This window comes from Brevibacillus invocatus (assembly GCF_003710915.1).
Classification (GTDB): Bacteria; Bacillota; Bacilli; order Brevibacillales; family Brevibacillaceae; genus Brevibacillus; species Brevibacillus invocatus.
In genome coordinates this window covers 1-57,533 of sequence record NZ_RHHR01000014.1, presented here as the reverse complement: position 1 = coordinate 57,533, position 57,533 = coordinate 1, and the positions used below count along the sequence as shown (strand labels likewise).

General features: G+C 50.5%; 58 protein-coding genes, 2 pseudogenes and 2 riboswitches (1 of these 62 running past the window's edge). Of the genes and pseudogenes, 19 read left to right on the top strand and 41 right to left on the bottom strand.

Annotated features, from left to right (window positions below):
- Positions 1-1,039 carry the 5' portion of an anti-sigma factor gene (locus tag EDM52_RS09940; protein WP_122908853.1) on the bottom strand. It extends 143 nt beyond the left edge of the window, so 1,039 of the gene's 1,182 nt are visible here — the first part of the coding sequence; its start codon is at positions 1,037-1,039; the stop codon falls past the left edge of the window.
- On the bottom strand, positions 1,020-1,553 hold the full coding sequence (locus EDM52_RS09935; protein WP_245996753.1) for a sigma-70 family RNA polymerase sigma factor: 534 nt from the start codon (positions 1,551-1,553) through the stop codon (positions 1,020-1,022). The genes EDM52_RS09940 and EDM52_RS09935 overlap by 20 nt, the downstream gene beginning before the upstream one ends.
- Before the next feature lie 153 nt (positions 1,554-1,706).
- A riboswitch (SAM riboswitch) is annotated at positions 1,707-1,865 on the top strand.
- Between the two features lie 122 nt (positions 1,866-1,987).
- Between EDM52_RS09935 and EDM52_RS09930 the strand changes: the two genes are divergently transcribed.
- From EDM52_RS09930 to EDM52_RS09915, 4 genes are read left to right on the top strand one after another with little or no spacing between them, the layout of a single operon-like run.
- A complete protein-coding gene (locus EDM52_RS09930) occupies positions 1,988-3,202 on the top strand; it encodes a 2,3-diketo-5-methylthiopentyl-1-phosphate enolase (protein ID WP_122908852.1) in 1,215 nt (404 codons plus the stop codon).
- Positions 3,199-3,876: a 2-hydroxy-3-keto-5-methylthiopentenyl-1-phosphate phosphatase gene (locus tag EDM52_RS09925; protein WP_122908851.1), complete on the top strand. Its 678-nt coding sequence runs from the start codon at positions 3,199-3,201 to the stop codon at positions 3,874-3,876. The genes EDM52_RS09930 and EDM52_RS09925 overlap by 4 nt, the downstream gene beginning before the upstream one ends.
- A gap of 3 nt (positions 3,877-3,879) precedes the next feature.
- Positions 3,880-4,533, top strand: a complete 654-nt coding sequence (locus EDM52_RS09920) for a methylthioribulose 1-phosphate dehydratase (protein WP_122908850.1) — start codon at positions 3,880-3,882, stop codon at positions 4,531-4,533.
- Positions 4,534-4,551: 18 nt separating this feature from the next.
- On the top strand, positions 4,552-5,064 hold the full coding sequence (locus tag EDM52_RS09915) for a 1,2-dihydroxy-3-keto-5-methylthiopentene dioxygenase (RefSeq protein ID WP_122908849.1): 513 nt from the start codon (positions 4,552-4,554) through the stop codon (positions 5,062-5,064).
- A 50-nt stretch (positions 5,065-5,114) separates the two neighbouring features.
- On the opposite strand, the gene EDM52_RS25155 is transcribed toward EDM52_RS09915, so the two are convergent.
- The 11 genes and pseudogenes from EDM52_RS25155 to EDM52_RS09865 all read right to left on the bottom strand — a co-directional run bounded on the left by EDM52_RS25155 (position 5,115) and on the right by EDM52_RS09865 (position 18,725).
- Complete coding sequence (locus EDM52_RS25155) at positions 5,115-5,615, bottom strand: Ger(x)C family spore germination C-terminal domain-containing protein (protein ID WP_245996750.1); 501 nt, start codon at positions 5,613-5,615, stop codon at positions 5,115-5,117.
- A 27-nt stretch (positions 5,616-5,642) separates the two neighbouring features.
- Positions 5,643-5,984, bottom strand: a complete 342-nt coding sequence (locus EDM52_RS25150) for a Ger(x)C family spore germination protein (RefSeq protein WP_245996748.1) — start codon at positions 5,982-5,984, stop codon at positions 5,643-5,645.
- Positions 5,985-6,129: 145 nt separating this feature from the next.
- Positions 6,130-6,839: pseudogene (locus EDM52_RS09905) on the bottom strand (spore germination protein); the annotation flags it as partial.
- Between the two features lie 199 nt (positions 6,840-7,038).
- Positions 7,039-8,556, bottom strand: a complete 1,518-nt coding sequence (locus EDM52_RS09900; RefSeq protein ID WP_122908848.1) for a methyl-accepting chemotaxis protein — start codon at positions 8,554-8,556, stop codon at positions 7,039-7,041.
- A 102-nt stretch (positions 8,557-8,658) separates the two neighbouring features.
- Entirely contained in the window at positions 8,659-10,437 is a 1,779-nt protein-coding gene (locus tag EDM52_RS09895) for an acyl-CoA dehydrogenase family protein (RefSeq protein ID WP_122908847.1), read from the bottom strand.
- A 30-nt stretch (positions 10,438-10,467) separates the two neighbouring features.
- A complete protein-coding gene (locus tag EDM52_RS09890) occupies positions 10,468-11,646 on the bottom strand; it encodes an acetyl-CoA C-acetyltransferase (protein ID WP_122908846.1) in 1,179 nt (392 codons plus the stop codon).
- A 12-nt stretch (positions 11,647-11,658) separates the two neighbouring features.
- The gene (locus EDM52_RS09885; RefSeq protein ID WP_122908845.1) at positions 11,659-14,067 is read right to left on the bottom strand and encodes a 3-hydroxyacyl-CoA dehydrogenase/enoyl-CoA hydratase family protein; all 2,409 of its coding nucleotides are present in this window, start codon (positions 14,065-14,067) and stop codon (positions 11,659-11,661) included.
- 362 nt (positions 14,068-14,429) lie between these two features.
- Complete coding sequence (locus EDM52_RS09880) at positions 14,430-15,548, bottom strand: S-layer homology domain-containing protein (RefSeq protein ID WP_122908844.1); 1,119 nt, start codon at positions 15,546-15,548, stop codon at positions 14,430-14,432.
- 244 nt (positions 15,549-15,792) lie between these two features.
- Positions 15,793-17,457: a putative ABC transporter permease subunit gene (locus EDM52_RS09875; RefSeq protein ID WP_122908843.1), complete on the bottom strand. Its 1,665-nt coding sequence runs from the start codon at positions 17,455-17,457 to the stop codon at positions 15,793-15,795.
- The gene (locus EDM52_RS09870; protein ID WP_122908842.1) at positions 17,450-18,175 is read right to left on the bottom strand and encodes an ABC transporter ATP-binding protein; all 726 of its coding nucleotides are present in this window, start codon (positions 18,173-18,175) and stop codon (positions 17,450-17,452) included. The genes EDM52_RS09875 and EDM52_RS09870 overlap by 8 nt, the downstream gene beginning before the upstream one ends.
- Before the next feature lie 136 nt (positions 18,176-18,311).
- Positions 18,312-18,725, bottom strand: a complete 414-nt coding sequence (locus EDM52_RS09865; protein WP_122908841.1) for a hypothetical protein — start codon at positions 18,723-18,725, stop codon at positions 18,312-18,314.
- Positions 18,726-18,914: 189 nt separating this feature from the next.
- Between EDM52_RS09865 and EDM52_RS09860 the strand changes: the two genes are divergently transcribed.
- The 7 genes from EDM52_RS09860 (at position 18,915) to EDM52_RS09830 (ending at position 25,000) form a co-directional block, all read left to right on the top strand.
- The gene (locus tag EDM52_RS09860; protein WP_122908840.1) at positions 18,915-19,586 is read left to right on the top strand and encodes a DL-endopeptidase inhibitor IseA family protein; all 672 of its coding nucleotides are present in this window, start codon (positions 18,915-18,917) and stop codon (positions 19,584-19,586) included.
- Positions 19,587-20,047: 461 nt separating this feature from the next.
- The gene (gene proB, locus EDM52_RS09855; RefSeq protein WP_122908839.1) at positions 20,048-21,145 is read left to right on the top strand and encodes a glutamate 5-kinase; all 1,098 of its coding nucleotides are present in this window, start codon (positions 20,048-20,050) and stop codon (positions 21,143-21,145) included.
- A gap of 52 nt (positions 21,146-21,197) precedes the next feature.
- Positions 21,198-22,475 carry a glutamate-5-semialdehyde dehydrogenase gene (locus EDM52_RS09850; protein WP_415783054.1) on the top strand — a complete coding sequence of 426 codons (1,278 nt, stop codon included), beginning with the start codon at positions 21,198-21,200 and terminating at the stop codon, positions 22,473-22,475.
- Positions 22,476-22,497: 22 nt separating this feature from the next.
- Entirely contained in the window at positions 22,498-23,340 is an 843-nt protein-coding gene (gene proC / locus EDM52_RS09845) for a pyrroline-5-carboxylate reductase (RefSeq protein WP_122908837.1), read from the top strand.
- A gap of 60 nt (positions 23,341-23,400) precedes the next feature.
- A complete protein-coding gene (locus EDM52_RS09840; protein WP_122908836.1) occupies positions 23,401-24,210 on the top strand; it encodes a hypothetical protein in 810 nt (269 codons plus the stop codon).
- Between the two features lie 139 nt (positions 24,211-24,349).
- A complete protein-coding gene (locus EDM52_RS09835) occupies positions 24,350-24,655 on the top strand; it encodes a ferritin family protein (RefSeq protein WP_122908835.1) in 306 nt (101 codons plus the stop codon).
- Positions 24,656-24,667: 12 nt separating this feature from the next.
- Positions 24,668-25,000 (top strand): spore coat protein, encoded by a 333-nt coding sequence (locus EDM52_RS09830; protein ID WP_122908834.1) that lies wholly within the window; start codon positions 24,668-24,670, stop codon positions 24,998-25,000.
- A gap of 40 nt (positions 25,001-25,040) precedes the next feature.
- On the opposite strand, the gene EDM52_RS09825 is transcribed toward EDM52_RS09830, so the two are convergent.
- Positions 25,041-26,495 carry an aminotransferase-like domain-containing protein gene (locus EDM52_RS09825; protein ID WP_122908833.1) on the bottom strand — a complete coding sequence of 485 codons (1,455 nt, stop codon included), beginning with the start codon at positions 26,493-26,495 and terminating at the stop codon, positions 25,041-25,043.
- 147 nt (positions 26,496-26,642) lie between these two features.
- Between EDM52_RS09825 and EDM52_RS09820 the strand changes: the two genes are divergently transcribed.
- The 3 genes from EDM52_RS09820 to EDM52_RS09810 all read left to right on the top strand — a co-directional run bounded on the left by EDM52_RS09820 (position 26,643) and on the right by EDM52_RS09810 (position 29,087).
- Positions 26,643-27,260: a LysE/ArgO family amino acid transporter gene (locus EDM52_RS09820; protein ID WP_122908953.1), complete on the top strand. Its 618-nt coding sequence runs from the start codon at positions 26,643-26,645 to the stop codon at positions 27,258-27,260.
- Between the two features lie 72 nt (positions 27,261-27,332).
- A complete protein-coding gene (locus EDM52_RS09815) occupies positions 27,333-27,950 on the top strand; it encodes a DUF47 domain-containing protein (protein ID WP_122908832.1) in 618 nt (205 codons plus the stop codon).
- A gap of 129 nt (positions 27,951-28,079) precedes the next feature.
- Entirely contained in the window at positions 28,080-29,087 is a 1,008-nt protein-coding gene (locus tag EDM52_RS09810; protein ID WP_122908831.1) for an inorganic phosphate transporter, read from the top strand.
- A 52-nt stretch (positions 29,088-29,139) separates the two neighbouring features.
- Here EDM52_RS09810 and EDM52_RS09805 read toward each other — a convergent pair whose 3' ends face one another.
- Genes EDM52_RS09805 through EDM52_RS09795 form a run of 3 tightly spaced genes read right to left on the bottom strand, consistent with a single transcriptional unit; the run spans position 29,140 to position 30,722 of the window.
- Entirely contained in the window at positions 29,140-29,694 is a 555-nt protein-coding gene (locus EDM52_RS09805; RefSeq protein ID WP_122908830.1) for a DUF4825 domain-containing protein, read from the bottom strand.
- Positions 29,687-30,376: a permease prefix domain 1-containing protein gene (locus tag EDM52_RS09800; RefSeq protein WP_122908829.1), complete on the bottom strand. Its 690-nt coding sequence runs from the start codon at positions 30,374-30,376 to the stop codon at positions 29,687-29,689. The genes EDM52_RS09805 and EDM52_RS09800 overlap by 8 nt, the downstream gene beginning before the upstream one ends.
- 4 nt (positions 30,377-30,380) lie before the next feature.
- Complete coding sequence (locus tag EDM52_RS09795) at positions 30,381-30,722, bottom strand: PadR family transcriptional regulator (RefSeq protein WP_122908828.1); 342 nt, start codon at positions 30,720-30,722, stop codon at positions 30,381-30,383.
- A gap of 187 nt (positions 30,723-30,909) precedes the next feature.
- Between EDM52_RS09795 and EDM52_RS09790 the strand changes: the two genes are divergently transcribed.
- Complete coding sequence (locus EDM52_RS09790) at positions 30,910-31,299, top strand: cupredoxin domain-containing protein (protein ID WP_122908827.1); 390 nt, start codon at positions 30,910-30,912, stop codon at positions 31,297-31,299.
- Here the strand turns inward: EDM52_RS09790 and EDM52_RS09785 are convergent.
- From EDM52_RS09785 to panE, 3 genes are read right to left on the bottom strand one after another with little or no spacing between them, the layout of a single operon-like run.
- Complete coding sequence (locus EDM52_RS09785) at positions 31,289-32,506, bottom strand: MFS transporter (RefSeq protein WP_122908826.1); 1,218 nt, start codon at positions 32,504-32,506, stop codon at positions 31,289-31,291. The genes EDM52_RS09790 and EDM52_RS09785 overlap by 11 nt on opposite strands.
- Before the next feature lie 8 nt (positions 32,507-32,514).
- Entirely contained in the window at positions 32,515-33,453 is a 939-nt protein-coding gene (locus EDM52_RS09780) for a 4-hydroxy-3-methylbut-2-enyl diphosphate reductase (protein WP_122908825.1), read from the bottom strand.
- Between the two features lie 49 nt (positions 33,454-33,502).
- On the bottom strand, positions 33,503-34,432 hold the full coding sequence (gene panE / locus EDM52_RS09775) for a 2-dehydropantoate 2-reductase (RefSeq protein ID WP_122908824.1): 930 nt from the start codon (positions 34,430-34,432) through the stop codon (positions 33,503-33,505).
- A gap of 226 nt (positions 34,433-34,658) precedes the next feature.
- On the opposite strand from panE, the gene glnA reads away from it, so the two are divergent.
- Positions 34,659-36,077, top strand: a complete 1,419-nt coding sequence (gene glnA, locus EDM52_RS09770; protein WP_122908823.1) for a type I glutamate--ammonia ligase — start codon at positions 34,659-34,661, stop codon at positions 36,075-36,077.
- Positions 36,078-36,172: 95 nt separating this feature from the next.
- Positions 36,173-36,685, top strand: a complete 513-nt coding sequence (locus EDM52_RS09765) for a DUF3231 family protein (RefSeq protein ID WP_276330108.1) — start codon at positions 36,173-36,175, stop codon at positions 36,683-36,685.
- A gap of 139 nt (positions 36,686-36,824) precedes the next feature.
- Here the strand turns inward: EDM52_RS09765 and EDM52_RS09760 are convergent, their stop codons facing one another.
- The 17 genes from EDM52_RS09760 to EDM52_RS09680 all read right to left on the bottom strand — a co-directional run bounded on the left by EDM52_RS09760 (position 36,825) and on the right by EDM52_RS09680 (position 53,015).
- Positions 36,825-37,166: a YolD-like family protein gene (locus EDM52_RS09760; protein WP_245996747.1), complete on the bottom strand. Its 342-nt coding sequence runs from the start codon at positions 37,164-37,166 to the stop codon at positions 36,825-36,827.
- Positions 37,163-37,393 carry a LexA family transcriptional regulator gene (locus EDM52_RS09755; RefSeq protein WP_122908820.1) on the bottom strand — a complete coding sequence of 77 codons (231 nt, stop codon included), beginning with the start codon at positions 37,391-37,393 and terminating at the stop codon, positions 37,163-37,165. Before EDM52_RS09755 ends, EDM52_RS09760 begins: the two co-directional genes overlap by 4 nt.
- Positions 37,383-37,598 carry a WYL domain-containing protein gene (locus tag EDM52_RS09750; protein WP_122908819.1) on the bottom strand — a complete coding sequence of 72 codons (216 nt, stop codon included), beginning with the start codon at positions 37,596-37,598 and terminating at the stop codon, positions 37,383-37,385. Before EDM52_RS09750 ends, EDM52_RS09755 begins: the two co-directional genes overlap by 11 nt.
- A 111-nt stretch (positions 37,599-37,709) precedes the next feature.
- Positions 37,710-39,293 (bottom strand): bifunctional metallophosphatase/5'-nucleotidase, encoded by a 1,584-nt coding sequence (locus EDM52_RS09745; protein WP_122908818.1) that lies wholly within the window; start codon positions 39,291-39,293, stop codon positions 37,710-37,712.
- Between the two features lie 28 nt (positions 39,294-39,321).
- Entirely contained in the window at positions 39,322-39,894 is a 573-nt protein-coding gene (locus EDM52_RS09740) for a glycerol-3-phosphate responsive antiterminator (RefSeq protein WP_122908817.1), read from the bottom strand.
- Between the two features lie 16 nt (positions 39,895-39,910).
- Positions 39,911-40,726 carry a sugar phosphate isomerase/epimerase family protein gene (locus EDM52_RS09735; RefSeq protein WP_122908816.1) on the bottom strand — a complete coding sequence of 272 codons (816 nt, stop codon included), beginning with the start codon at positions 40,724-40,726 and terminating at the stop codon, positions 39,911-39,913.
- 15 nt (positions 40,727-40,741) lie between these two features.
- Positions 40,742-41,545 carry a carbohydrate ABC transporter permease gene (locus EDM52_RS09730; protein WP_122908815.1) on the bottom strand — a complete coding sequence of 268 codons (804 nt, stop codon included), beginning with the start codon at positions 41,543-41,545 and terminating at the stop codon, positions 40,742-40,744.
- 12 nt (positions 41,546-41,557) lie between these two features.
- Positions 41,558-42,445 (bottom strand): carbohydrate ABC transporter permease, encoded by an 888-nt coding sequence (locus tag EDM52_RS09725; RefSeq protein WP_122908814.1) that lies wholly within the window; start codon positions 42,443-42,445, stop codon positions 41,558-41,560.
- A gap of 34 nt (positions 42,446-42,479) precedes the next feature.
- Positions 42,480-43,832: an ABC transporter substrate-binding protein gene (locus tag EDM52_RS09720; RefSeq protein WP_122908813.1), complete on the bottom strand. Its 1,353-nt coding sequence runs from the start codon at positions 43,830-43,832 to the stop codon at positions 42,480-42,482.
- On the bottom strand, positions 43,820-44,965 hold the full coding sequence (locus EDM52_RS09715; RefSeq protein WP_122908812.1) for an ABC transporter ATP-binding protein: 1,146 nt from the start codon (positions 44,963-44,965) through the stop codon (positions 43,820-43,822). Before EDM52_RS09715 ends, EDM52_RS09720 begins: the two co-directional genes overlap by 13 nt.
- A gap of 90 nt (positions 44,966-45,055) precedes the next feature.
- Positions 45,056-47,770: a glycerophosphodiester phosphodiesterase family protein gene (locus EDM52_RS09710; RefSeq protein WP_122908811.1), complete on the bottom strand. Its 2,715-nt coding sequence runs from the start codon at positions 47,768-47,770 to the stop codon at positions 45,056-45,058.
- On the bottom strand, positions 47,767-48,576 hold the full coding sequence (locus EDM52_RS09705) for an HAD-IIA family hydrolase (RefSeq protein ID WP_122908810.1): 810 nt from the start codon (positions 48,574-48,576) through the stop codon (positions 47,767-47,769). Before EDM52_RS09705 ends, EDM52_RS09710 begins: the two co-directional genes overlap by 4 nt.
- A gap of 203 nt (positions 48,577-48,779) precedes the next feature.
- Entirely contained in the window at positions 48,780-49,625 is an 846-nt protein-coding gene (locus tag EDM52_RS09700; protein ID WP_122908809.1) for an energy-coupling factor ABC transporter ATP-binding protein, read from the bottom strand.
- Positions 49,622-50,425, bottom strand: a complete 804-nt coding sequence (gene cbiQ, locus EDM52_RS09695) for a cobalt ECF transporter T component CbiQ (RefSeq protein WP_122908808.1) — start codon at positions 50,423-50,425, stop codon at positions 49,622-49,624. The genes EDM52_RS09700 and cbiQ overlap by 4 nt, the downstream gene beginning before the upstream one ends.
- Entirely contained in the window at positions 50,422-50,706 is a 285-nt protein-coding gene (locus tag EDM52_RS09690) for an energy-coupling factor ABC transporter substrate-binding protein (protein ID WP_122908807.1), read from the bottom strand. The genes cbiQ and EDM52_RS09690 overlap by 4 nt, the downstream gene beginning before the upstream one ends.
- Positions 50,703-51,473, bottom strand: coding sequence for an energy-coupling factor ABC transporter permease (locus EDM52_RS09685; RefSeq protein WP_122908806.1), 771 nt, complete (start codon positions 51,471-51,473; stop codon positions 50,703-50,705). The genes EDM52_RS09690 and EDM52_RS09685 overlap by 4 nt, the downstream gene beginning before the upstream one ends.
- Positions 51,474-51,615: 142 nt before the next feature.
- Positions 51,616-51,812, bottom strand: a riboswitch (cobalamin riboswitch).
- A 111-nt stretch (positions 51,813-51,923) separates the two neighbouring features.
- Complete coding sequence (locus EDM52_RS09680; RefSeq protein WP_122908805.1) at positions 51,924-53,015, bottom strand: quinone-dependent dihydroorotate dehydrogenase; 1,092 nt, start codon at positions 53,013-53,015, stop codon at positions 51,924-51,926.
- Positions 53,016-53,156: 141 nt separating this feature from the next.
- Between EDM52_RS09680 and EDM52_RS09675 the strand changes: the two genes are divergently transcribed.
- Positions 53,157-53,714, top strand: a complete 558-nt coding sequence (locus EDM52_RS09675) for a GerAB/ArcD/ProY family transporter (protein ID WP_122908804.1) — start codon at positions 53,157-53,159, stop codon at positions 53,712-53,714.
- Between the two features lie 55 nt (positions 53,715-53,769).
- On the opposite strand, the gene ald is transcribed toward EDM52_RS09675, so the two are convergent.
- From ald to EDM52_RS24610, 4 genes are all read right to left on the bottom strand, one after another.
- Complete coding sequence (ald, locus tag EDM52_RS09670) at positions 53,770-54,894, bottom strand: alanine dehydrogenase (RefSeq protein WP_122908803.1); 1,125 nt, start codon at positions 54,892-54,894, stop codon at positions 53,770-53,772.
- Positions 54,895-55,022: 128 nt separating this feature from the next.
- The gene (locus tag EDM52_RS09665; protein ID WP_122908802.1) at positions 55,023-56,258 is read right to left on the bottom strand and encodes a PucR family transcriptional regulator; all 1,236 of its coding nucleotides are present in this window, start codon (positions 56,256-56,258) and stop codon (positions 55,023-55,025) included.
- A 173-nt stretch (positions 56,259-56,431) separates the two neighbouring features.
- The gene (locus tag EDM52_RS09660; protein ID WP_122908801.1) at positions 56,432-56,785 is read right to left on the bottom strand and encodes a response regulator; all 354 of its coding nucleotides are present in this window, start codon (positions 56,783-56,785) and stop codon (positions 56,432-56,434) included.
- A 106-nt stretch (positions 56,786-56,891) separates the two neighbouring features.
- Entirely contained in the window at positions 56,892-57,062 is a 171-nt protein-coding gene (locus tag EDM52_RS24610) for a hypothetical protein (protein WP_183184979.1), read from the bottom strand.
- Between the two features lie 259 nt (positions 57,063-57,321).
- Here EDM52_RS24610 and EDM52_RS09655 point away from each other — a divergent pair.
- Positions 57,322-57,533 (top strand): annotated as a pseudogene (locus tag EDM52_RS09655) (IS5/IS1182 family transposase); the annotation flags it as partial.

Here is a 57,533-nt window from a genome sequence, read left to right as displayed (position 1 = left end):
TGCCGACCCCATGCTCCTGCAGGTACTGATAGCGCTCTTGGATATTTGGCTGACCCCACATTAGTCCTCTGCCGACAGCACGGCTCAGACGCTCCTGCTCCGCCAAATACTTCATCTCCGCCACGTACGCCGCTGTCCTTCGATTACCCTCAGCATTTACTTGTATAGGAGCATTTCCGTAGTCCAAACTCCGCTCAGAGAATCCCCAGATTTCTCCTGCCGAGAGAATCACATTGCCCTCATCTCGGTCTGCCTGTTTCAGCTCTTCTCCTGTATCCACAGCTAACCATACCGTTTCCTGCTCATCGTCTGGCACATGGCGAGAGATCAGGCTGTAATACTCCTCGTACGTAAGCAAACGATCAAAGGAAATGGCCAGCTGGGAGACTGTACCCTCCGGCAGTTTTTCCATCGCCTTCCACGCTGGAGTCCGCAGGTATTCGGTCTCTTCCGGCGTCATGGCCTCAGATGGAAAACGGAAAAACAACTTGACATCTCTGACGCCATTCGGCCATTTTGGCTGAGCGCTGACAAGCCACAGGAGGTTGGTGCTCTCGATCTTCCCTGCATTTTTCTGATCCGCCCCCACCTGTTCACGCAGCTCCATCTCGATATTGCCGTACAACAGGCCGATCTGCGAACCGCTGCTCCCCGCAGTAATACCCGGCTGCGTAAAGTTGACCATGCTTCTCGTCACCCGGTACAGCTCATCGTACATGCTCGTGCCGATCCAGGTATTGACCGTAAATAGCAGGACGCCTGCCAGAAACGCGATTCCCAGCGTGAATGCTGAATTTCCCAAGCGCATTCTCCATTTTCCCCGGCGTAGAATCCTGCTCTGCTTTTCCTCAGGAAGACTAATTTGCGCCGGCTGCTCCGGCTCCTTTTCCTCCCCGAGCAGCAGGTGTTCCAGCTTCGCAGCGAACGCCTCGTCCTCTGCCAATTCTTCTTGCAGCCTCTCCTTATCCTCGTCCGTCAGCTCACCGCGCAAATAGGCAAGCAGCCGAGCGTCCCTTTTGTCAAACTCCTTGTTCGTCATCCGCCTTTTCCCTCCACAACTTGCGCATCTTTTGTCTTCCCCTAAACAGTGAACGTTTCACATCTGCCAGGCTAATCCCCAGCACCTCGGCGATTTCCGCGTAGCTAAATTGCATGGCAAACAACAGGATCACTTGTCTTTGCCGTTCGGGAAGCAGCTCCAGATGAATCTGGGCACTCGCCCACATTTCCTGCGAGACGAGGGCTTGTGCCGGGTCTGTAGCCAACTGATCCTCTCTTTCCGGCAGCTGCTCCATGTATTGCAAAGGGCGGCTGGACTGCTTGCGATGCCAGTCCACGAACGCGTGGTATGCCACCTTGAACAGCCAGGGCCGCACCTTTTCCCCGTGGTAGTCGTCCAGCGATAGAAAAGCGCGAAAAAACGTTTCCTGCGTCAGATCCTCTGCCTGCCGCGCATCCCGTGTGAGTCGGAAAAGATAGCGGTAGATATCATTTACGTGCATCCGGTACACGTCTTCCAAGCCTACTTTCCCAACGTCTTCACACCCTTTCATCCATTACCACGCAAGAGAGGCAAAAAAGGTTTCACTCGCTTTTCATTTCCTTGCCCAAAGTGCATATTGGAGCAAAAACAAAGATTGACTCCCGTAGGAGATCGTCATATTATGGGGGTATCGCATACGCTTGTGGCGTATGAACAACATACACTCTTATCGCGAGCTGGCTGAGGGACTGGCCCTATGATGCCCGGCAACCGGCGCTCTTCTATCATGCAATAGAGAGCGAAACGGTGCTAATTCCAACGGATAAGAGTCAGGACAGTTGGATTTGCACGCTGTCGTGACTGCTGACCCGAGAGATGAGAGGCGACGACAAAGCGTTCATAAAGACGACAACCGCCTCCCCACTCATAGGGGAGGTTTTTTCGTTCACGCATGCATGTGTATCTGAATCAAACACGATAAAAAAAGGAGGCTTATTCCTGGCTATGAGTGAGCAGCGCATCCTTGTTACGTATTTGACCCAAGCCCAGAATCTAAATAAAAAAGCAGAAGCCATCGCTGTCGGCATGACGGTCGGTTCCTGGACTGATTTGCCTGCAGCAAAAAAAGAAGCATTGAAGCCTTATCTGGGCGAAGCAGTCGGTGCTGAGGTATTGGAGACTCTCGAAAACGGAGATCAGCGTGGCTTGATTACCGTCAGCTACCCCATTCGCAACTTTACACCAGACATTCCTTCTTTGCTGACTGGCATTTTTGGCAAGCTGTCGATGGACGGAAAAATCAAATTAATGAATATTAGCCTGCCGGACTCCATGCTTGGCGCTTTTCCCGGCCCCAAGTTTGGCATCGACGGTCTCCGCGGTCGGCTAGATGCTCAAAACCGCCCTCTGCTCATGAGCATTTTCAAATCTTGTCTGGGATTGCCCTTTGACGATTTGAAGACACAGTTCCGGGCGCAAGCGCTGGGTGGCGTCGATCTGGTCAAAGACGATGAGATCTTTTTTGCTGATGATCGTGCTCCTTTCCTGGACCGGATCAAGGCGTTCAAGCAAATCGCGATCGAGACAGAAGCTGAGACGGGCAAACCAGTCCTCTACGCTGCCAACCTGACCGGACCCGTACATGAGCTGAACGAAAAGGCCAAACAAGCTGTGGAAGCTGGTGCGGATTGCCTGCTCTTCAACGTTCTCGCATTTGGCTTTGATGCTTTGCATCGACTGGCAGCAGATCCGGATGTCCAGGTCCCGATCATGGCTCACCCTGCATTGGCTGGCGCGTACTATCCATCTCCTGATTACGGAATTGCAACACCGCTGTTGCTGGGAACCCTGATGCGCATCGCCGGTGCAGATCTGGTCCTGTTCCCTTCTCCATACGGAAATGTGGCTCTGGACAAGAAAGAAGCTCTGCAGCTTGCCCAGCATCTGACTGATCCACTCGAAGGGGTACGCCGTTCCTTCCCGGTGCCATCGGCAGGAATTCACCCCGGACTCGTGCCGCAGCTGTTCGCTGACTTTGGTCTGGATCAGATCGTCAACGCGGGCGGCGGCATTCACGGCCACCCGGGCGGAGCAACCGCTGGCGCAAAAGCCTTCGTCGCCGCGATCGAAGCCGTGACAGCAGGCCGTACGTTGGATGAAGCAGCCGCACAGTCTTCCGAACTGGCCATTGCACTTGAAAAGTGGGGTGGCGGTCGATGAGTAAAAAACTCGTTTTGTTCTGCGACTTCGACGGCACCATCACGGAAAAGGACAATATCGTATCCATCGTGCGCAAATTTGCGCCACCAGAGTGCGAAGGGCTGATCGAACAAATTCTTACCCAGAAAATCTCGATTCAATCCGGAGTGGGTCAGCTCTTTCAACTCATCCCCTCCTCCAAGCGTCAGGAGATCATCGATTTTATTCTCGCTGAGGCTTCTATCCGTCCTGGCTTTGCAGATTTTGTCCGCTACTGCCGGGAAGAAGGCGTAGAATGGCTGATCACCAGTGGCGGCATCGACTTTTTCGTTGAGCCGATTCTGGCACCATTTGATCTGTCTGAAGTACCGCTCTATTGCAATGGTAGCGATTTTTCAGACGAACGTATTACGATCACCTGGCCGCATCATTGTGATGAACACTGCAGCAACGGCGGCTGCGGCATGTGCAAGACCACTATCATTCGCCGCTATGACTCAACGGACTACTTCCGTGTTGTCATTGGGGATTCCATAACGGATTTGGCTGGCGCAAAAATTGCTGACTTTGTCATCGCTCGCTCTCTGTTGGCGCAAAAATCAGAGGAGCTGCAATTGCCGCATCGCACATTCTCCACCTTCCACGACGTGGTTGACATACTAAAGGATTTGAAACACCAACAGGAGGTCAGGTAAGCCATGACAGCAACTTTGGAGCAGCGTTTGGACGCCTTTCGCCGCTTGGACGATGTCAAAATGACGTTTGCCCGCCGTGACTGGTTCCCAGGCACCAGCGGCAATCTTTCCATCAAGATCGCCGATACACCGCTGCAATTCGCTGTGACAGCGAGCGGCAAGGACAAAACCAAGCTTTCACCAGAAGATTATCTCATCGTGGATCAAGATTCCCGACCTGTCGATGCTACAGCGTTGAAACCATCCGCAGAAACCTTGATCCATGCTGTTGTCTATAAAAAATTCGCTCAGGCTGGCGCTTGCTTCCACGTTCATACCGTATGGAACAACCTGATCTCCGAGCTGTATTTTGGACATCGCGCCTTTTCCATCCAGGGTCAAGAACTGATCAAGGGCCTGGGGATCTGGGAAGAGAATGCACGGATCACCATTCCGATCGTCGAGAACTATGCGGATATTCCAACCTTGGCTATTGCAATCGAAAAAGTGATCACTCCAGAAGTTCCGGGAGTCTTGATCCGCAATCACGGGATTTACGCGTGGGGCGGCAACGATTTCGAAGCGAAGCGTCACCTCGAGGCTTTTGAATTCCTGTTTGAGTACCACGCTCGCTGGCTCCAGTTGCGCCAAGCGGCCGTGTCCACTACACCCAACTAACCAAGGAGGTTTTCAAGCATGGCACAAGTTCGTTTTCATGACAACAACGAGTACATCAGCAGCGCTGATGCAGTCAATGAGTTCCTCAGCACGCAAGGCATTATTTACGAGCACTGGGGTGTAGATCGTCTTGCTCCGAACCTGCGCGACAATTACAGCCCGACTGATGAAGAAAAACAGCAAATCCTGGATGCCTTCAAACCGGAGATCGATGACATCAGCAAGCGCCGCGGTTACCTGACTGCAGACATCATCGTCCTCTCTGACAGCAATCCCAACCTGGATGAGCTGCTGGTCAAATTCAAAGCCGAGCATCATCATACGGACGACGAATGCCGTTTTTGCGTCGATGGTCACGGTATTTTCGCGATCAAAGGCGATGACGGGCGCTACTTCGACGTAGAATTGGAGCCGGGCGATCTGATCTCCGTACCGCCCAACTTCCGTCACTATTTCACGTTGATGTCTGACCGCAAAATCAAAGCGATCCGCCTCTTCGTCACTCCTGCTGGCTGGGAAGCAATCTATTAATAACAAAGGCGCCCTGGTTCTATTTGCTTGCCAGGGCGTCTTTTCTATCCTTATTTGATCACACCATTGCCCTTGATCGACACCTCTGGAATCACATGCACGGAGGCATCTGCATTCGCTTTCTGGCATTTCTTGATCAGCTGCGTGTAATATTTATGCAATTCTTCCTCGATCGCCTTCTCCAGCTTCTTGTAATCCTTTTCCACATTATAGGGAAACATCCGCTCCGATATCGATATTTTCAGCTTCTGGCGTACGCCAAAACGAAAGCGCCCTTTCTCATACGAGGTCTCTACTTTATTCGATACATCTTTCACGTAAAAACTGATCCGACTTTTTACGATGCTCCCTTTTTCTTGATGATCTTGAACCGGGATACTGAGCGAAATTTCTCCTTGTTTTCCGTGAAGCAGCATTTGCAAAAGAATCGTATCTTGAGGTTCGACAAGTATTGCGTAAGTCTCTTTTCCGTTAATGAGGGCGGTTCCCATTACTTTTACAACATTACCCTTTTTCTTCATCTGGCCCATCGAATACGACGATCCTTGCATTGACCGTGAAACGTGCATCACGAAACATTACATCCAGTAATTGGAACCACTCTGGATGCTGCAATAAGCGTTTTCCAAGAACAAATACCTGAATTTTCCTGATAGCGTGACACCTGTTACCATCTCGTCCAAATCCATACGAGCTTGCCGAAAGGAATCTGCTTTGACGCCGAATTCCTCTGACTTATCCTTTGCCTCTTTGCTGAACACGGGACTAGATAGATAAAACAACAGTTCGTTTTTTTCATTCAGGTCCAAACCAGCCATAAGCGTAATGGTGGCATCCTCCAAATCGATTCGATCCATGCAGCCCGACAAGCACGTAGTGGCCAAAATCGCCACTAGCAGAATTCTCACACATGCCTTCATGCCCTTCGCCCCCTGGCTGATTTATGCCATAACCAAATCGGCCCAGCAATTACAAGAGGAAGCACATATCCAAAGATCAGTCCGGCCTCAAGAAAGGATGGCGTATACAGCCAGGATGCCGCTACAAGCAGTAGCAGTAATATTCTGCCGACATGTCATAGTTGGGAAAAATGAACGACGAAATCGCTGTGAATGCCACCACGATCACCATAACGTTGCTGACAATCCCTGCTTGCACGACAGCCTGTCCAATCACAATACCGCCTACAATGCCAACCGTTTGACCAATAGGCGACGGCAGGCGAATCCCCGCTTCTCTGAGCATTTCCAAAGTCAATTCCATGATCATCGCTTCGATCAAAGGAGGAAAAGGTACCCTTTCTCGCGATTCCCCCACCGTTAAAATCAAATCGAGCGGAATCAGTTCATCGTTGTAGGAAATCAAGGCAATATAGAGAGCTGGGAGAAAGGTCGCGACCAGCAAAGCCAAACAGCGCAGCAGCCGGATAAAAGAAGCTACCAGCCATCGTGTACTGTAATCGTCCACGGAATGAAAAAAAGAAATAAAGGTGATGGGTCCTATCAATACGTTTGGTGATCGATCTAAAATAATGACGAACCTGCCTTGCAACAAATGAGAGGCAGTCGAATCAGGGCAATGTTCTGTATGCCCGTTTCAATAAATGCTTGACGTCCACCCTTTAACGATGCCTCCAGCTTCGGATCCTCTATTGCACGCTGAGGCCACCCATTCGTATCTAGGACATAAGCCTCATGACGCCCCTCTACAAAGATCACGCTGCTTCCTAGGAGTATTTTTTCATTTACAGTGTGAAAATCAGAGACAGATGCCTTCTTCCTTCTCATCCATCCTCTTATTTTCATCTCTTGGAGCTCCTGCCCTCTTTATGTATTTTGTTTTGTAAGCGTTGGTGACAACTTTGAAATCTATTCATGAAATAGCAAGCGAAAAAGAGCAGAGGAGATTCCCCTGCTCTTTTTCGCCTGATACCTTGCTTTCCCCACACACTGAAAAATCGGAGAGTGATTTGACTTATTCTCTCTGCTGCAACCTCTGAAGCATCTGCTGCAACACATGAGACCGTTCTCTCAGCTTGTCTACGTGCTGGGTAAATTCCTCCATCACAGCGGTCGTTTCTTCCGTCGATGCGGCAGTTTCTTCGATGTGCGCCACGTCGTCGTCGGTTTTTTGGCGCAAGCGAGTAATTCCCCGCACGACTTCGTCAGCTTCCTGCTGTTGCTTTTGCGTGTGTCCCATGATTTGCTCCAGAAGCGTGTGAATCTGCAAGGAAGCCTGGCTGATCCCCAGCAGCTTTCCTCTCGCCTCGTCTGCTACCCGGACGCCAGTATCGACAACCTGGGCGCTCTCCCCCATGTTTGATGTCACCATCTCGAGGTCGCAACGAATATTATGGGCAAGATCACCTATCGCCTTCACCGCTTCTGAAGTTTGACTTGCCAGCTCTTGTACCTGATTCGCCACAATCGTGAACGTTCTTCCAGCCGTTCCTGCCCTCGCTGCCTCAATCGATGCGTTGATCGCAACCACCGTAATATGCTTGGCGATGCCTGCAATCGTATTGTTCATCTCCTCGATCTCGTTCGTACGTTTCGAGAGGTTGCCGACCAACTGGGTCGAATCGTTCGACTTTCTTTCGATCGTCTGCATGACCTCCCCCATGTGAAGAACGATCTGCTCCCCGGACATGGCTTGTCCACGCGTTTCTTCTCCGAGTCCGACTGCTCGTATGATCGCCTGACCGATCTGAACAGAACGGTTTGCCTGCTGCTCTACCCCGTGTTGGTTGTTGATGAGCAAATGCAGCGATTCCTGGCTGGCAGCTGTCATTTCGTCGGCGCCTCTGGTGATTTGGGTCATGGCTTCCCGGATGTGTGCCGTTGCCTCGACCAGTGTATCCACGACACGACTGATCTCCTGCGCAGTCACAGCCACCTCCTGAATCAACAGCTGATTGTCTTTCTCCAGTTCCTGATTTTTCTTCACTTCATCCACGGTTTGCATCAAAACGGCCCTCGATCGATTGACCATGGAGAGCATTCGCAGGATCACCACCAACAAGACCAATAGTGCGATCAAGACATCCTGCAGGACGGTACTCCACTGTTCCTGGTGAACCCAATAGGAAACGACAGGGGCTGTGATCAGCACCAGAATCGAGGTAAGCAGCATGGACCCGCGCTTTGCGTACATGCCCGCATAGATGACAGGAAACAACCATGCTGCAAAAGCGGCAATCGGTGCTCCGTAGGCTGTTATGCCAATCGCTACAGTCAAGTACATCTCCAACGGAAATACATAGTGAAACCATGCCCGCAGCCCGGGAACCAGGTACAGGGCGCAGCTTAATCCGTACAAAACATAGGATAAGAGCGTAGCAAGTATGAGATTCGATACAGAGATAGACAAATAACCTTGCCACCACAGAACAAAGCTCAATCCGTAGAGCAGCGTGATTCCAGCACCACTGATCGTCATTAACTGCCGACTTACATTTCTTCTGTTTTCCAGCATCACCGTCGAGTCAAGCACACTAACCTCTCCTCTATATAAGGAATTGAACGCTTTCAAGACTCGGAAAAAAGGAACTGAGATCCTTTCCCCAGCTCCTTGATGACTCTTATCCTGTTGTTTTTACAGTACGTATCCGTCTGCCTCGATGACGCGATCTGCAATGGTACGCTTCAGATGAACGGTGTTGACCGGTGTACGGCGCGTCAGCTTTTTCAGGATCGACAGGCGCAAGCGCAAATCGTCCCCTTCCTCCATCGCTGCCAGTGCTTCCTTCGCCCACCCTTCCACGCGGTCGAATGCTTCCTGTACATATACGGTAGTCAGATCCAGCTTTTGCTGCTCGTTCTCCAAACCGTTGGCAGCTATTGCTTTTTCCGTCCGTTTCACGATGCTGTCCATTGCGTACAGCTCGATCAGCATATCCGCTGCGAACGCCAGCAGCTCCTGCTCTTTGGAAATCGCTTGCTGATACTTCATCAGTGCGGATCCTGCCACCATCAGAATGATCTTGCGAGTCATGTCGATCAGGTGCTTCTCTGCTGCCAATGGCGCGTCTTCGATCTCTTCCGGATAGTAGCTCATCAGCTCTTCCTGGAGACTGGCTGCTGCTTGCAGCAATGGCAGCTCGCCTTTCATCGCTTTCTTCACCAGTGTGTCTGGAATCAGCAAGCGGTTGATTTCATTGGTTCCTTCAAAAATGCGGTTGATCCGGGAGTCGCGGTACATATTTTCGATCTCGTACTCGGACATGAATCCGTATCCTCCATGGATTTGCACACCTTCGTCTACACAATAGTCGAGCACTTCCGTTGCGAACACCTTGTTAATCGAGCATTCAATCGCGTAGTCCGCAATGGCCTTGGCGATCTCTGGACCTTCATCTGCCTTGTCACCCAAGCTGTTGAGGGCGACATCGAACAGGCCGACTGTGCGGTATACCGAGCTTTCGGCAGCATAAGTCTTGATTGCCATGTTTGCCAGCTTGTTTTTGATCAAGGTAAAGTTTGCGATCGGCGTCTTGAATTGCTTGCGCTCTTTTGCGTACGTAGTGGCAATCTCCAAGGCGCGCTTAGCGGACCCAACTGCTCCTACTGCCAGCTTGTAACGACCTACATTGAGGATGTTGAAGGCAATCACATGGCCTCTGCCCGGCTCACCAAGCAGGTTTTCTACCGGTACTGGTACATCCTGCAAAATCACGGTGCGAGTCGAGGAGCCCTTGATCCCCATTTTCTTCTCTTCCGGTCCGAACGATACACCCGGGAAGGTGCGCTCGACGATAAACGCGGTAAATTTCTCGCCATCAATCTTCGCGTAGACGACGAACACATCTGCGAAGCCTGCATTGGTAATCCATTGCTTCTCCCCATTGAGGATGTAGTGCTTCCCATCCTCGGACAGTACCGCTGTCGTCTTCGCGCCCAGCGCGTCAGAGCCGGAGCCAGGCTCAGTCAGGCAGTATGCAGCCAGTCGTTTGCCGGACGCCAGATCAGGCAGGTAACGGCGTTTCTGCTCGTCATTTCCGAAATAGACAATGGGCAAAGAACCGATCCCGACGTGGGCGCCAAAGCTGAGCGCGAAGCCGCGCGACAGAGCGAATTTCTCCGTGACGAGTGCGGTGCTTACCTTATCCAGTCCCAAACCGTCGTACTTCTCTGGAACGTCTCCAGCCAACAATCCCAGCTCTCCCGCTTCCTTCAACAGGCGAACGGAGATATCGAACTGGTGATTTTCGATTTCTTCCAGGTGCGGACATACTTCGTTGACCACGAACTCTTCCGTTGTTTTCGCAATCATCTTTTGCTCATCGGTATAATCCTCCGGCACAAACACATCTTCAGCTGAGCCTGCATCAATCAAAAAGCTACCACCGCGGATCAATTCTTTTGTATCTCCCATATCTATCCCTCTCCTTGCAATTGGATTGTTTTAGATCATCTCAAACACGCCTGCTGCTCCCATGCCGCCGCCGATACACATCGTGACGACACCGATTTTGCTGCCGCGACGCTTCATCTCATTCAAAAGCGAAACGGTCAGACGGGCACCCGTGCAGCCCAGCGGATGCCCCAACGCAATGGCTCCGCCGTTGACGTTGACCTTTTCCTGATCGAGACCCAGCTCGCGAATAACCGCCACTGCCTGGGAAGCGAACGCTTCATTCAGCTCGAACAGATCGACATCGTCAATGGTCAAGCCGGCCATTTTGAGGGCCTTCGGGATCGCCACTACCGGACCGATCCCCATGACATCCGGGTCTACCCCGCCGACAGTGAAGGAGCGGAACTTCGCAATCGGCTCGACACCGAGCTCTGCCGCTTTATCCGCTGACATGATCAGCACGGCAGCCGCGCCGTCACTCGTTTGCGAGGAGTTTCCTGCCGTGACGCTGCCTTTGACGTTGAAGACCGGCTTTAGCTTGGCAAGGCCTTCTGGCGTACTGTCTGGACGAGGTCCTTCATCCGTGTTGAACACTCGCTCTTTGACGACCAGCTTGCCATTTTGATCAAAGGAGTGCTGCTTCACAGTGATCGGCACGATCTCATCCTGGAACTTGCCGCCTGCAATCGCTGCAGCTGCACGCTGGTGGCTGATCAGGGCAAATGCGTCCTGGTCTTCGCGAGTGACATTGTAACGATTCGCCACTTCCTCTGCCGTATGGCCCATCCCCATATAGGCTTCGGGCAAGGTCTCCACCAGTGTCGGGTTGAGCGCGACCTTATGACCGGTCATCGGCAGCAGGCTCATGCTCTCGACTCCACCAGCGATAATGACATCAGCGCCGCCCACCATGATTTGTTGAGCTCCGTAAGCGATTGTTTGCAACCCCGAAGAGCAAAAACGATTGATCGTGATTCCTGAAACATTCGTTGGCAATCCAGCCCGCAAACCGATCAGCCGGGCAAAATTCATCCCCTGTTCGGCTTCCGGTACGGCATTCCCGATAATGACGTCCTCGATATCGGCTGGATCCAATTGTGGAACCCTACGCAACAGCTCACGGATGACCTCAGCTCCCATATCGACTGGATGAACTTCCTTCAAGCTCCCTTTTTTCGCTCTGCCGATAGCAGTACGGGCACCTGCGACAATCACTGCTTCTCTCATTTTTATACCCCCCTAGTTGCGCAATGGCTTGTTTTTAGTCAGCATGTGCTGCATCCGTTGCTGCGATTTCGGAGTCTTGATCAGCTCCAGGAAGGCTTGCTTCTCCAACTCCAAAATGTACGTTTCCGTCACTTCTGTACCTGCCGGCAGGTTGCCACCGGACAAGACATAGGCGACTTTGCTTGCGATCAGCTCATCGTGATCGCTGATATATCCGCTTTTCTTCATCGCGTAAATGTTCTGGCGCAAGGTAGCGTAGCCTGTATCCCCAATGACGCGAACCTTGCGTGGTGTAGGAGGCGTATAGCCTTCCCGGTCCATTTCCAATACGAGCTGCTTGGCGTCGTAGAGCAGGTGATCCGGATTGACACTGATGCGGTCAGTCGAGCGCAGATAGCCCAGATTAATTGCTTCCTGTCCGCTTGTCGAAACCTTCGCCATCGCAATCGTTTCAAAAGCGCGCGCTACAAACGGGAATGGATCGACTGGTACCGTACCACCCTGTGGCACATTTTCCATTGCGCGGAACAGAAGTTCCTTCGTACCGCCGCCACCAGGCAGCAGCCCTACGCCTACTTCCACAAGACCCAAATACGTTTCCGCAGATGCCTGTACGCGGTCAGCCAGATAGACGACCTCTACCCCGCCGCCCAGCGTCATGCCAAAAGGTGCGGCAACGACTGGACGGTGCAAGAAACGCAGTGCGCGTGCAGCTTTATGGAAATTCGTTACCAGCATGTCTAGCTCGATCCAGTTCTCGTCTTGCGCCTCCATCAAGGCCATCGCCAGATTCATACCCACGCAGAAGTTTTTGCCCTGGTTGCCGATGACGAGTCCCAAGTAATTTTTCTGCACTTCTTCGGCTGCGAAGTTGGCCATTTGCAAAACGTCCAAGCCAAGCGCGTTGTTGGGAGAAGTAAACTCCAGGCAAGCTACGCCATCGCCGAGATCGATGAGAGCCGCCCCTGCGTTTTTCTTGATCAGCTTGCCTTGCTCCTTGAGCGCAGCGAGGTTGATCTTCTCCTTCTTGCTCTCCACATCCTTGTATGCACCGCCAATCGAGAAAACCGAGGTACGTCCCTCCTGTTTTTGATAGAAGGACGTTTTTCCGCTCGCCAGCAGCTCTTCTACGAGCGCAGGAATGGTTTCTCCCTCTTCTCGCATGCGTGCTACCGACTTTTCTACGCCAATCGCATCCCATGTCTCAAAAGGACCGAGCTCCCAGCCAAAGCCCCATTTCATGGCCTGATCGACTGCCACGATATCGTCTGCGATCTCGTATGCCTTGTCCGCCGAATACAAGAGAACCTTTTTGAACACGTTCCAGACGAACTGGCTTCCCTTGTCCTTGCCGTATGCGAGGGTCTTCAGCTTCTCAGGCAGGGACTTCGCCGTCTTGGCTGCATCCAGGGAAGCGAACTTCGCCTTCACGCTTGGACGATACTCCATTGTCGCTGTATCGAGCGCATGAATTTCTTTACCCTGCGGGGTTTTGATTTGCTTGAAAAAGCCTTGACCCGCCTTCTGTCCGATCCAGCGCTTCTCAACCATTTGCAGGACGAACTCCGGCACTTCAAATACGGCTCTTTCCACTTCGTCTGCGCTCTTGTTTTTGACGTTGTTGGCGACATGCACGTACGTATCCAGTCCCACGACGTCCAGGGTGCGGAAGGTCGCGCTCTTTGGCCGGCCGATCACAGGTCCGGTAAGCGCATCGACTTCATCGACTCCCAACCCTGCCTTCACCATCTCCTGGATCGAGACCTGCAAGCCGTATGTACCGATCCGGTTGGCGATAAAGTTGGGCGTGTCTTTGCAAAGTACGGTGCCTTTGCCCAGTACATGCTCACCAAAATGCATCATAAAATCGACAATCGCGGGGTCCGTATCATTGCCCGGAATAATCTCCAGCAGCTTCAGATAGCGAGGTGGATTGAAGAAATGCGTTCCGAGGAAATGCTTCCGGAACTCTTCAGACCTTCCTTCACTCATTTCATTGATGGAAACTCCGGATGTATTGGAAGAAACAATCGTACCGGGCTTGCGAACTTCTTCGATCATGGCGAATACCTTTTGCTTGATCGCCAGATTCTCCACCACGACTTCGATAATCCAGTCCGCATCCGCGAGCAGAGAAAGGTGGTCTTCGAAGTTGCCCACAGTAATCCGCTCGATATTTTGCTTATCATAAAGAGGAGCAGGCTTTTCCTTTAGCAAGCGATCCTTTCCAGCCTGTGCAATCCGATTGCGGACGGCAGCATCTGCTAAAGAAAGGCCTTTTTTGCTCTCCTCTTCTGTCAGTTCACGCGGTACGATATCGAGCAAACAGACGGGAATCCCCACGTTTGCCAGATGTGCGGCAATCCCGGCTCCCATCACGCCAGAACCGAGAACAGCGGCTTTGCGAATTTTGCGTTCCATCTCCAAATCCTCCTCCGTAATGATATGAGCTGCGTTTTAACAATAGAAATTTTCTGAAAAGAGACGTTTTTCATATTAATTATACTTTTTATACAGCGGTTTTGTCATGTCATTCATCTCGTTTTGTTGAATGAATACTCATTCATTTTGTGGGGAAAAAATGACATCCCACATGCGGCTATCAAGCCGTGAGATGTTCGCTTCCACAAACTGAATCAGCGTTCAGTTGTCATTGTAATCGAAAATTCTGTCTCTTGCAATATAAAAAACGTGCTACCTATCACGAAAACAGACTTGAACAAACTGCGGCCCGCAAATGAAAACGGGCACTCTTGTGCGAATGCCCGATTTTACCTGAACCGTTATTTTGCTGTGTAGATAATGTTGATCAGCTTGCGTCCAAATGGACTGTATTCATCCGCTGCAAACACGTATTCAATCTGGTAGAATCCATTCGCATTGTCCTTGTACTGTCCCAAGACGAGCAAATTCTTGTTGTTGCTTTCATCGAGCTTCGCTGTAAACGAAACGTGCTCCGTGTGCTTGGGTATGAATGGGAAGCTGGACCATTTTTTCAAAACAGAGGGTTCAAAATACTTGGACACTGCTGGCTGATTATTGTTCTCGTAGGCAAGACTTGCTGCACGCAGAAAAACGTTCGCCGCTTTTACCTGACGGGCGTTGTTGACCCCTGTGAACGATTGGACGACATCGCGCTCATAGTAGTTATGAAGTCTGGTCAGAACTACAGCATACTGCGCACGTGTCATCACCGCATAAGGATCGAACACGTCAGATTTTCCAAACAGACCGAACTCGTTAATCCCTGTCGCATAGGGAGAGTACGTGTCTCGATAGTAGCTATCTTGCTTCCACTCATAAAAGCTGGTGAAATACGACTTCGCATCTTCCGGCTTAATATTGATGCCGCGGAATTTTTGCGGTGCCATCATATGGAAGAGCACCATGCTCGCTTCTTCGCGAGTAAGCGGGCGCTGCATAGCCGTAGCAGAAAGCCACCAATCCGGATTGTCCTTCTCTTGCTTGCGCATCAGCTTGCCGCTATCCGCCAAAAACAAATAGTAGAGCATCCGATCGCCTGGATCGTAATCGCTGACGCCGTTTGTTTCTACGCGGTACATGGCGCGCAGATTGGTCAAAAGCTGCTCGATCTCCCAGCGCGGTCCATAGCGGTAGTCCAGGTTGTTTTTCCGCTCAGGCTTGGCGATCGGACCATACACCGATTCGAAAACCCGGTTCAGCATCGCAATCGCTTCCCCACGAGAAATCGGTTTGTCCGGGTGGAACTGACTGCCATTCCCCTTAATGATTCCCAAGCTCGCCAAATACTCAATATCGTCTTGCGCCCAGTGTCCACGTGTATCGTTAAACGAGCTTTGTGCTGAAGCGCTGCCTGTAAAAGCGCCTTGCGCAACCAGCAGCACCATCAGAAAACAGAACAGAATGCGCTTGAAAAACATCGTATTGTTCTCCTTTCCTCTATCACCCATTTTTAAACATTTCAGTATACGGCAAAGATTTTTCCTTTATGTCTGAACGCCACTGGTATGTAGGTCGTTTATTCCGAGGTTATCCTTATGCAGATAGGAATAAATTGAATAATACGTTCGTCAAACAAAATACCAATTAATTGCCAATCTGTAAAGGTAAAAACAGGTGAAAACAAAGAAACTGCCCTATAGACCTAGGACAGTTGTCGCATAGCTAATTTTCTATTTTTTCGATCCAACCCGGACCCTTTTTAACCAAAACCCGATATAGCAGAAAGTCCAGGCCGGAAAAGACGATAAAAAGCATGACCGCCACAGATAATAACGAGCCTTGACTCTGGGTCAAAAATACCAGAACTACCGTTATCCCTGCCGTCAATAGCGCGACCAGGATGGCGAATAGCGGATTGAGGTTTTGCTTGACGGCTTCTTGCTCCGAGGTCCAGGCAAGCTTTGGCATATGGATATCGATCAGGATACCCAGTACATTGATCAGAACCACTCCTGGAAGAGCAACCAAGAGACAAATCAATAGGAAAATGGGTGAGATGTTCAGGAACCAAGCAGCTGCGACCAGAAGAAACAGAATACTAATGAAGCTCATCATCACACCAGGCAGCAGTTTACCCATAAGCAGCTGGATAAACGAAATGGGAAAGGTCTTGTTCAGAAAAAATCCCTGACCATCCCTCGTGATAGCCGTAGCAGATGCGCTGTTCATTCCAGCTATAAACAAGCTGCCTGCGAAAAAGATCGCCAGGCTTAAGCCTCCCATTCCTTCGATCCATCCGCTCAAGGCTGTGATCAGTTCACCTCTCTCCTGGATACCGAACAGTGGAATCAGGACAAAAACCGGCATGATCAAGCTGGGCAGCAAGCAGTTGAGCATATAAGCTGGCGTTCGCCACAGCATTCGCCACTCCTTGAGCGCATAGGACCACCAGGGAGAGCGCACCTTGGCCAGCTTGGCAAAATCCTGTCCCCCTACTTTTTTCCGCTTGGATGCCGACTCACTGACCCCCATCACACCAGCGAAATAGAGACGATCCCCGGCAAACAAAAAGAGGAGAACTGCTGCTCCTGTAGTCAAAATAAACGCCAGCAGGTAGCCCAAGCCAGCCAAGTAGCCACTGTTGACCAGTGCAAACACAGCAAGCTTGCTGGTCGGGAACAGCTGCGTCGCGAGATTAAGCAGGACGTTGTCGCCTGACAAAATCTGTTGCTGGAGCTTCTCCACGTCTTCCATCGAGCCTCTTTGCCGTTGTACGAAAAACTGGAAGCCAAGCGCAGCGCCAAGGCCTATGATCCCACCGATCAGACGGAAACGGTCCTTTTTCTTGCCGATGTTGGTATAGCGCATGAACAGCATAACCAGCAGTGACGCAAGCACCAAGGGCACGATCGGGACGACCAGAAATAGAAGGATCGAATACAGGTAGAAAACTAGCCCTGCACCGCTTTTTATCCCAAAAACAATCAGCAATGGTCCTAACAAGATCAACTCTGTCAGGTATTCATAAATGAGAGCGACCAGGAACTTGGCTCCAAGTATTTCTCGGGGTGCCAAGGGCAACGGCAAAAAATGCTCTACATCCTGTGAGTAGTAAAATACCGTGAGGACATAGACAATGCCGAGTACAAAAATAGTGAATGATACCAGTGCCAGACCTAACCCAAGCAGGGCACTTTCTTGGCCGATCATCGCCAATCCATCGTACAATCCGGACAGGAACCAGGCTCCGCTGATGACCATGGGCATCATTCCAACGAGAATAGCGACGAGCAGCAGGATGCTTTTCCAGCCGCTTCCCTTTTTGCTCTTCCATAGCGGGCCTGCGTTTTTCAGCATGATTTTGGTCAAAAGCCAGATGTTATTCATGCTTGGTCAGCTCCAGGAACAGGCTTTCCAGAGATTCGTGAGACTGGAAATGCTCCTGCATCTGCGGAAATGTTCCACAAAAGAGGATTTTCCCCTTGTTGATGATCGCGACTCGGTCACACAGCTTCTCAGCTACTTCCAGAACATGTGTTGAAAAAAATACGCTTCTGCCGCTGTCTGCGTGCTCCCGCATCATTTCTTTCAACGTATAGGAGGACTTCGGATCCAGTCCTGTCAGCGGCTCATCGAGAATCCACACCTCTGGATGATGCACGAGCACACCCATAATGACGATCTTTTGCCTCATCCCGTGAGAGTAGCTCTGTATCGTATCGCCGAGTGCGTCCAGCATGTCAAATCGCTTGGCAAGACTGTGTATGCGGCTGTTGCGAACCTCCTGCTCCACACCGTATATATCTGCCATGAAGCTGACGTATTCCAAGCCTTTCAGCCGTAAAAACAAGTCGGGACTGTCCGGTACATAACCAAACTGTTTTTTCGCTTCAATCGTGTCGACGCCGATCTCTTTTCCGTTGATGCGAATCTGACCTGCGTCGGGCTTGATGATGCCTGTTATCATTTTTATCGTCGTCGTCTTCCCTGCTCCGTTGGGACCGAGGAAACCGAATATTTCACCTTTTGGTACAGTCAAATCAAGATGATCGACTGCCTTGTAAGTACCATTGTAGCTTTTGCTGACTCCATTCAGCTCTATCATATGCTCACTCCTGTCCACAAGAGTATTTCCAGACACTTTCCCTATTCATACGAATCCATGTATCAAAAGGTTTCCAGCATAAGGAAGAAGAGCCGGATCATCGCACCCAGCTCTCTTTTTTTACTAGAATCCGTATTTAATTTTGCGGTACGTAGCTTCCGTCGCGAAGCATAGTCAGCTCGCCCATGATGAAAGCCAGATCGGAATCGTCTCCATCTCCGTTTTCATCAATCGCTTCCAAGCGGCGCAGGAGGATGCTGGCAAAATCCTGAATCAGTACAGGCTGCGCTTCCATATCGTTCTCTTCAAATACTTCGTAGCTCGTCAAGGCTTCCAGATGGGTCACGATGTGAAACCCACCGATTTCCCCCAAAATTTCTTTTTTGTTCAGCTTTGATTTTTCCAATTTTTTCAACATAGAGACAATGTCATTGGCGAACATGCTGGGGAAAGCAACCATATAAAAATGGCGGTTTTTTGCTTCACTGGTCTTGATAATCAAGATATCGGTGCCTTCCAGCTTCTTAGCCTTTTTTCCAAATCCAAACATATATTTTCCACCTCTATTATTTCGGTCTGCATAGCTCTCTCCATGATAGACATATTCAGAGTAGTAGACAACCCCCATCCTGTTTCCTTTTTTCACTCGATTTACGGAGTGGTCAGGGAAAATGTTACATGTCTATTCCCTATGAATCCCACACACGCTAAGGGAAAATCTCCAAAGAGGTGTGCAGGTATGAAAATGAAGCACGGTTGGATCTATTTGCTGTTGCTGTCTATTCTGGTGACCGGTTGCAATGCTTCTAATACCAGTCAAGGCAAAAAGAACGAAAAAACAGCTACAAGTCAAAGCAAAAAGAATGAAAAAACGGCGAAGACCCAAAGCAAAGCAACCAAACAGAAACGTCCTGCTCGAAGTGTCGCCATTCAAAAGCTGGATGACAGCAAAATGAACATCGTCATTTTCCTGAACCGGGCCGAACACGTCGTGGAGGATGTCTACTACGCCGCAATCGACCATACGAAAGGAAAAACCGCTCACGAAGATGGAATCACCTACCTTGAACTGCCCAAACGCTTTGACAGCAAGGACAAAGTGATCGCCTATTTCTCCAAGTTCTGGAGCAGATCATTGTCTGAGGCCCTCTATGACAACCTTTCCACCAAGCAGATCAAGAATAAGCTGTACGTTGCGATTCCAAACGTCGATTATCCAGTGTTGATATCCGTCCGGAACACCGCAGTGGAAAAACTGAACAGTGAAATTCGCGTCTCTGTCCAAAATGTGACAGACCCGGCCTTCTCCTCGGATCGAACGCTTCGCTACCAGTTAATGCGCGACGACAAAACGAAGCGCTACGAGATCAAATCGCGTATGGGTACCTATGGAAATGACCAATTTCAATAATCCGCTTGACATTTATGTGAGACCAAGCGAATAATTATGTATTAATAAGCATACCGAATGAGCTATGACGGGGAACAGTAAAACTGCCCTTCAGGTCCAGAGAGCGAAATCCATTGGCTGAGAGGTTTCGTCCTTCGAATCAGTTTGAACCCACCCCAGAGCATCCAGGGATGACCTGGACAGGTTTCTTTCACCTGTTATCCAAGAAAGAGAGCCGGACGTTACCGCCTGAAGCAAAAGCTTCTCGTGCATAACGTCAAGTAAGGTGGTACCGCGGAGGTCATCAACGCCCTTTCGTCCTTATCAAAGAGACGAGAGGGCTTTTTTATACTTTCAGAAAGTTTAACTTCACTGACGCGATAAAGGATGAAAGTATAAGAAAAACTAAGGCTTTCGCTATCGGACTGCGATAAGCCAAGTTTTTCTAATTTATTTTTTCACTGGAATCAGGGGGTACAGCAATGAAGAAAGGGAAAATGCGGTTGGTTGTAAAGGTGGGCAGCAGTTCGTTGGCGGCATCCTCAGGAGGTGTAGATCCTCAAAAAATGTCGCTCCTCGTCTCGGCTGTCAGTCAGCTGCGGGATGCGGGCCATCAGGTCGTGCTCGTCTCGTCTGGTGCAGTAGCCAGCGGTTATCAAAAACTGGGCTATAAACAAAGACCGCGCACACTAGCCGCAAAGCAAGCAGCAGCAGCCATTGGGCAGAGTCTCCTGATGCAAACCTATACGCAACTGTTCGGCGCACATCAATGCAGCGTAGCACAAATTCTGCTCACCAGAAGTGACTTTTCCCATCGGGAGCGTTATCAGCACGCCTTTCAAACCTTGTCGCTTTTACTCGATAAAAACATCTTGCCGATCATTAACGAAAACGACACCGTGTCCGTAGCAGAGCTGACTTTTGGCGACAATGACATGCTGGGAGCACTGGTGGCTGGCCTGGTACACGCCGATTTGTACATGATCCTGACCGACACCAACGGGTTGTACGACAAGGATCCTCGCTACAATTCCGACGCCCAACGAATCGCCTGGCTGCCAGAAGTGACAGATGAAATAGAAAATCTGGCTGGCGGTGCTTCCCAGCTGGGAACGGGCGGCATGCGCTCCAAGCTGATCGCAGCCAGAACCGCACAAGGATTGGGCATTCCCAGCTTTATCGGAAAATTGGATCAATCCTCCGATCTGCTTGAAGTCCTGACGGGAGATGGAAATGGCACTTACGTCAACTACAGTCCGGAAGCACCCGCTCTCAGCGGTTTACCTACCCGCAAGCAGTGGATCGCCCTGCACTCCCCTACCCGTGGCTCGATTACGATCGACCAAGGTGCAGCCGAAGCCATCCTGGAACAAAGACGCAGCCTCCTTTTGGCGGGTGTGCGCGATGTAAACGGGACTTTTAATCAAGGAGAGGTCATTGAGGTGTACTGCGAGGGTGAATTAATCGGTCGAGGTGTCAGCCGCTTTGCTGCCGAAGATCTGACAGATTCGCTTGGCACCAAAGCAACGCGACGCAGCGGTACTGTCATACATCGCGATCAATGGACACAGACCATCTAGCTTCAACAGGCATGGCAAGTTATTTGCCTACATTTTATAGAGAGAAAAGGAGATGGAGATTATGGGGAACTGGAAGCAACAACTGCAGGAGCAGTTAAGATTAGCGAAGCAAGCGTCCCGCAAAATGGCGCTCTTGACACGGGAGGATAAAGACAAGGCATTGACGGCGCTCGGTGAACAACTCCTCACGGATGAGAAAGTGATCCTGGAGGCAAATGAACGGGATCTGGCCAAAGCCGAAGCAGACGGACAGCCCGCCTCTTATTTGGACCGCCTTCGCTTGACCACCGGACGTGTACTCGATCTGGTGGAAAGCTTGAAACAACTGGTCGCTCTCGAAGACCCAGTCGGTCAATCGATGAGTCGCTGGACCCTTTCGAATGGATTGGTGATGGAACAGATTCGCGTACCACTCGGCGTGATTGGCATGGTGTATGAAGCACGCCCCAATGTGACTATCGATGCTGCTGCCATCGCCCTGAAAACCGGCAACGCCATCGTCCTGCGCGGCAGCCACAGTGCAGTAAACAGCAACCTGGCCCTGGTCAAAAGCATGCGTGATGCCCTGACGGCTACAGGTCTTTCTCCTGAAGCTGTTCAATACCTGCCTTTTGCCGAACACGAATCTGTAGATATGCTGTGTACAGCCAACGGGCTGGTCGATGTGATCATTCCACGCGGCGGTGCTGGCCTGATCTCTCGTGTGCTGAAAACCTCCAGTGTACCTGTATTGGAAACGGGCGTCGGCAACTGCCACATCTTTGTGGAGAAAACAGCGGATTATGCAATGGCAGAGGCCATCGTATTGAATGCCAAAACGAGCAGACCAGCAGTCTGCAACGCCGCAGAAACCTTGCTCCTCCACCGTGAATGGCCTGCCTCCTGCCAGCTGGAGCTCTTGCAGCGTCTGATCGAAGCAGGAGTAGAGGTTCGTGCATGCGACGTCACAAGAAAGCTTCATCCATCGTTAAGCGCCTCTCTGCTGCAAGCCACAGAAGAGGATTGGGATACGGAATACTCTACCTTGATTATCGCGGTACGTACCGTCGATACGCTGGAGGATGCACTGGAGCATATCTCGCTTCACAGCACCGGACACTCTGAAGCGATCGTGACAGAGGACCAAGCAGCCGCACAACGCTTCCTCACTACTGTAGATGCGACTACGGTCTACCATAATGCCTCCACTCGTTTTACGGATGGCGGAGAATTCGGCTTTGGCGCCGAGATCGGCATCAGCACGCAAAAGCTGCATGCTCGCGGACCAATGGGCTTGCCTGCCCTCACCTCTTACAAATACGTCGTACGCGGCACTGGGCAGATCCGATAGTCCCGAAAGGAGGAAGACAACCATGAACACACAGCATGCATTTTCCATCGAAGGACGTATTGGTTTTCTGGGAGCTGGCTCCATCGCTGAAGCCATGCTCTCCGGCATTTTGAAAAAGGGACTTCTCAGCGCCGAGCACATCCTGGTTTCCAATCGCAACAATCAGGAACGACTGGATCAACTCGCTGATACCTATCAAGTGCAAGTGTCGCAGGACCGAAAGCTGCTCGTGGATACTTCCGACATCCTTATTCTGGCGATGAAGCCAAAGGATGCAGCGGAAGCATTGATGGAGCTGCAAGGCACAGTCCGTCCGGGTCAATTGGTCATCTCGGTGATCGCAGGAGTGGCCACTTCCCTGATCGAGGAATGGCTTGGCGTACAATGTGCAATCATACGGACAATGCCTAACACGTCATCTGCTATCGGTCTGTCTGCGACCGGGCTTGCCTGCAATCGCTTTGTGACAGAAGAACAGCTCGAGCTGGCCACGCGCCTGTTTGAAGCTATCGGCACGGTATTCACCGTCGCTGAGGAGGAGCTGGACATTGTGACCGGCCTTTCCGGCAGTGGTCCTGCCTATATTTACTATCTGGTTGAGGCGATGGTGGGAGCTGGAGCCAAAGCCGGTCTCTGTCGCGAAACGGCCCGCCAGCTCACCCTGCAGACCTTGCTTGGCGCCGCGCACATGCTGCTCGATACCAGCGAGGACCCTGCCCTGCTGCGTCTAAAAGTGACCAGTCCTGGTGGAACTACTCAAGCTGGTCTGGAGGTTCTCCAATCGTATCAGTTTCAGGAAGCTGTCACTTCCGCCATTCTTCGCGCTACTGAGCGTTCCCGTGAATTGGGCGCACAGTACCGCTAGCTTTTGTCTGTCCTTCCTTCTGTTGTATACTGGATGGGCTGGAGAAACACGGAGGTGTCCATGAATATTTACGCCTTGTATGGAACGAGCGGAACAGGCAAGAGCTCAATGGCTCTGGAGCTGGCTCACCGGATGAATATCGATGCGATCATCGACGACGGCATCTTGATTTATCAAGGACGCAAGGTAGCCGGTACATCCGCCAAATATGAAAAAACGAAAATTCAAGCAGTAAAACGCGCCATTTTTCATTACGAAGATCACGCGAATGAGGTTCGGCAAGCGCTGACTGATCTCGCTTTGGAACGGATGCTGGTTCTAGGAACTTCACAGCGCATGATCGAACGGATCGTGGAAGCACTGGAGCTACCCGAGCCGGTCGAATTCATCCCGATCGAGTCCATCAAGCGTCCTCAGGATATCGAGGCTGCTCGCTACATCCGGGAAACGATGGGGAGACACGTCATTCCCATCCCGCGCGTTGAGGTGGAACAGGATTTTATCCAACGACTGCTCTCTTCTGCCCAACGGATTTTTTCCTCCAAAAAGGAAGCGAATGGCGGTGAATCTACGGTGGTCCATCCTCCTTTTTCTGGAGGACGTATCCTGATCCATCCGCAGGTCTTGCGCAAGATTGTGCAGGGTGTCTGCAACGAGTATGAGGAAGTCGATCAAATCCTAAAAGCGAACACCTCTTTTGAAGACTTGCCGCGTATCGAGCTGACGCTGGCCCTGAAGGTTCCTTATGGGACGTACATTCCAGAACGAATCATTGAGCTTCAATCCGAGCTGCATAAGGAAGTAAGCTACACCTTGAACATCGCTCCCGCCAGCATCGACATTCAGGTCACAAGCCTGCGCCTTGTATAAATAAATACCATAAAGATAAAGACAAACATCGCATCACCGCACAAAATCCGGCTCATACAGCCGGATTTTTTTTCTACGCTTTACTTCCCCAAATGTAGCTCATGCTATATGTGTATTCCCCCATGAAAGGAGCTCACTCATGCCGTCTATCCTGTCTTCGATGCAGTCTGCACAAGTCCCTATTCCAGAACCCCCCAAGGTCATCACGACAAAGGATTGCAGCTATTTGAAGGATGCCATGTCCTGGAACCTGATCGCCTTTAAAAAGTTCCATGCCTTCGCGCAGCAGGCACAGGACCCGGAAGTGAAGCAGCATTTGGAAAAAGCAGGCCGCATGCATCAGAAGCATTACCAAACGCTCCTTAGCCACCTTCAAAACAACAATACTGCAGTGATGGCATCTCTGCCGCAAACCCAATCCCAACAGCAGCCTCAGATGCAGTAAGGGGGAGATCACATGCCAAATCAAAATCAGATTGCCAATCCGCAGCCTGCCAACATGCCACAGGTAAAAACGCCTGAGATGAACGATCGCGACTATCTGAACGATTGCCTGTCTACTTGCAAATACTTGACGGACAGCATGAATGTGGCTGTGCGTGAAGCAAGCCACCAGCAGCTCCATCAAGACATGATGCAAATTTTGATTGAAACGCATCAGAGCGCCCGAGAAGCGTATAACTTGATGTTCCGAAAAGGCTGGTACAAGCTCGAAGCAGAAGATCAACAAAAGCTGCAGCAGGCTTATCAGCAGTTTAGCGGTTACTCTACGCAGTTTCCGTATCATTGATGCAACACAACAAGAACATCCCGAGGGATGTTCTTGTTCTTCAATGTCTGATCATTCCTTTGACCAGCTCGGATAATCGATACACAGCCCGCTCCATCTCTTCTTCACTCGCATAGGCATAAGACAAGCGCAGATGCCTGCTGTCTGTTTGATCGTATATATACCCGGGATTGAGCAAGATTCCGGTTGACAAGGCTTTGGTAAACAAGGTTCGCATCGAAAAAGAATGACGAAAGCGCAGCCAGATATAAAACCCTCCCTGCGGTATCTGCCAGTCAGCCAAGTCTTGGAACCAACGGGACAGCAAGCTGCACATGAGATCTCGACGCCTCCGCAAAGCTACCCGTACTTCTTCCAGATGCTTCTCGTACACTCCACTCTTCAGCCACTCCATCGCCACCCATTGGGACAGAGCGCTCGCTCCGTAATCCGTCTGCATTTTGACATCTGCCAAACGATCCACCACAGGTTCGGGACCGACGATCCAACCAATTCTAAGCCCTGGACTCAACGTTTTCGACAGACTCCCCAAATAAAGAACCAGTCCGTTCTGATCCCTTGCCTTCAGCGGTAACGACTCGGGCTTGTCAAACCATAGGTCCCCGTATACGTCGTCCTCCAGTACAGGCAATCGCTCCCGCTCACATACAGCCAGTACCTGTTCCCGACGCCGCTCTGTCATGAATCGGCCCGTTGGATTGTGGTACGAAGGGATCGTGTAGAGCAGCGCCCCGTTTTGGGCCTTTTTGTGATAAGCGAGCGCGTCAGCCAGAATCCCTTCATCATCCATCGGCACTCCGACAAGACTCATGCCGGAAGCCTGAAACAAGGGCAGCGAATTCAAATAGGAAGGCTGCTCCAGCAAAATGGTCGAGCCCTTATGCAAAAGCCCGATAGAGATCAAATGAAGTGCCTGCAAGGCTCCTGAGACGATCAAGATGGAAGATGGCGAAACGTCGAGGCCTCGCCCTCTCAAATGCTGGCTGATGGCCTGCCGCAGGGGCAATAGCCCTTTGGGTTCGGAATAGCCGAGCTGCGTGATGGTTTCTCCCGAACGGCTAAGGATATCCTTCATTTGTTCTTTTGGAATCAGGTCTGGAGACAGCTCTCCGGTTCCAAGCCTGATGTAGCTCGGATCGGGCTCATACCGGTTTATATCCTGAATCGTTGGCAAATTGGGCGGATGCGCACCCGCTTTTACGTAACTCATCCAGTCCGGCGGAGGTGTCGCAGACAACAAGGTCCAGGTGTTGTTGCTCACCTGCGTGCCGCTCCCCACTGTCGACTCGATCAGCCCTTCTGCTCTCAGCTCTTCCAGCGCCGTGACCACTGTGCTCCGGTTTACCCCCAGGCTTTCTGCAAGCGCTCTTTGAGTAGGCAGTTTGCTTTTGACAGGCCACTCCCCCGCTGCGATCTTTTCTTTCATATAAGCAACAATCTGTTTATAGACTGCTATATCCGATGACTTGTCCGGTTTCCAATCGATCGTAAGCACTGTGCATCCCTCCACCCCAGTTACCTGTATTGTACAAATTGGTTGGTCTACGAGCAAACCAATTGGCTGGAGACAAGAGATCAAAAAGAGTGAATAATGACAAAGATGCCTGTGCACGTTATTCAATGGAATTCGGAGGGAATTTTCGTGATCGAAGCAATCTTGCATGGATTCATCCTGGCCTTTGGACTCATCTTGCCGCTCGGTGCGCAAAATGTCTTTGTCTTTAATCAAGGCGCACTCCAGCCATCCCTGTGGCGAGCGATGCCGGTCGTCATCACGGCTGCTCTCTGTGATGCCCTACTCATTTTACTGGCTGTCCTGGGGGTCTCACTCGTCGTCCTCTCCGTCGCCTGGTTAAAGACACTGCTATATGCTATAGGCGTACTCTTTTTGCTGTACATGGGCTTTCTTACCTGGCGTAGCCGTGCGAATGTGGATCAGAAGCAAGAAACCGTTCAGTTTTCAGCGAAACGGCAAGTGATGTTTGCTGCCTCAGTCTCGCTTCTCAATCCACATGCAATCCTGGATACAATCGGCGTCATCGGCACCAGCTCACTCCATTATGCAGGAGGAGCCAAATGGGGGTTTACCGTCGCCTGTATCCTCGTCTCCTGTCTTTGGTTTTTTGGTTTATGCATAGCAGGACGTCTAACCGGGAAATTGGACCGTTCAGGCAGACTGATGCGCGGCTTAAATATGGTCTCAGCCCTCATCATGTGGGGCGTTGCCCTGTATATGACCTGGACACTGTTCACGCTGTAATTGACTTTTCGGTGCATAAACCTACCGCGCTCCACCGACAATACTCCTATCAGACACATCGCGGAGGTTCCTATGCTTTTTACCAAATCCGACCCACTCCTGGATGATCTTCTTGTGATCGCCCAAAACGTTCATGATTCTGCCGTCTTTTTCAACCAGTACAAGGTCAAGTCATTGGAAACCGTCGAGAGCTTTTCCAACACGATGAAAGACTTTGAATCAAAAGGCGATCGACTGATCCACGAAATCATTTTTCGCATCAACAAGAGCTTTATCACCGCCATCGAGCGTGAAGATGTGATGGAGCTTGCCATCAAGCTGGACGATGTACTCGATGGCTTGGAATGCTGTGCTGCTCGACTGTATATGTTTGATATCACACGCGGGGATGATGTGATGATTCACTTCGCACGAATCATCGAAGATTCTACCCAGCAAATCGTGCATGCGATAGAGTTGCTGCAAAAGCAGAAGCTGTCCGCCATGAAGGAATACATCATCGGCATCAACGAGCTGGAGAGTGAGAGCGACGAGTTGTTGCGCACCAGTGTTCGCGAGCTTTTCAAAACCTCAACAGACGCCATTCATATCATGCAATTCAAGGAAATCTACGAGCTGCTGGAAGAAGTGACGGATCATTGTGAGGATGTAGCGGATGTGCTGGAGACAGTGATCATGGGTAATACGTAAAAAAACCTCTATCGATGCCTATTCAAGGAGGAGCGACCGCGTTTTAGCAGAAAGTTTTTATGCGCTCCGGAATGGATAAGCGTAAACACTTATTCATTCCTACACGTAAAAAGGGGAGGAGCTTGTTCTGTGGATACGGGTCTTCCATTGGTCGTGATGGTTGTGATTCTCGCTGTGTCCTTTGATTTTATCAATGGATTTCACGATACAGCCAATGCAATCGCAACGACAGTCTCAACGAAAGCCTTGCCGCCTAAAATTGCGATTGCGCTAGCCGCTTCGATGAACTTCATCGGTGCCCTTACCTTTACAGGGGTAGCGAAAACCATAGGTGGCAGTATCGCAGACCCGGCAAAGCTGGAATTTGGCGTCCTCGTCGTCATCGCGGCTCTGCTCTCGGCGATCACCTGGAATCTGGTCACGTGGTGGTACGGAATTCCCAGCAGCTCATCCCATGCGCTGATCGGCTCTCTGGCAGGAGCTGTCATTGCGTCAGCAGGCTTTGGACAAGTCAACTGGGACGGCTTTACTGACATCTTCAAGGCATTGATCCTGTCGCCGATCATCGCACTCGTGGCAGGCTACCTGCTGATGAATCTGCTGTATTTGCTTTTTAGCCGAGTGTCTACTCCACCCACGAGGATCAACAGAGGGTTTCGTTTCTTTCAGATTTTCACCGCTGCCCTGCAATCCTTCACGCACGGAACCAACGATGCCCAAAAAGCGATGGGCATTATCGTGTTTGCCCTTGTAGCCGCACAAATTCAGGAGGACGCCCAGCACATTCCCTTCTGGGTCCAATTTATCTGCGCCCTGGCGATGGGTCTCGGCACATCTGTTGGCGGTTGGAAAATCATCAAGACTGTAGGCGGCAAAATTACCAAAATCGAGCCGATCAATGGAGCCACTGCCGACCTGACCTCTTCGTCGATCATCTTCACTTTTACGCAGCTCGGTTTGCCTGTCAGCTCAACCCATGTCATCTCATCTGCGATCATGGGAGTAGGCGCTGCCAAACGATTCAAGAACGTCAACTGGGGAGTAGCCAAGCGCATTGTCATCACCTGGTTTATCACCTTGCCGATCTCGGCTATCATCGCCAGTTTGTTTTACTATTTGCTGGTCGTCTTTTTTTAAAATGCAAAAAGCCCTCTACGCTGAGGGCTTTTTCGCTATGGGATGTTCTTCTTTATTCTCCGAACGCTTGCCCCATGCTGTCCTTCAGAAAACGTGCATCGTTCCATTTTTCCTGAATTTCCTTCCACTGCTGCTCTGTCAGCAAATCTGCCAATGGCTTTCCAAATACCTGCTCCATCTGTTCACGACTAGTCTGATAGGTCACAGAAGGAAACTGAAACTCCAGTGTCTGAAGGTTATCGATCAAAGCAAAGGCAGCCAAAGCATTATACAGCAATGCTTGCTTCACTTCCTCCTGACTCTTTTCCCTTTCCTCTGTTTGATACTTGATTTCCACTTTGAACTGCTCGGAATCGAGTTGATACGTCCGATTCAGATGATTCAAAGGCAAATGGAAAAACAGGTTGATGACATTGGAGGCATCTCCCATGTACTTGCTTTTGTATGGCAGGATGGATTTCAGGTCATGGGTCATCGGCTTCTGCTGGTCGAGTTGATACCGCACAGCCTTTTCTTCATTGGCTGGAATCACGACTCCTTGAATAACACCATACAGGACGACTCCAATCACCAGAAAAAACAGGATCGCCTTATTTCTCCTATTCATCTTCATGCACCTCGTACTTCATGATGAGCTTGGGAGAAACGTGCAACAGCATGGGAAGGATTACTGAAAAGAAAGGCAAGGCATAACGAACGGCCAGTACCGCAAATTGATACGGTCCACCGATCTTTACCTGGCGCCAAAACCAGATGTTGCTTCCGAACTCGAGTGCCGTCGTGAACAACAGCCAGACGAGGACAAACAATCCCCATATGAGCCAACCGATTTTGCGAAAGCGAAAAGCAGCTTGCAGATCCAGTACGGCAGTTTTTTGCATGATCCCCGGGTTCATTCTCTTGATGATCAATAGTGTGATATACAGCAATCCGACCACGGCGATGCTGATGAGCAGCAGGAGATGGAGCATGCCGCCCATATGGATAATTTGTAGCGGCAAGACGATAATCCACGCGATAAGAAGATACAGCAGAGTGATTTGCACGAACTCTAGGCAGTATGAGAAGACGAAGATGTTTCGGTTCCGATCAATCAGGTGATCCACGGATGTGATGCTTTGCACAGCTTGACGAATCGCTTCCCTCTGCTCCACTCCATTTGCTGTCAGATCCGCCACTTTGGCTTCCAGATTGCTCAGCACTTCCCGTTTTAAATCTTGTATTTGATCGCTGGTATCCTTGGCGTACCTGCGAAACAATTGATCAACATGCTGCTGCAATGGTTTCATCTCGTTACTCCTTCCTCTCCAAAAGCTGGTCGATTAACTCCCTCGCCACTTTCCAAGCTGCCAGAGATTGCTCATACGCGTCTCTCCCTGATGGCGTCACCTGATAATACTTGCGTCTGCCACCCTGACTTTCGTCTCCCCAATAGGAAATAATCTGTTTTTGTGTCTCCAGACGCTTCAGACTGGAATAAAGAGAGGGCTCCTTCAACTCGTACTTGCCTTCGCTGATTTTGGAAATGGCTTTTATGATCTCATAGCCGTAATTGTCTCCTTCACACAAGACACGCAGAATGATCGTATCGATATGACCGCGTATCAAATCACTGCTAATATTGCTGTCACGCATCCCCTTCACCTCGCACGTACAGCATAACACATATTACTATGCGTGACAAAGTATTGTACCAAAAAAATAGACCCTTGCTTCACAAGGGACTATTTCCATCGATTGTTTTGTGTTTATCGTCGTGGGTACGGGGACAGTCTAAAGATAACAACACCATGGTATCACGTACAAAAAGGAGCCGATCGGAATGTCAGTTCAACGGTTCAGACAGCTTCGCTATCCTCTCATCGCACTGGCGGTCATCATTGGACTCGTCGCGTTGCACCACTACTACCGACTACATACGACTTTCGCTTCAGCCGCGCGCAACCAGACCGTGACCATCTCCAGTGCTGGATTTTTGCCTAACCGAATTACGGTACGTGAAGGTGAACTGGTCTCTCTCATGATCGTCAACACCGATCTGAAGCCCCACAATCTCGCCATACGCGAAATGAATGTCTCCTCCAGCGAGCTGAAGCCCAGTCAGTCTACCTTGCTTCAGTTCGCTGCAAGAAAAAAAGGGGAATACCCATTCGTCTCAGACGCACCAGGCTATCCGGAAACCGGGTACCAGGGACTTCTTGTCATCGAGTAGCATCCACTTTGTCTTCTGCTGCAGCCTTCCAGGGCCCAAAACGGATGAGAAGCAGCGGAATCAGTCCGATCACCGTCACGGTCCCGAAAAAGGAATAGATGGTCAAGGTCGAAAAGTTGTCCTTGATCCACCCTGCAGTCAGGTTGCACAGCATCGTCCCAAGCCCATGCCCAACGGAGAAGAACAGAGCCAGCGCCGTCACTTGAAGGGAGGCTGGCGTATTTTCCCGCACGAACTGTGCTGCTGTAGCCAGGTAGAAGCCAACCGATATCCCCTGAACGAAGAAAAGCGCGATCACCGCAGTCGTACTGGGGGCAGAGCTATACCAAAACCAGCGAATGGCAGAAACGCTGGCCGCGATCAGGATCGTCAGCTCCAGTCCCCAGCGTCGTGTGATATAGCCTGCCAGCTTCATAAACGGAGCCTCGCTCCCAGCAAACAACAGGAAAGCGAGGCCGACACCGGCTATCGTCCCGCCAATCTCCTGATAGTACAGGGAAAACCAGATATTGTTGGCGTTCACCGACCCAAATACAAAAAAGGAGGCGGTGAGAAATAGAACGAAGCGAGGCAATTTCAAGAGATCCTTGATTCCCGAAAGCATGCTCGTCGTGAATTTCGGAGCCGACTCTACCTCCTCCGGCACTTGACGAAGGAAGAGAATCGCGACGACCATCGCCGCGAAGTAGGAATAGAAAATCACCGATGGTCCCCACTTTTCGACCATGACCCCTGTCAAAAAAGCCGCAAGGGCAAAACCGATCGCTCCCCACATGCGGATATCGCCGAACTGCAAATTGTGTTTTTTGACATACCCAAGCGCAATGCTGTCCGAAACCGGAACAACGGCACTTTGAAACACAGATAAGACTGTATAGAGAATGAGGACCAGAGCAAACGTCGATACTACCGGAAACAACAGGCCGATCAATCCGGAAGTAAGCAAAGTCAGAACAAGCACACTCTTGCGAATTCGAAACCGGTCACAGATGATTCCCCAGAGGGGCTGGGTCACAATCGAGACGACCGGTGTCGTTGCACTGATCAAGCCGACCTGGGTACCGGTCAGGTTGATCGATTGGTAATATTGCATGATTAACGGTGTAAAGGCACCAAATCCATAGTAAATGAACAAATAAAGAGCGCTGAGACTAACGGGCTTGCCTCCAGCGCTGCTTTGTTTGTTGCCAGAAAAGATTTCTGTCATACAAGCTCCTATTTAACCGCCGGCAATATTTTTGCCATATTAACGGTACGTTTCTTCTCCCATGTGGCCGGGTTGAATTCATCGAACTGCTCCAGGAAGCTGATAACTTCCTTGGTCAATGGTGTAGGTGTAGAAGCCCCGGACGTAACCGCAATGTTTTTCTTTCCTTTCAACCATTCAATATCCAGCTCCGACAGATCAGCGATGCGGTAGGAAGGAACATTGGCGATCTCCTCCGACACCTGTGCCAGCCTGTTGGAATTGTTGCTTCGCGGATCGCCGACGACGATGCACAAATCAGCTTCCCCCGCTTGTGCGGCTACTGCTTCCTGGCGAACCTGCGTAGCCAGACAGATTTCGTTGTGTACCTCTACCCGCGGATAACGCTCCACGATCGCTTCCATCAGGTGCTTGACATCCCACTGACTCATCGTGGTCTGGTTGGTCACGATCAGTTTGTTCGCTGGAACATCTCCCATTTCGTCAAGGTCTTCCAGTTTTTGCACCAGATGTACGTGCTCCGGCGCTATGCCCATTGCACCTTCTGGCTCGGGATGTCCCTTTTTGCCGATGTAGATCACGTGGTAGCCGTCTTTTACCTTTTCACGAATCAGATCATGGGTCTTGGTCACATCTGGGCAGGTAGCATCTACGACAGTCAATCCCTTGTCTCGCGCTTTTTTGCGGACCTCAGGAGAAACGCCGTGCGCGGTGAAAATAACTGTCCCTTCATCAATCTGATCCAGCAGGGCCATTCTGTCTTCCCCGTCCAGCGTCTTGATGCCTTGCTTTTCAAACGCCTCTACGACGTGAGCATTGTGTACGATCATACCCAGTATATGAATCGGGCGCGGAACATTTGCGTCTTGTGCGGTTTTTACCGCCAGTACCATCGCATCCACGACTCCGTAGCAATATCCGCGGGGGGAAATCTTGATGACTTCCATCTTTACCCCTCCTATTATCAAATGACTTTTTTCTTCCTGTTATTATACCTTATTTGTCAGCTTCCCGCTTCTGTTCGTAAACCTTCAGATTATTGTAAACCACTTTCAGCAGTGGTGTACTGAGATCGAGCTGATCAGCACGCTTCAACAGATAGCCTTGCAGATGATCGCCCTCGACAGGCAGTCCTTTTTCCATGTCGCGAAGCATGGACGATTTCATGCCCGCATGTGTGCTGGTAAACATCTCGATCTGCTTATCTACAATATCCGCATCGATGGGCGCATCCCAGGATTTCATGACTAGAGCGATCTCTTCAGCCAATTGCCGCGTCAGCTCTACTCCATGTGGCGACGATTGAATTGGACCTACCGCTGCGTTCATCAAGGTCGTGATTCCCGACAGCGTTGTGATAAACAGATATTTATGCCATACTTCCCGCTGGATAAAAGAGCTTGCTTTAAACCTTCCATTGATTTTGGAAAATGCCTCTGCGATCTGCAGGACACGCTCACTCTTTCCACCTTCCCATTCCCCGAAGACCGTATCGTGCAGCTTGCTGGTTTGCACGACATCACCGTCTGCATTTAAGGTGGACTCGATAAAACAAAGGCCGCCCAATACATTTTCCTTGCCAAAGCGATCCCACAGCGTTTCCATGTGCGCAATGCCGTTGAGCAAAGGAATGATCACGGTATCTTTACTTACGTAAGGAGCGATGGATTCGATACTGTCGGACAGATGATAGGCTTTGTTGGACAACAGGATGACATCAAATGCCTCGGCTTCTTCCCCTGCCATGATCCATTTTGGTTTTTCCAGATGAAAATTGCCTTGCACGCTCTCAATACGAAGACCGCGTTCAGCCAGCTGCTGACGTCTGCGCTCACGTACGAGAAAAGTCACGTCCACACCGCTTTCCGCCAAACGTCCTCCAAAATAACCGCCTATCGCTCCAGCTCCCAGAACCAGTACCCTCATCCGTCTCTCCCCCATTTAACGATAGATTTAACACTCGTCTCCATTCTACAAAAAAGGAACCATTTGCGACACTATACATACAATGTTAGAAAAACTTACACTAAAGGTTAGAAAACCTCTTGACGAACAATTGGAACTGTAGCTATAATTCATACTATAAAGAAGCACGAAAGACGAACTTTCCAACTAGACATTAAAAAATCATTCGTGAATAGGAGTGTTATGCATGAATATGAAAGATGTGTTATCGACAATTGAAACCGAAGACATTAAATATGTGGATTTCCGTATCGTGGATCTGCTCGGTCGTCAGCATCACGTAACCGTTCCAGCGTATGCGGTGGACGAGGACACCTTCGTAAATGGTGTAGCCTTCGACGGTTCCAGCTTGACAGGCTACAAATCCATCGAAGAAAGCGACATGGTGGCCATGCCTGATCCGGCTACTGCCTTTATCGATCCTTTCGTAGAAGAAAAAACCCTGAACATCGTATGTAACATCCTGAACCCTGACAACTCCCCATACGATCGCGATCCTCGCGGTATTGCACTGAAAGCGGAAGCCTATCTGAAAAACCTCGGCATCGCTACAGCTGCCTACTTTGGCCCTGAATCCGAGTTTTTCCTGTTCGACAACGTCCGTTATGCGTCCGGTCCATCCGGTTCGTTCTATCATATTGATTCCGAAGAAGCGTACTGGAACACTGGCAAGGAAGGACAAAACCTGGGCTATAAAGTCCGCAACAAAGGTGGCTACTTCCCTGTGCAGCCTACTGACACACAAGCCGATATCCGTAATGAAATGTGCACCCTGCTGACCCAATCCGGCATAAAAGTAGAGCGTCATCACCACGAGGTTGCGACTGCTGGACAAGGTGAAATCAACTTCCGCTTTGATACCTTGACCCGCACAGCAGACAACCTTCTCCTGTTCAAATACATCGTGCGCAACGTAGCGGCCAAGCACGGCAAAACGGCTACCTTCATGCCAAAGCCAATCGTCGGCGACAATGGTTCCGGCATGCACGTACACCAAAGCTTGTTCGACGGCGATACTCCGCTGTTCTTTGAAAAAGGCGCTTATGCCAACCTGAGCGAAACCGCACTCCACTACATTGGGGGTATCCTGCATCACGCACCAGCGCTGATCGCACTGACCAACCCAAGCACCAACTCGTTCAAACGTCTGGTTCCTGGCTACGAAGCACCCGTGAATCTGGTCTTCTCCAAAGGAAACCGCTCTGCTGCTGTCCGCATCCCGGTTGCGGCAGTAACACCAAAAGCTTCTCGTATCGAGTTCCGCACACCAGACTCAACTGCCAACCCATATCTGGCATTTGCCGCCATGCTGATGGCTGGCCTGGACGGCATCGCGAAAAAGCTGGACCCGCGCGAAATGGGCTTCGGGCCACTCGACAAAAACATCTACGATCTGTCTGACGTAGAGAAAAACGAAATCAAGAGCTTGCCTGGTTCCCTGGCTGAAGCACTGGAAGCATTGGAGAGCGACCACGAGTTCTTGCTTGCGGGCGATGTATTCACAAAGGATCTGATCGACAGCTGGATTTCCCACAAGCGTGATGAGATCCAACAAGTAGAGCGCACCGTCAATCCGAAGGAATACGAGCTGTACTACGATCTGTAAGATTTTGGATTTCCCAGCTCCGCTCCTTCTTGGAGGATGCTTTTAAGATGTGCTCTCATCAGGCCTAGGCAGTCCATATCACTGGGTGAAACGAAATTCTAAGCGGCAATCCACAAAATGAACCTATGCATTATGGTGAAGTATTTGGTGTATGGAGCTATCTCGCAACCACAAAGGGGCTACTGGTAGCGTATCAAACGTTTATTAACCATACTGGCGACAAGGATCTTAAAAGTTTTCTTGAGGATCTTACTCAGGGTATGAAACAAGAAATTCAGCAAATCGAAAACTTGCTGAAGGTAAATGGGATTGCTCCTCCCCCAACTGCACAGGAACGTCCTGTTGCATCTCTAGAAAGCATCCCAGTGGGTGCCCGATTTAACGATCCTGAGATCGCTGCTGGCGTATCGATGGACATTGCAGCGGGATTAGTTGCGTGCAGTCAAATCATGGGACAATCTATTCGCGAAGATATCGGTATGATGTTTGGTCAATTCCATATCACAAAAGCGCAGTTTGGCGGAAGACTATTACGAATCAATAAAGAAAAAGGGTGGTTAGTACCACCACCGCTTCATTTGCAAACCCCTGAACTCGTTCACGCCTAGGATAAGCAACCCCTCTAAGTTCCACTTCCTTAGAGGGGTTTTCAACTAACATTTATATATCATATTTATCGACATGAGAGGGGAAGAATTTGACAACGTGTCACATACTTGAATTATTACGGTAGTACATCTATCGCTGCTAGCTTTTCACATCCACTATCCGATCCATGGGTATCCACTGACTTTCTTCATCGTTCACCATTTTTATGCGCCGCTCGTGGGCATCGATCCATTTCACAGCGCCCCACATGCTGCATACCATCCCCAGATTGCCTTTTACCGGTTTCCACCACACAACGGAAAGGCCGTAATCTTCCCGCCCAGCATCGCGAATCATGTAGTGAAAGGCTTCCCTATCAGATTTTTCGATGACTGGCTGTTGCACCAGCCTTTCGTCCTCCTTTTTCTCAAAGCACAGGCTCTCCGGTTGAGGCAATCCCCATCGACTTGCAGCTAACACCTTTGCAGGCTTTGTCGTCATTTCCCCGGCCCCTTTCTCTCCCATGCTTCCAGGACAACCATTTGATCCGGCTGCGAACGTTGCCATTCGATATATTTCTCTTTCGCCAGCACTTCCAGCACCATCATGATGCCGCCACGGTTACGTCCTGTTTTGACACACAGCTCGTCGATCGTCGGTGTCCTGTGTCTGCCTGCTGAGTAGTTGGCGATCACACGGAGTACCTTTCGCTCGATGTCACATAGCATGTCGGATCACCACCGGCTCAACGGCAAGAATCCGATCTATGACAAAAACACGCGGCGCCTTGCGGGTCAGACAGTAAGCTTTCAGTCGACCATCCACAATCTCCAATGGTCGCAGTGTGCGCATAGTCGTCTGCCCCTGACTGCCCAAGTAAATGATCTGAATATGCTGATTCTGCGCCATTGCACGATGTAATTCCTTGACCACGTTGTTCGCCTCCAAACAAGAACGTTTGTTCTGTATTATATGCGAACAGAATGCGAACATGCAACAAAAATAGCTGTCGACTTTCTCGACAGCCTGAGCCCGTTATGGGTCCTATTCGATGACCACCGACCAGTTGTGATTCACCTTCGCTTGAAGAGCGCCGTGTTCCAGCATATACGCGGCCAACAGCTCAGCGACCTCCGTCGTGATTTCTCTGACTACCGGTTTCCCCTGAAACATGGCGTAATTCCCGCCCCCGCCAGCACGGTAATGATTCATAACTACCTCGTATTTCGCCTCCCTATCCAGCGGCATTCCATCATAGGTCAAGCCGACGATCCGATGACCAATTGGCTTTGCCACATGGATCTGATAGCAGATTCCTTCCCACATATCATAGTTGTAATGCTGCGGTTTTGGATAGAGGAAGTCGGGACTGACGACGATTTGACCGTTTTCGTCCAGTGCAAAATATGCTGCGGACTGCTCCAGCGCATCCTTGATGTCCTGTCCCGTCACCCGCAACACCTTCAGCGTATTGGGATAGATGTAATTACTGACGATATCGCGCATCGTCACTGATTCCGGCAAGCCGGCAGAAGCATTGTCAAACAGAGCAGTATTCGAGATCGCGGCACCGGAGACCTCCATCTGCACCCGGTTGATCCATTCAATAAAAGGATGCTCCTTCAGCCTCACTGCCATCGAGTCCACGATCCGCATATCTCCCTCGATATATCCGATCGGCTGATCCAGCCACATCTGCGTCTGCCCTTCATACTCTGCCGCCAACTCGATGATGTCAGGATCAGGCTCCACCCCCTCCACAGATACCAGCTGAGCTTGCTTGTCGACAACCTCCCAGCCCGTTTCGCAAGCTTGCAGAGTAAGCATCACTTTTCCAAGCGCTCTTCCTTCATGACCTGGCTGTACCACGCTCACTCCGCAAATAGTAGCCGCAAGCTTGCGGTGCTGGTGCCCCGTGAGAAGCACATCGATCCCTTCTACCGCTTCGCAAAGCTCGTAGCCTTGATTTTCTTTCGTCAATGCTTCTGTCGCTTCCCCTGTCTTCTCATCCTTTTCCAGACCTCCATGATACGCAACCACGACGATGTCGACCTTCTCCTGCTCGCGCAAGACAGGAACCCACTTCCGAGCCGTCTGTACCGGATCATGAAAACAAATGCCTGCTATGTGCTCTGGGTGCTCCCAGTTTGGAATGTAGGCAGTAGTTAACCCCAGGACTCCCACCTTTAATCCAGATGGAAAATGCTTGATCCAGTAAGCATCACCGAAAAACGGATTTCCTGTACTATCCGTCAGATTGGCCGAGAACCAGGAAAACCGGCTTTCCGCTATTGCTTTTTGCAAAAAAGGCATGCCGTAATTGAATTCGTGGTTGCCTAGTACAGCCGCGTCGTAGCCAAGCTGGTTCAGGCAGCGAATCATCGGATTGGGCTTTTCGGGACATATCCTGGCATGATGGTAGGCCAAAGGCGTACCCTGAATCAAGTCTCCACTGTCGATGAGAAGCAGATGCTCGGACTTTTCCCGCTCCTTTTTGATCAAGGAGGCGAGCTTGGCGATCCCGATCTCCCGTGGCGCATGATCGGCATACGAAAAGGGATAAATGCTCCCGTGTACATCACTTGTTTGCAGCACTGTCAGCGTGCGTGTCGTACCCAGCGTAGCCATGATTCCTTCCCCCTTGCCATCAAACGTATCAACTGCCTTGATCGATATGATTCCACAATTCCGGCCTGCTTAAAGAAACGGCATCCGCACCATACTCCAAGGCTTGCAGGACCTGCTCCTGATTCCAAATCAGACCACCCAGAATGATCGGCTGTTTCAGCTGCTCCTTGAAGACAGGAACGATAGACGGAGCAATGCCCGGCATGATTTCGATCGCATCCGGCTGATTTTCCAGTACGTTTTTGATAGTAGACGTCAGAGAAGTCGTATCAATCAAAAAGACACGCTGAATCGTCAGCATCCCCTCTTTTTTTGCGGCGCGAATCATAGGGCCTTTGGTAGTCACGATGCCGGTCGGTTTGATATACGTGGACAGGAAACGAAACGCCTCCTTGTCATTGGACAAACCGTTCATAAGGTCCGTATGCAAAAATATGGGTTTGGACGAGTCCCGAATACGCTGCTCCTCCTCCATGAGCCGTGTCAGCTTGCTATACATCAAAAGAATCGCGCAGGCTGGAGATTCAATGGCTTCACCCAACCGATCCAGCTCCGTCGCAGCAATGATCGGATTTTTCTTTACTATCGTTCGCATGTCCATCCCTAGTGTCCCCCGTTCATTGCAGTTGCCTGATCAATCGTTCAACGCTCGTATGGGCACAAGCGAGCTGCTTCGTTTCCACTACCCAGCTTCCAGCGAACCGCTTATCCTGTAAGAGTGACAAAATCGGCGCAAATGAAATCGTTCCGTCTCCGACTGCCAGGTGGTCGTCCGCTTGCCCGAAATTGTCGCTGAGATGGAGTGCTGCCAAATAAGGAAGCACTTGCTCCAAGGCTTCCTCGGTATAACCAGGTCGGATCAAGTGGGCATGCCCCACGTCGTACACGATCCCCACATGCGGAGAGGCAGCCTGTTTGCAGATTGCCAACAAATCCTCGACGTTCCATCCCAGCACCTTCGGATAAGGGGGAACATTTTCTATCGTCAGTATGGTTCTCCCTCGAATCAGCTCAGGGATCAACGCACGGATTGTCTGACTGGCATGCTCCACTCCGCGGGCGCGACTGTCGGGCTCCAGTCGATCCTGAATCTCGCCCGCATGCATCACGACATGTGTGCAGTCCAGAACATTCGCGATCTCAAGACATCTTTTCATTGTATCAATCGTCTGATCCCGATATGCTCCAGCTTCTGCTGCCAAATTGCATCCGCTGATCGGTGCGTGGATCGACCAGGTAATCGGTTTCTCCTTGCCGATTTGCTTGAGCCCCTCCAGTTGATTTCCCGACCATCTCAATAGATCCACATGCTTCTCCTCACACATGATCTCGATGGATGTCCAGCCATCGTCCACTAGCTGAACGATGGCCTCACGTAGCGGTTGATGGATCAAGGCATAGCTGGATATGGAAAAAGAACCTCTGTCTTTCATCCTTCAATCCCCCTCTTATTTCCCACCGGAATGAATGAAGCTGTTGATGAATTGACGCTGGAACATGAGAAATGCCAGCAGCAACGGGAAGATGACCATCATCGTAGCCGCGCTGACCTCCGCCCATTGCGCTCCCGTCTCAAATGATTGGGCAAAAATGGCCAAACCTACCGTCAGTGGGCGATTTTCCACCGAATTGGTGATGATCAGCGGCCACATAAAATTGTTCCAGTGATAGCTGACGGATACCAAGCCAAAGGCGATGTAAGTCGGCCGTGCCAAAGGAACGTATACACGCCATAAAATTTGAAACCAGTTGCAGCCTTCCATGCGCGCTGCTTCTTCCAACTCGTGCGGAATCGTCTTGAAGGTTTGACGCAGCAAGAAGACTCCGAATGCAGAAGCAAAGTACGGCAGCATGATTCCGATTTTCGTATCGAGCAGGGACAAATCGCGCAAAACGTTGTAATTGGGAAAAATCAGGATGTCAGCCGGTACCATGATCTGCACCAAAAACAGAATGAACAGCACGTCCCGCCCCCAAAAACGCAGCTTGGCAAAAGCGTATGCAGCGAGGGTCGCTGTAATGATCTGCGCCATCAACACGCCGATGACGATCAGAAAGGTATTGAGATAATACTGGGCAAAAGGGGCCGCGTCCCACACTTTCGCATAGTTATCAAAAGTAAAATCAAGACTGAACGACCAGGATGTCGCGTGCTCCCTGGGCCGAAAGGATGTCCAGAGCGCCCAGAGCAAAGGAAACATCCAGAGCACCGCCAGCCCAAACATCCCAGCCCCTGTGATTCTGCGGATCATCTGCCATCCTCCTTAGTTGTAGTGAATCTTTTTATCCAGACTAAAAAACTGAATGGCAGCTACGGCTAACAGCAGCACCACCATCACGATCGTCAGTGCCGAAGCCATTCCTTGATCCCAGAACGAAAAAGCGGTCTCGTAAATGTAATACAGCAATAGATTGCTGGCGTTGTCCGGTCCTCCCTTGGTCATGATCACCAAATGATCGACCAGCTTGAAGGAATTGGTGAACGCGATGATGCTGACAAACATCGTTGTAGGCATGAGCAACGGAAACGTCACTCGCCGAAAAACCGTCCAGGAGGATGCCCCTTCCATAGCTGCAGATTCATACAGCTCCTGCGATATGTTTTGCAGTCCGGCCAAATAAAAAATCATGAAATAGCCTGCTTCTTTCCAAATCACCATGAAGATCATCGCCCACATCACATACGTCTGATCCCCGAGCCAATTCATATCTCCTTTTCCGAACCATTCCATCACGTGACTGAGCGCCCCGTACTCCGGTGTGTAAATAAACAGCCATATATTGGCTACCGCAATCATCGGCACGATCGTCGGATAAAAGTACGCCGTGCGGACAAACCCCTTCCCCCGCAATACCTTGTTGGCGAACAGCGCCATCCCGAGCGCGAGCGCCGTACTGGTCGGAACCGTCCCCAGAGCAAACCAGATATTGTTGGAGAGCACCTTCCAAAACACGTCATCTTCCAGCATGAGCTTGTAATTGTCTACCCCGTTAAAAAACGGCTCTGGAGAACCCAGATCCGCTTGATGAAAACTGAGAATAATCGTTTGCAGTACAGGATAGAAGGTAAACAGCAGCAGAAAGATGAGGGAGGGAAGGAGCAGCAACCATGCGTACATGTTCACCTTCCATTTTGCGCGTTGTGCCTCCATAGTCGCTCCCCCCTATACCATGATTGAATCTACTTTATTTGTTGAATGGCGCCAAAATCTTGTCCGCTTCTTCTTGCGCTTTTTTCAGTGCTGCGGCAGGCTCTGCTTGCCCAGTAATGACGGCTTGCAAATTGTCGTTCAGAACTTTCGTGACTTTCCCGTTATTGTGCGTAGAAAACTCGGCATGACCGTATTCCAGCTGGTCGCGCGCTACCTTTGCAGCAGGGAAATCTTTGACGTATTGCTTCATGATGTCTTCTTCGTAGGCGGAGTTGCGCGTCGCGACATAGCCGGTGTCGATGCTCCACTGTGCTGCGCGCTTCGGCTCGGTCATGAAACGAATAAACTTCCAAGCTGCTTCCTGCTTGTTGGCGTCTATTCCTTTGAACATGTAGAAGTTACCCCCACCAGTCGGGCTGCCGAAATTCTTTTTCGCTGGTAAAAAGGCTACGCCGAAATCAAACTTCGCATTGTTCTTTACGTTGGTCAGGTTTCCGGTCGTATGGAACATCATCGCTGTTTTTCCCTCCAAGAAATCGGAAGGAACTGTAGCCCATTCGATGACGCCTTCAGGCATGGCTTGATGCTTTTTCGCCAAATCTACCCAATATTGCAGCGCTTCTGCATTTTCAGGTGTGTCGAAATAAACTTCTTTTCCGTCTTGTGACATCAGATTTTTTCCGTTTTGCAGAGCCAGTGCCTGGTACATCCAATAAGTGAAGCCTGAGGATGGAATCTCGATACCCCAGCGTCCGTCCTTTTTCAGCTTGGCGGCATACTCGGCCAACTCATCCCAAGTCGCAGGCGGTTTTTCCGGGTCCAGACCCACTTCCTTGAATGCTTCCTTGTTGTAATACAGGACGATGGTGCTTCGTTGGAACGGAATGCTGTACGTTTTTCCGTCTACCTGGGAGTTCGCCATGAAGCCAGGGAAGAAGTCGTTTATATAATCGCTGCCGCCATCCTTGGCAATCAAATCGTCCAAGGGGATGATCGCATCCATATCCATCATGGTGTGGAGCTCAGTGGACAGCATAACGGCTACATCTGGCGGCGTTTTCCCTTGTACGGCTGCCTGCACCTTCGTGGTCGTATCCTGGTAGCTGCCCGTATAAACCGGTTTTACTGTAATGTTCGGGTTTTCTTTGTTGAACTCTTCTGCCATCCCATCGACGATCTTGGTCAAAGGACCACCTACTGCGACCGGATAATAGAAGGACAGCTCTGTTTTTTCAGCGGGCTTCGTCTCCGCTGCTGGAGCCGTTTGGTTGTTTTGACCGCCTGGGCTCGTCTGATTGCTGCTGGTTGTAGAATTACCGGTTGAGCAGCCTGTAATCAGAGCCAGGCTCATAACGACGGAAAACAAACTTTTGGTTACTGTACGCATTCCCGTATCTCTCCCTTTTCTTGTACGGCCACGTTGGCCAAATTTTTCCCGGTGTTCCCGTCAAACAATCTCGCCTGTTCGGCATGAAAGCCGACATGCAGGATATCGCCACGCTTGCAGGTCCATTGCCCGTTCCATTTTGCCTTCCACAGCTTGCCGCTCACGGTAAACTCGACAATCGTCTCGGAGCCTAAAATCTCAACCCCTTGCACCTTGATTGCCAGAGCGCCGCTTCCCGGGGCCTTCTGTCCTTCCTCGACGGGCTGCAAAGCTTCGGGCCTCACCCCAAGCACGACGTGAGCACCTTCCTTGATGCCAGCGAATGAGCCGAGCGGCAAAAACGTCGTGCTGCCTTGATCGGTCAGCTCCACTCCTGATCGATCTCCGTTATTTCTCCAGACGGCCTGTACCGTGTTCATCGGAGGGGCACCCGTAAATTCTGCGACGAACAGATTCGCAGGATGGTTGTAGACATCGAGCGGTCTTCCTACCTGTTGGACCTCTCCATCGCGAAGCACCATCATCCGGTCCCCCATCGTCATCGCCTCGACCTGATCGTGGGTGACGTAGATCATCGTAATTCCCAGTTCCTGCTGCAAACGACGAATTTCGGTCCTCATGTGCCCACGCAGCTTGGCATCCAGGTTGGATAACGGTTCATCCATCAGGCAGATCGGATGCTGGCTGACGATCGCCCTGCCAAGTGCTACACGCTGCCTCTGTCCTCCTGACAATTCGCGGGGCTTTCTCTGGAGCAAATGAGCGATGCCCAGCATCTCTGCTACCTGATTCAGGCGTTTGATTTGCTCCTGCTTATTCACTTTCCGAACCTGTAATCCAAACAATATATTTTCTTTCACTGTCAAATGCGGATAAAGCGCGTAGTTTTGAAAAACCATGGAGATATTTCGCCCGCTCGGCGGAGTGTGATTCATCTGCTTTCCGCCGATCAACAGATCCCCTCCGCTGATCTCCTCAAGTCCGGCGATCATGCGCAGCGTCGTTGACTTGCCGCATCCAGAAGGACCTACCAGGACGAAAAACTCTCCCGGCTCGATCACCGCACTCACTTCATTCACTACCTTTTGCTGCTCATACATTTTGGAAATGCGCCGCAATTCCACTTCTGCCACGACTTTCCCCCCTGGCCGTCTTGCAATTTGTGCCATCAATATAGCAATTTCTTACTAAGCAAACATGTAGATTGTGTTAATGTTTCTCGATTATTGCTTTGGTGCATCGAGCAGCTTTTGCGCATAATCCGTGATGATGCCGCCAATTCCCCATTCGGTGACTCGCTTCATGTCCGCTTCTTCATTGACCGTATAAACAGACAGGATGATCCCGCGATGTTTGGCGTATCGAACCAGCTCCGGCGTCACGATCTCTTGGTTGATAAAGTAGGTGGCATTCAGCTGGACAGCATCTGTCACCACCTTCTCCGCATACTGATCGAGCTTTTCTTCCGGCTTGGTCCCGCTCAGGGTAAAACCCAATCCAAGCTCCGGATTGATTTTGGCGAAACGCTCCAGTACTTCTGAGCTGAAGCTGCTCACGATCACGTCTGCGACCATGTCATGCTCCTGTATGACCTCGGCCATTTCCTTTTCATATCCGATTCCTTTTGCTTCGAGCAGCAGAACCGCCTTGCCCTTCGCAAATGCCAGCAACTCATCGAGTGTGGGTATGACAGCATCCGTAATATCCGGCTGATACCAGGATGGATTCTTCGGATCGAGCTTGTTTGCATTCAGCTCTCGCAATTCCTTCAAGGTATAATCCTTCACCTTGCCCGTGCCGTCTGTGGTGCGCTCCAAATCAAAATCGTGGATAATGACCAGATGGCCGTCTTTTGTCATGTGTACATCTGTCTCGATCAGATCTGCACCGAGTCTGACCGCTTCTTCAAAGGCGTACATGGTATTCTCGGGCTTTAAGGAAGGCACTCCCCGATGTGCCATAACCATTGGAGGCTGTGTGATGCTGTTCTCGGGATACGTTGCGAGCACCTTGTGAACCTGCTCAGGCGAATCCGAGAGAATACCCGCCACGCCTTGTGGGATCATTTCCTCTGCCTGACTTTTATTTTTCCGATCCATCCCCCATACGGTCAACCCGCGATGGCGAAAATAGCGGATCACATCCTTAGACAAAGCGCTTTGTTGCAAAACGACGACATGCGACTTGCTGCTTCTGGCTTCCAGGACGATTTCTTTTCGTTTCTTTTCATTCAGCTTGCCTTCTTGGACCAACAGAGCACCGCGGTACTCGTTATTTTTTTCACGCATCTCTTTCAAGATGTGTGGACGAGAAGAGACGATATGCACATCGGTGAGGTCGCGTTCGCGCAACAGTCGATCCACTTTGGCTACCAAGTCCTTGTCCTCGATTTGCACAACCGGGATGGCCTTGCCCTCAAGTTTTTCCAGCACGTCTTCCAGCTTCGTGCCGTCCTGAGTCACGACGCTGTCCCTCCCAGATTTTTTCAACGATACAAACACAGAGGATACTTCTTCATCCAGCATGTCTTCCAAATCACTTTTCTTGTCGTACACCCCGATCACGGTAGGCGGAAGTACGATTCCTGTCTCGGGCTCATTCACGACCAGAACCTTTTCCTTCAGATCCGAAACAGGGACTCTGTCCTCGTGTGCTTCGGGACCGAACAACAGCATGCCGGGACTCGGCTTGGGCTGATCGACAAAATCTACGGAGGCGTCGTTGGTATCGGTTGCCGTCAACCGTTCCATCGCGTGTCCGCCTGCCACTCCCGGGTGAGCCGTCACTTCGGGAAAAGTTGCACTACCATACGTCATAGCGTCCACGACATTTTTATCCGGATCCATCAAAATGACATGGTCTCCGCCATTCGCCAGATAGATGCTCCCTGTTGCCCAATCGCTGGGGAGAAGCTCAGGAACCTCCTCCATCGAATCGAACAGCTCAAAATCTGGCGTGGTTTGGTGTCTTTCTACAATCCCGTCGGCGTAGCGGGCAATCACGATCGTTTGGTATGGCTCGATCTTTGTGCCTTCCGGGAATTCGTTCATCCCTTCATTACCACCCCGGGTCTCCTCGTCCCCGATCAGGTAGCCACTCAGATCAATCGTTTTCTCCGATATATTGGTGATTTCGATAAATTCACCTGTGCTCTCATCAAAAAGCGGATCGTTTACTACTTCCGTGATGAGTAAGCTTTTGCTGTTTGGATCCTCTGGAGCTTCTGGTTCTCTGTCAGATATGCGCATACTTCCTGGAGACGGTGTCCCGGGCACGAAATCAGCGGAAGGGTCACCTGTCACATACTCTCTTTGCAGCGATTGGCCAATCACCTTTACGGATGTAGCTGCTTTGACGGTTTGTCCATTCCATTGCGTATCATTGATATAGGGCACGTAATCAATGACATTTTCATCTCGATCCATCAGCAGCAGATCATCGCCGCCGTTCGCCAGGATGAGCGTTCCCGTCGCCCAATCAGCAGGCAGGAGGTTTGGCGTTTCCGGATCATCCTCCGGGTTGTAACGAGAGACTGGAGGAAATTCATAATCAGGCGTGTACCCGTACTTGCTCTTGTTGATCATAGCCGACTGGGCGATGACGATCGAAGCTCCCGGTGGAAGCAGTGTCCCTTCCGGAAAGGCGAACATCCCTTCATTACCGCCACGGGTCTCCTCATCGCCGATCAGGTAACCGCTGATATCGAGTGTCTCTTCTCCCAGATTGCTGATTTCCACAAATTCCGTGCCATCATCGGAACCTTCTGCATCGTACAAAATTTCCGTAATGCGCAGCGTACTAGCTTGCTCATCTCCAATCGCCTTTGCGTACTTCGCTGCTGCAACCGTCGTCTCTGCGTAGACGGGCATACTGCCTGCGACCACGCTCGCCACCATCAGGGACCAGATCACCTTTTTCCCTTGCTTCCCCATTTTCATCGTTTTCCCGCCTCTCCTGATTGTCCTGAGTGCAATGCCCCAAGTGTCGGAAGGATGTAATCCGGGACGATCTCGCTGGCTTCCAGCTCGCGTTTGGTCGTCACTCCGGTAAGGACCAAAGCTGTCTTCATCCCGCTGTTTTTGCCGAGCAGGATGTCCGTCTCCAAACGATCTCCCACCATCAGACATCGTTTGGGCAAGACATCCAGAAGCTGAAAAACCTTCTGTGCGTAATACGGAGATGGTTTTCCAATGACGTCCGACACGCTTGCTTCGCTCGCGGTCTCGATGGCCCTTGCCAGGGAGCCGGTATCCGGGACCGCTCCACCCTGTACGGGACAGACCGGATCCGGATTGGCTACGATCAGCTGTGCACCACCTCGCACAGCATCCGCTGCCTGACGCAATTTCTCATAGGTAAAAGTCCTGTCCATGCCGACCAGTACATGCGTCGCTACTTTTGGATCCTGCACCAGTTTTATTGGAAAGCCCATCATCTCTCTTTCCATCGCTGGTTCACCAACGATGAGGACGCGGGCTGTACTGGCTTTTTCTTGAAAATACAAGGCGGCTGCATAGGCAGCAGTCATGATCTCTTCCCGCAACACGTCTACGCCGAGCTTGCTCAGGCGCAGCAGACAATCCTCTCTGGTCTGAACGGTCGTATTGGTCAGGAACATGACCTTTTTCTGATTCTTGCGCAAAGTCGCGAGCGTCTCCTCTACATCCGGAAGCAACCGATCGCCGAGAAAAATCGTTCCATCCAGATCAAAAAAATACGCATCGAATAAAGCAGTATCCAGCAAAACGGTTTGCTCGCTCCTCTCCAGCCGAACGCAAAAATACCCTCATCCAGCAGCAGCATAGAGAAAACAAACCGAACCCGTCGGTCTGCCTTGCCAAATGCTGTCGCTGTATGAGGGCGTTCTCCGCGTCTCGACCCACTACAGTCGTGTATGGTGTTGTTGATAGAAATCATATCAAGGAAATGTTAAGAAAATGTTGACGCTCATACAGTTTTTTGTAAAATGCGCTTTCTCAGTTCGCCAAGCGACCGGGGTGTTCCGCCTCCCCAGCTCTCTCTCAAGTCAAGCGGCAAGGACTCCCACACCTCCGCGATGAGCGGCACGCCCAAATCCAGGCGCTCCAGCATGTCCCGCTTCACAAGCGCTTCCTCAGGCGCTCCCTGAAAAACGGCCTGACCCGCGTCCAGGACACACATCCACTCCGCCCATTCAAACGCAACGTCCAGATCATGAGTAGCCATCAGCACTGTGGTCCCGTTGGCGTGGATCTGATCCAGCTCACGCAGCAGATTCTTCGTTTGGTAGCGGTCCAGGTACGCAGTAGGTTCGTCCAGCAGCAAGAGCTCCGGCTTCAGGACCATGACGCCAGCCAAAGCCAGACGTCTTTTTTGACCCAGACTCAGATGATGAATAGGTACATCTGCCATCGCCAGCAGTCCAAACCGCTCCAGAATCAGGTGTACTTCTTCCCGAACCAGCTCAGGAGCCAGCTTCTGATTGAACAAACCGTACGAAACATCCTCCGATACTGTGCTTGCAATCAGCTGATGCTCCGGGTCCTGAAATACCAAGCCCACTTTTTTCGTCATCTCCTGCAAAAAAGAGCGCTTGTAGACAAAAGGCTGTCCTCTCCAAAAAACTTGTCCTTGCTGGGGTTGAAAAATACCATTTCCGTGCAGAAACAAGGTAGATTTTCCGCAGCCGTTGCGTCCAAGCAAGACGCACTTCTTCCCTTCCGGAATCCCCAGAGATACGCCGCGCAAAACAGGCGCTTTTCCTCCTGGATAGGTGTACTGCACATCTTTAAATTCCAGCAAATTCGTCGTCACAAGCGCAATCCCCCTATCCACAGCTCCAGCAGTATCAGTACAAGACAGCCTAGGTACGACTCCCATTCATAGCGACGAGAACGGCTATGCGTCACGATGCCTTGCACCTGAAAGTGTTCGGTCATTCCTCTCGCGGCCATCCCCTGATACAGCCGCTCATAGTGGCGCATGGAACGCGCAAAAAGCTGTGCTGCCAATTGGCCCACGTCTTTCAAGCTAGCCCGAAAACCCTGATGACCGCCTCGCGAGCGCTGAGCCACCCATAGCTGCATCGAGAGACTCAGCAGAACAAAGATGAAGCGGTACATGACCATCAACAAATCAATCACCAATGCTGGCACTCTCGCCTTGCGCAGCACCTGCAGGATTTCGGAAAATGGTACGGTAAACAGAATAAACGAAAAGACCGCAAGACTCGACATTGTCCGGCAAAAGAGATCCAGTACCCGCTGCAGCGAAGACACAGAGACGGTAAAGAGATAACCTCCTGCCTGCCACCATAAGACGAATCCACTAGCGTCGAAGGGATCCGGTGCACGACTGACATCAATAAGCAGAGCGGGAAGTCCAGCTGCAAAAAAGCTAAATGGCAACAGCAAAAACAGGAGATAATGACGCATGGGGATGCGGGCGTAACCTACCACCCACAACCCCATCCAGAAAAAGACCAACACCTGCACGAGCCTATGTCCAGCTATGACGAGAACAAGTAGAATGATACCTAACAACAGCTTGTGCACAGGCGATAGATGACGCAGCCGATTTTGATAGGCTAACGTATCGAGCTGCTGCCACTTCATCTTTTCTGTCTATCCAACCGACCTTTGTACAAGCCTACAGCATAACCGATCACGCCTGCTCCGACAGCAGCCTGAACGGCAAACAGCAAGCTCTCCGTCTCCCCGCCCGGCGGCTCCAAAAGCGGCTGGAACCACGGCTCGTAAGCAGGAGCGATTTCTGTGATTGCTTCCTCCGCTGCCCCATCTGCTCCTCCAAACTCGGAATCCTGCACCAGCAACAGCGGGACGATCGCCAATATGACAACTCCCAAGAGCAACAGCCAATTCATGCCTTTTTTCACAACGATTCCTCCCGTTTCAGCAAGCGTAATTGTACCAGTTCCTTGGCATTGTAAGCCTGCAGCCAGTTCCATACGAGAACCGTCAGCAACCCCTCACTGATCGCCAAAGGAATTTGCGTCACAGCGAAAATGCCAGCGAATTTGGCGAGGGAAGCAAGCACGCCGCCTGTTTCGGCTGGAAATGCAAGAGCCAGCTGGAATGAAGTGACGAGATAGGTAGACAAATTCGCCAAGGATGCGGCGGCAAAGATTGCGACTCGTTGTCCACCGTTGGCACCTGTAATCAAGCGATAGACACCATATGCCACCAACGGTCCTACTACCGCCATCGATACAGCATTGGCTCCAAGCGTTGTCAAGCCACCATGCGCCAAAAGCAATGCCTGGAAGAACAATACGAGGCTCCCCAGCACAGACATCGCCAACGGACCGAACAGGACAGCACCCAGCCCTGTTCCTGTGGGGTGCGAGCTGCTGCCCGTGACGGAGGGAATCTTCAGCGCAGACAGAACAAAAGCGAACGCACCGGCTACCCCCAAAAGTAGCTTCATCTGAGGATGGTCCTTGACGATCTTGTTGATTGAACGCAAACCCAGAATAAAAAATGGCAAGAAGACAACCCACCAAAATATTGCCCAGGGGATGGGCAAAAACCCTTCCATGATATGCATGGCATGTGTAGTCTGCGGCTCATTCATCAGAAAGTACATGACAAAACCAGCGACTAGCAAAGCGCTAGACATGAATCTTGAGCGTTTCCCGTTCATTCACGCATTCCTCCTCAACCGTTTTCTTTCTCCGAAAACCAAAAAATCCCATCCAGTTGACGGATGGGTTGTGTGCAAACAAACAATCGACCTTTTGACAAGTCGAATTGTCCCTTACTCACCTCTCCTTTCCGCGAAGGTATCTGGGTGGGGCAGCTAGGTAGGTCTCCTGGCTTCCAGATCATGGCGCTCTTTCTCCTTCCCCATCACGTGGATGAGTGGAATACGTTCAAAGAGAGCTCCCTGGTTACAGTGGCGGGACCGCTCGGGACTTTCACCCGATTCCCTGTTACCCTTTATGCGTTTGCACATAAAGGCACCTAATGCCAACCGTATCAAGTTGTTGGACGCATTCGTACTCGTCCATCTTCATTATACGCCTACCCTCTTCAAAAGATAAAGAAGGGAAACAAAACCGATGATCGCATTCATCATCGGTTTGCGGCACCATTATTTTCGAGCGTCTACACCTACTGCTTCACGAATGTGGCTAAATCCGTCCTTTGCCATCAGTTCCAGCAGCTTTTTGTTGATCTGCTTGGCGATCCCGGGACCTTGGTAGATCATTCCGGTATAGACCTGAACAAGGCTTGCACCAGCACGTATTTTTTGGTATGCGTCCTCGCCTGTAAAGATTCCACCAACCCCAACTACAGGGACCTTGTCTCCTACTTCCTGATAGATTTCCCGCACCCATTCCGTCGATCGTTCGGTCAATGGCTTGCCGCTCAATCCACCCATTTCTTCTGCGCGAGGGTGATTCTGGACGGCTTCTCTGGAGAGGGTGGTGTTGGTTGCAATAATGCCAGAAATTCCTTCCTCGACAGCCGCATGGATGACATCATGCATCTGCTCGTCCGACATGTCAGGCGCGACCTTCAAGAGAATCGGCTTTTGCTTTGCCCCGCGCATTTCCAGCTCAGCAGCCTTTTCCCGAACAGCGCGAATGAGTACCCGCAAGCTCTGGGTTTCCTGCAGATCACGCAGATTAGGTGTATTGGGCGAACTGATATTGATCACAACATAATGTCCGTAGGAATACAGCATGTCCAGGCATTTGCTGTAATCACTGGCTGCCTCTTCGTTCGGCGTTGTTTTATTCTTGCCTATGTTGATTCCGATAGGAGCATCCGAATAGGCATAATCGATCAGGTTCTTGCCAGCCAGGTAGGCTCCGTAGTTGTTAAAGCCCATGCGATTGATCACGGCTTGATGTTCGGACAGACGAAATAGTCTCGGCTTGGGATTGCCCGGCTGTCCTTGCGGGGTCACCGTTCCAATCTCGACAAAGCCAAAGCCCATCGCTGCCAAAGCATGGTATACTTCTGCATTTTTATCAAAACCAGCAGCCAGTCCGACTGGATTGGGAAAGGTAAGTCCCCACAGTTGTGTTTCCAAACGCTCGTTTTTTATTCCGTACATCATTTTCAACAGACGCTTGCCCACTGCGGATTCTTCCGCCAGCTTCAATGCGTGAATCGTCTTTTCATGAATCTCTTCCGGGTCCTGCTGGAAGAGATATTTTCGCACTAGTTGATACATCGTAGGCTGCACTCCTTACTCCGTTTCTCCTTCACAGTAGGATACCACACTTTCGAAAGGAGAGTAACCTTTATCCGTGATACATATTTCCAATTCAACAGGCAAATCCTAGATGGAAAAATTGGCATCGGCCAAACCATTATGATGATCATGCTCACTATTGGCTTCACCAATCACGTTACTGTCATTCCCTTGCTGTTAAGCAAAGCTGGGCGAGATGCGTGGCTGAGTATCCTGATTGCAGCTATTCCCTTTGTGGGGTGGGTGTGCATTCTTTATTTCATCAATAAGCAGCTCCAACAAGAATCCTTGTATACCTGGATCAGGCGTTCGACCAACAAGTTTGTCGGGAATCTGCTGATCATTCCCATTCTCTTTTGCCTGTACATGATGGCACTCGTTCATTTGATCGACACGCAAACCTGGACGAATGTGAACTATCTGCAGCGCACGCCCGAGTGGGTCGTTGCCCTCGTGCTGGTGATATTTTGTGTCATTGCGGCGAACGGTGGGATTGCCCCTTTGGGTGTTACCTCAGGCATTTTATTGCCATTTGTCTCCCTGCTGGGATTTTATGTAGCGCTTGGCAATGTTCCCAAAAAGGACGCCTTAGCTGAAGTGAATGTCCTCGTCTATTTAAGTGATTCCGGCAAGATGAAATTGAAATGGTATGATTACCCTGAAACGCTCTTGCCCTGAGCGCATGCAAAAACGGCCTGCCTCTGAGTAGAGAGGCAAGCCGTTTATTTATTCCTTAGTTTTTCACCAGCAGGACTTCTTCCACAGAAGCGTAAGGCAGGTTGTGGGCATCCGCTACAGCTTTGTAGCTCACTTTTCCGTCGATGACATTTACGCCTTTTGCCAGTTGTTTATTATCACGAATCGCTTGCGCATAGCCCTTGTTCGCCAGTTGAACCGCATAAGGCACGGTTACATTCGTCAGTGCCAAAGTCGATGTGCGCGCTACAGCACCAGGCATATTCGCTACCGCGTAATGGATTACACCGTGTTTTTCGTAGGTAGGGTTGTCATGAGTGGTGATGCGATCGATGGTTTCAATCGAACCGCCTTGGTCGATGGCAACGTCAACGATCACGGAACCAGGTGTCATATTTTTAACCATTTCTTCCGTCACCAGACGTGGCGCGCGGGCACCTGGGATCAGAACAGCTCCAATCAGCAGGTCAGCCTTTTTCACAGCGTTGGCGATGTTGAAGGAGTTGGAGATCAGTGTCTGTACGCGGCCTTGGAACAAATCGTCCAGCTGACGCAAGCGATCTGCATTGACGTCGATGATGGTCACATTGGCTCCCAAGCCTACTGCCATTTTCGCAGCGTTGGTTCCGACGATCCCGCCGCCGATTACGACAACTTCACCTTTTGGCACGCCAGGTACGCCACCGAGCAGTACACCTTTGCCGCCGTATTGTTTCTCCAGGAATTGTGCGCCGATCTGTACGGACATGCGGCCTGCTACTTCGGACATTGGCATCAGGAGCGGAAGAGCGCCATTGTCGAGCTGGATGGTTTCATATGCGATCGCGATAACCTTTTTCTCCATCAGAGCGCGGGTCAATTCAGGCTCTGGAGCCAGGTGCAGATACGTGAACAGAATCAGGTCTTCACGGAAATAGCTATATTCAGCAGGGAGAGGTTCTTTCACTTTCATCACCATGTCAACTGCCCAAGCCTCTGCCGCAGTATCTACAATCTGTGCACCCTGAGCTGCGTAGTCTTCATTGGTAAAGCCACTACCTAATCCCGCATTGTTCTCGATGCGAACGGAATGCCCGTTTTGTACAAAAGCAGCAACGCCTGCTGGAGTGATGGCAACGCGATTTTCATTGTTTTTTATTTCCTTCGGTACTCCGACGATCATGATAGGTAGTCCTCCTTGGAAATGCCGTATTAAATGATTATTAACATTGTACAGCGATTTTAGAGCGGATTTCCTTGGAGATTCCCTTAATCTTGATGTTCTGCTCTTTGTGGATATTCACAAACGAACTACTGTTCCTGATTTATTTTTGATATTTTCAGCTCCAGATACAAAGCTGCTCGCTGGTTCATGTTTTCAAGATCTACTTGCATGATCTCCTCGATCCTTCGGAGTCGATAGCTGAGGGTATTGATATGGATGTGTAGAGACTGGGCCGTTACGTTCATCTTTCCGGCAGCGTCCAGAAACGTCTCCAAGGTATCCAGCATAGCTGTTTGATTGTCCCGATCATATTGTCTGAGTCGCTCAAGTCGCTCATTTTTGTACCCCTCTTCTTCCTCCCACTGCTTCAGCTTTAACAAATACCGATAGATGCCCAGCTGATGATAGCCGTGAATGCCTTCTGTTTCACGCGGGAACAGTTTTTTCACCTTGACGGCGTGCAGAGCCTCCCTGTAGCTTTTCACAATCTGGGAATAGCCCTTGTACTCACGGCCGTATCCGGCAATCACCTTGCCCTCGCTCGCATGTGTAACCAGCTTGCTCAAGGAATCCGCGAGAAATTGCTCCACTTTACGCAGCAGCACATCTCTCTCGTCTTTTTTGCCGTCCAAAAGTCCAATCAGCAAAATAATTTGCGAGCCGTCCACGACCCAATACAGCTTATCGCGCATCAAAAGCGGGTACAGATACTGGTCGAGCCGTGCACCTGCCGCTTCCACGATACAGATCAAAGAGTGGGATGGCATTTGCATCTGCAGACTATCCGCCTTTTGCCTGATTGCTGCCTCGCTGCTGTGATTGCCCAACAATAGCTCCCAGAGAAATTCGGTACGGCGCTGCTCCTCAGCCTTCCTCTTTCCCTGGCGCTGAATCAACCGCGAAACAGCTGCTTTGGCTGCCTGTCGCAATATTTCATCATCTTCAGGGGTTAGCGGCCTGTTGACTTCCTGCGCCCAGATATACCCCAGTACATCCGTGCTTCTCTTGATGGCGATGGCCACCCGCTTCCCGAGTCCAATATCGTCCTTGGCTGGAATATGGACCGGATCATCCTGCGTTAAAAGCTCCTGGAATACTCCGTCCTTCCACAGGCGGGTCAATACCTTCTCGGGTACCCTTCGTCCCATGATGGTGGACCATCTGGCAGGATCTGTACTGTCGCCATGAGAACTGTAGGCGATCAGTTTGTGGTCGGCATCTTCAATCGTGATCGGATTTTGCAAGAGTTCTCCGATCAGATCCGCTAATTCATCCATATCTGCATGTTGATACTGTTGAAAGTAATTGGGTTGAAGCGACACTGTCTCACCTCTTTGCCGAACATGTTTGCGTGTTCTTTTATTATACCCTAAAGATGGATGATCGCTAAAGAAACTGTTGCGGAATTGTCGATGCAAAAACGCCAACCAAGCTGTCCCCGCTCTTCTTCGGGTGACAGCTTGATTGGCGTTATCGTGAAACGGGGAACACAGTCCTACAAAAGTCGTGCAATGGCATCCAAAATCTGTTCTTTCTGAAATGGCTTGATGACAAAGTCACTTGCTCCGGTCTTCATCGCCTCTAGTACCTTTTGTCGATGACCAATTGCAGAGCAAATCAACACTTTGGCATTGCGGTCAAAGTCCAGGATCTCACGCATGGCATCAATTCCATGCATGTTCGGCATCGTGATGTCCATCGTCACGATATCCGGCTTCAGTTCCTTGTATTTTTCGATCGCTTCCAGACCATCACTGGCTACACCACACACCTCATGATGGCCATCCACCATATCGCTCAACATCATTCTCATAAAAGCTGCGTCGTCAACTATCAGCAAACGGGCCATGAATGTTCAATCCCCTCGCTTTACTCACTCTCTTTATCTTATTTTCCAGAAATCCAAGAGCTTGTCCACGAGAGAATATGACTAGTTTTGTCGAAATACAAGTTCATCACATGAAATCATCGGTTCCGTATGAGGCATTTGGACTATCGCCTGTATCAGGGTGTGGAGTATGATCCCCGATTTCAGGGGAATCTACTTGTCTGATCTCATCCGGAATATGAATTTGCGGGAGTTCAATCATTTCCTTGTTCTGATCCTTATCCATCTTCTTTCTCATGACCTCCCTCCTATTGAGCGTGTGTGCAACATCCATTCTTCCTTATCTTGCCCCTCGGCTCCCTGTCCAATTCTATGTCCTAAACTTTGTCATATTCTCTGGATTTACCAGCAGGATTTATGTTTAACTAAGTGAATCAATTTCATAAATTAGAGCCCTACGGGCTCAAGGTTTTTTGAGCATAGAAAAAGGAGTACCTCCCCAAATCTCTAATAAGTTAAGTGCAACCAAAACTTATGAGAACTGGAGGTGACTCCCAATGTCCATTATAAGACAAGGAAGCCTGTTTGATATACAAGAATTATTCGATTTAGAACCTCCCAAACGATTTGGAGCGATTTTTTCCACCCTTGACATCGATCCGATTCTTTGTGTTATCTCCAAAAAGTCGATCTATGGAGCTCCTACTGAGTTGAATTATGCTGCTATGCTGTATTCTTTGGTCGCTCGAATCGTAGAACGGATTCCAAC

Coding starts and splice junctions, on each gene's coding strand:
- EDM52_RS09935 (WP_245996753.1), bottom strand. CDS start 1,553: ATGAAAGGGTGTGAAGACGTTGGGAAAGTAGGCTTGGAAGACGTGTAC.
- EDM52_RS09930 (WP_122908852.1), top strand. CDS start 1,988: ATGAGTGAGCAGCGCATCCTTGTTACGTATTTGACCCAAGCCCAGAAT.
- EDM52_RS09925 (WP_122908851.1), top strand. CDS start 3,199: ATGAGTAAAAAACTCGTTTTGTTCTGCGACTTCGACGGCACCATCACG.
- EDM52_RS09920 (WP_122908850.1), top strand. CDS start 3,880: ATGACAGCAACTTTGGAGCAGCGTTTGGACGCCTTTCGCCGCTTGGAC.
- EDM52_RS09915 (WP_122908849.1), top strand. CDS start 4,552: ATGGCACAAGTTCGTTTTCATGACAACAACGAGTACATCAGCAGCGCT.
- EDM52_RS25155 (WP_245996750.1), bottom strand. CDS start 5,615: ATGCAAGGATCGTCGTATTCGATGGGCCAGATGAAGAAAAAGGGTAAT.
- EDM52_RS25150 (WP_245996748.1), bottom strand. CDS start 5,984: ATGAAGGCATGTGTGAGAATTCTGCTAGTGGCGATTTTGGCCACTACG.
- EDM52_RS09895 (WP_122908847.1), bottom strand. CDS start 10,437: ATGGGAGATACAAAAGAATTGATCCGCGGTGGTAGCTTTTTGATTGAT.
- EDM52_RS09890 (WP_122908846.1), bottom strand. CDS start 11,646: ATGAGAGAAGCAGTGATTGTCGCAGGTGCCCGTACTGCTATCGGCAGA.
- EDM52_RS09885 (WP_122908845.1), bottom strand. CDS start 14,067: ATGGAACGCAAAATTCGCAAAGCCGCTGTTCTCGGTTCTGGCGTGATG.
- EDM52_RS09880 (WP_122908844.1), bottom strand. CDS start 15,548: ATGTTTTTCAAGCGCATTCTGTTCTGTTTTCTGATGGTGCTGCTGGTT.
- EDM52_RS09875 (WP_122908843.1), bottom strand. CDS start 17,457: ATGAATAACATCTGGCTTTTGACCAAAATCATGCTGAAAAACGCAGGC.
- EDM52_RS09870 (WP_122908842.1), bottom strand. CDS start 18,175: ATGATAGAGCTGAATGGAGTCAGCAAAAGCTACAATGGTACTTACAAG.
- EDM52_RS09865 (WP_122908841.1), bottom strand. CDS start 18,725: ATGTTTGGATTTGGAAAAAAGGCTAAGAAGCTGGAAGGCACCGATATC.
- EDM52_RS09860 (WP_122908840.1), top strand. CDS start 18,915: ATGAAAATGAAGCACGGTTGGATCTATTTGCTGTTGCTGTCTATTCTG.
- proB (WP_122908839.1), top strand. CDS start 20,048: ATGAAGAAAGGGAAAATGCGGTTGGTTGTAAAGGTGGGCAGCAGTTCG.
- EDM52_RS09850 (WP_415783054.1), top strand. CDS start 21,198: ATGGAGATTATGGGGAACTGGAAGCAACAACTGCAGGAGCAGTTAAGA.
- proC (WP_122908837.1), top strand. CDS start 22,498: ATGAACACACAGCATGCATTTTCCATCGAAGGACGTATTGGTTTTCTG.
- EDM52_RS09840 (WP_122908836.1), top strand. CDS start 23,401: ATGAATATTTACGCCTTGTATGGAACGAGCGGAACAGGCAAGAGCTCA.
- EDM52_RS09835 (WP_122908835.1), top strand. CDS start 24,350: ATGCCGTCTATCCTGTCTTCGATGCAGTCTGCACAAGTCCCTATTCCA.
- EDM52_RS09830 (WP_122908834.1), top strand. CDS start 24,668: ATGCCAAATCAAAATCAGATTGCCAATCCGCAGCCTGCCAACATGCCA.
- EDM52_RS09815 (WP_122908832.1), top strand. CDS start 27,333: ATGCTTTTTACCAAATCCGACCCACTCCTGGATGATCTTCTTGTGATC.
- EDM52_RS09805 (WP_122908830.1), bottom strand. CDS start 29,694: ATGAATAGGAGAAATAAGGCGATCCTGTTTTTTCTGGTGATTGGAGTC.
- EDM52_RS09800 (WP_122908829.1), bottom strand. CDS start 30,376: ATGAAACCATTGCAGCAGCATGTTGATCAATTGTTTCGCAGGTACGCC.
- EDM52_RS09795 (WP_122908828.1), bottom strand. CDS start 30,722: ATGCGTGACAGCAATATTAGCAGTGATTTGATACGCGGTCATATCGAT.
- EDM52_RS09790 (WP_122908827.1), top strand. CDS start 30,910: ATGTCAGTTCAACGGTTCAGACAGCTTCGCTATCCTCTCATCGCACTG.
- EDM52_RS09785 (WP_122908826.1), bottom strand. CDS start 32,506: ATGACAGAAATCTTTTCTGGCAACAAACAAAGCAGCGCTGGAGGCAAG.
- EDM52_RS09780 (WP_122908825.1), bottom strand. CDS start 33,453: ATGGAAGTCATCAAGATTTCCCCCCGCGGATATTGCTACGGAGTCGTG.
- panE (WP_122908824.1), bottom strand. CDS start 34,432: ATGAGGGTACTGGTTCTGGGAGCTGGAGCGATAGGCGGTTATTTTGGA.
- glnA (WP_122908823.1), top strand. CDS start 34,659: ATGAATATGAAAGATGTGTTATCGACAATTGAAACCGAAGACATTAAA.
- EDM52_RS09760 (WP_245996747.1), bottom strand. CDS start 37,166: ATGACGACAAAGCCTGCAAAGGTGTTAGCTGCAAGTCGATGGGGATTG.
- EDM52_RS09755 (WP_122908820.1), bottom strand. CDS start 37,393: ATGCTATGTGACATCGAGCGAAAGGTACTCCGTGTGATCGCCAACTAC.
- EDM52_RS09745 (WP_122908818.1), bottom strand. CDS start 39,293: ATGGCTACGCTGGGTACGACACGCACGCTGACAGTGCTGCAAACAAGT.
- EDM52_RS09740 (WP_122908817.1), bottom strand. CDS start 39,894: ATGGACATGCGAACGATAGTAAAGAAAAATCCGATCATTGCTGCGACG.
- EDM52_RS09735 (WP_122908816.1), bottom strand. CDS start 40,726: ATGAAAGACAGAGGTTCTTTTTCCATATCCAGCTATGCCTTGATCCAT.
- EDM52_RS09730 (WP_122908815.1), bottom strand. CDS start 41,545: ATGATCCGCAGAATCACAGGGGCTGGGATGTTTGGGCTGGCGGTGCTC.
- EDM52_RS09725 (WP_122908814.1), bottom strand. CDS start 42,445: ATGGAGGCACAACGCGCAAAATGGAAGGTGAACATGTACGCATGGTTG.
- EDM52_RS09720 (WP_122908813.1), bottom strand. CDS start 43,832: ATGCGTACAGTAACCAAAAGTTTGTTTTCCGTCGTTATGAGCCTGGCT.
- EDM52_RS09710 (WP_122908811.1), bottom strand. CDS start 47,770: ATGAAAATGGGGAAGCAAGGGAAAAAGGTGATCTGGTCCCTGATGGTG.
- cbiQ (WP_122908808.1), bottom strand. CDS start 50,425: ATGAAGTGGCAGCAGCTCGATACGTTAGCCTATCAAAATCGGCTGCGT.
- EDM52_RS09685 (WP_122908806.1), bottom strand. CDS start 51,473: ATGAACGGGAAACGCTCAAGATTCATGTCTAGCGCTTTGCTAGTCGCT.
- EDM52_RS09680 (WP_122908805.1), bottom strand. CDS start 53,015: ATGTATCAACTAGTGCGAAAATATCTCTTCCAGCAGGACCCGGAAGAG.
- EDM52_RS09675 (WP_122908804.1), top strand. CDS start 53,157: ATGATGATCATGCTCACTATTGGCTTCACCAATCACGTTACTGTCATT.
- ald (WP_122908803.1), bottom strand. CDS start 54,894: ATGATCGTCGGAGTACCGAAGGAAATAAAAAACAATGAAAATCGCGTT.
- EDM52_RS09660 (WP_122908801.1), bottom strand. CDS start 56,785: ATGGCCCGTTTGCTGATAGTTGACGACGCAGCTTTTATGAGAATGATG.
- EDM52_RS24610 (WP_183184979.1), bottom strand. CDS start 57,062: ATGAGAAAGAAGATGGATAAGGATCAGAACAAGGAAATGATTGAACTC.